This is a genomic window from Mesorhizobium sp. EU05-FHT14A09, from assembly GCF_058790995.1.
Map to the genome: position 1 here is coordinate 278,904 of NZ_JBYTDF010000003.1, position 56,069 is coordinate 334,972.

At 62.7% G+C, this 56,069-nt stretch carries 54 protein-coding genes (2 of these 54 cut by a window edge); 33 read left to right on the forward strand and 21 right to left on the reverse strand.

Going from position 1 to position 56,069, the window contains the following annotated elements:
• The 7 genes from livM to AC3WTO_RS12955 form a co-directional block, all read left to right on the forward strand.
• Window positions 1-471 carry the 3' portion of a high-affinity branched-chain amino acid ABC transporter permease LivM gene (gene livM / locus AC3WTO_RS12925; RefSeq protein ID WP_492461134.1) on the forward strand. Its footprint begins 984 nt before the window's first position, so 471 of the gene's 1,455 nt are visible here — the last part of the coding sequence; its start codon lies off the left edge, out of view; its stop codon occupies window positions 469-471.
• Window positions 471-1,943, forward strand: a complete 1,473-nt coding sequence (locus AC3WTO_RS12930; RefSeq protein WP_492461135.1) for an ATP-binding cassette domain-containing protein — start codon at window positions 471-473, stop codon at window positions 1,941-1,943. Before livM ends, AC3WTO_RS12930 begins: the two co-directional genes overlap by 1 nt.
• Entirely contained in the window at window positions 1,943-2,671 is a 729-nt protein-coding gene (locus tag AC3WTO_RS12935; RefSeq protein ID WP_492461136.1) for an ABC transporter ATP-binding protein, read from the forward strand. The genes AC3WTO_RS12930 and AC3WTO_RS12935 overlap by 1 nt, the downstream gene beginning before the upstream one ends.
• A 16-nt stretch (window positions 2,672-2,687) precedes the next feature.
• The gene (locus AC3WTO_RS12940) at window positions 2,688-3,035 is read left to right on the forward strand and encodes a DUF6867 family protein (RefSeq protein WP_492461137.1); all 348 of its coding nucleotides are present in this window, start codon (window positions 2,688-2,690) and stop codon (window positions 3,033-3,035) included.
• A 137-nt stretch (window positions 3,036-3,172) separates the two neighbouring features.
• On the forward strand, window positions 3,173-4,294 hold the full coding sequence (locus AC3WTO_RS12945; RefSeq protein ID WP_492461138.1) for a branched-chain amino acid ABC transporter substrate-binding protein: 1,122 nt from the start codon (window positions 3,173-3,175) through the stop codon (window positions 4,292-4,294).
• A 288-nt stretch (window positions 4,295-4,582) separates the two neighbouring features.
• Window positions 4,583-8,041 carry a pyruvate carboxylase gene (gene pyc / locus AC3WTO_RS12950; protein WP_492461139.1) on the forward strand — a complete coding sequence of 1,153 codons (3,459 nt, stop codon included), beginning with the start codon at window positions 4,583-4,585 and terminating at the stop codon, window positions 8,039-8,041.
• Between the two features lie 126 nt (window positions 8,042-8,167).
• Window positions 8,168-8,428, forward strand: coding sequence for a DUF2312 domain-containing protein (locus AC3WTO_RS12955; RefSeq protein ID WP_129412659.1), 261 nt, complete (start codon window positions 8,168-8,170; stop codon window positions 8,426-8,428).
• A gap of 25 nt (window positions 8,429-8,453) precedes the next feature.
• Here AC3WTO_RS12955 and AC3WTO_RS12960 read toward each other — a convergent pair whose 3' ends face one another.
• On the reverse strand, window positions 8,454-8,699 hold the full coding sequence (locus AC3WTO_RS12960) for a hypothetical protein (protein WP_492461140.1): 246 nt from the start codon (window positions 8,697-8,699) through the stop codon (window positions 8,454-8,456).
• An 80-nt stretch (window positions 8,700-8,779) separates the two neighbouring features.
• Here AC3WTO_RS12960 and AC3WTO_RS12965 point away from each other — a divergent pair, with 80 nt between their 5' ends.
• Both AC3WTO_RS12965 and AC3WTO_RS12970 read left to right on the forward strand, forming a co-directional pair.
• Window positions 8,780-10,216 carry a sensor histidine kinase gene (locus tag AC3WTO_RS12965; protein WP_492461141.1) on the forward strand — a complete coding sequence of 479 codons (1,437 nt, stop codon included), beginning with the start codon at window positions 8,780-8,782 and terminating at the stop codon, window positions 10,214-10,216.
• A gap of 180 nt (window positions 10,217-10,396) precedes the next feature.
• A complete protein-coding gene (locus AC3WTO_RS12970; protein WP_492558415.1) occupies window positions 10,397-11,905 on the forward strand; it encodes a hypothetical protein in 1,509 nt (502 codons plus the stop codon).
• Between the two features lie 364 nt (window positions 11,906-12,269).
• On the opposite strand, the gene AC3WTO_RS12975 is transcribed toward AC3WTO_RS12970, so the two are convergent.
• The 6 genes from AC3WTO_RS12975 to AC3WTO_RS13000 form a co-directional block, all read right to left on the reverse strand.
• Complete coding sequence (locus tag AC3WTO_RS12975) at window positions 12,270-12,614, reverse strand: hypothetical protein (RefSeq protein ID WP_492461143.1); 345 nt, start codon at window positions 12,612-12,614, stop codon at window positions 12,270-12,272.
• 59 nt (window positions 12,615-12,673) lie between these two features.
• Window positions 12,674-14,050, reverse strand: coding sequence for a TolC family outer membrane protein (locus AC3WTO_RS12980; protein WP_492461144.1), 1,377 nt, complete (start codon window positions 14,048-14,050; stop codon window positions 12,674-12,676).
• Between the two features lie 178 nt (window positions 14,051-14,228).
• Window positions 14,229-14,672 carry a D-aminoacyl-tRNA deacylase gene (gene dtd / locus AC3WTO_RS12985; RefSeq protein WP_492461145.1) on the reverse strand — a complete coding sequence of 148 codons (444 nt, stop codon included), beginning with the start codon at window positions 14,670-14,672 and terminating at the stop codon, window positions 14,229-14,231.
• Window positions 14,673-14,828: 156 nt separating this feature from the next.
• Complete coding sequence (locus AC3WTO_RS12990; RefSeq protein ID WP_492461146.1) at window positions 14,829-15,617, reverse strand: amino acid ABC transporter permease; 789 nt, start codon at window positions 15,615-15,617, stop codon at window positions 14,829-14,831.
• A gap of 10 nt (window positions 15,618-15,627) precedes the next feature.
• The gene (locus AC3WTO_RS12995) at window positions 15,628-16,389 is read right to left on the reverse strand and encodes an ABC transporter substrate-binding protein (RefSeq protein ID WP_492461147.1); all 762 of its coding nucleotides are present in this window, start codon (window positions 16,387-16,389) and stop codon (window positions 15,628-15,630) included.
• A gap of 17 nt (window positions 16,390-16,406) precedes the next feature.
• Window positions 16,407-17,303: an arginase family protein gene (locus AC3WTO_RS13000; RefSeq protein ID WP_492461148.1), complete on the reverse strand. Its 897-nt coding sequence runs from the start codon at window positions 17,301-17,303 to the stop codon at window positions 16,407-16,409.
• A gap of 140 nt (window positions 17,304-17,443) precedes the next feature.
• On the opposite strand from AC3WTO_RS13000, the gene AC3WTO_RS13005 reads away from it, so the two are divergent.
• The 6 genes from AC3WTO_RS13005 to AC3WTO_RS13030 all read left to right on the forward strand — a co-directional run bounded on the left by AC3WTO_RS13005 (window position 17,444) and on the right by AC3WTO_RS13030 (window position 21,254).
• A complete protein-coding gene (locus AC3WTO_RS13005; RefSeq protein WP_492461149.1) occupies window positions 17,444-18,292 on the forward strand; it encodes an ArgP/LysG family DNA-binding transcriptional regulator in 849 nt (282 codons plus the stop codon).
• 41 nt (window positions 18,293-18,333) lie between these two features.
• Window positions 18,334-19,299, forward strand: coding sequence for a DUF808 domain-containing protein (locus tag AC3WTO_RS13010; RefSeq protein WP_492461150.1), 966 nt, complete (start codon window positions 18,334-18,336; stop codon window positions 19,297-19,299).
• A 259-nt stretch (window positions 19,300-19,558) separates the two neighbouring features.
• Window positions 19,559-19,879, forward strand: a complete 321-nt coding sequence (locus AC3WTO_RS13015; protein WP_492461151.1) for a DMT family transporter — start codon at window positions 19,559-19,561, stop codon at window positions 19,877-19,879.
• A gap of 38 nt (window positions 19,880-19,917) precedes the next feature.
• Window positions 19,918-20,292 (forward strand): DMT family transporter, encoded by a 375-nt coding sequence (locus tag AC3WTO_RS13020; RefSeq protein WP_492461152.1) that lies wholly within the window; start codon window positions 19,918-19,920, stop codon window positions 20,290-20,292.
• Complete coding sequence (locus AC3WTO_RS13025; RefSeq protein WP_492461153.1) at window positions 20,292-20,762, forward strand: nucleoside deaminase; 471 nt, start codon at window positions 20,292-20,294, stop codon at window positions 20,760-20,762. The genes AC3WTO_RS13020 and AC3WTO_RS13025 overlap by 1 nt, the downstream gene beginning before the upstream one ends.
• Before the next feature lie 81 nt (window positions 20,763-20,843).
• The gene (locus AC3WTO_RS13030; protein WP_492461154.1) at window positions 20,844-21,254 is read left to right on the forward strand and encodes a MarR family winged helix-turn-helix transcriptional regulator; all 411 of its coding nucleotides are present in this window, start codon (window positions 20,844-20,846) and stop codon (window positions 21,252-21,254) included.
• A 77-nt stretch (window positions 21,255-21,331) separates the two neighbouring features.
• Here AC3WTO_RS13030 and AC3WTO_RS13035 read toward each other — a convergent pair whose 3' ends face one another.
• The gene (locus AC3WTO_RS13035; protein ID WP_492461155.1) at window positions 21,332-21,871 is read right to left on the reverse strand and encodes a flavin reductase family protein; all 540 of its coding nucleotides are present in this window, start codon (window positions 21,869-21,871) and stop codon (window positions 21,332-21,334) included.
• A gap of 59 nt (window positions 21,872-21,930) precedes the next feature.
• Window positions 21,931-23,190, reverse strand: coding sequence for an acyl-CoA dehydrogenase family protein (locus tag AC3WTO_RS13040; RefSeq protein WP_492461156.1), 1,260 nt, complete (start codon window positions 23,188-23,190; stop codon window positions 21,931-21,933).
• A 198-nt stretch (window positions 23,191-23,388) separates the two neighbouring features.
• On the opposite strand from AC3WTO_RS13040, the gene AC3WTO_RS13045 reads away from it, so the two are divergent.
• The 5 genes from AC3WTO_RS13045 to AC3WTO_RS13065 all read left to right on the forward strand — a co-directional run bounded on the left by AC3WTO_RS13045 (window position 23,389) and on the right by AC3WTO_RS13065 (window position 29,456).
• A complete protein-coding gene (locus AC3WTO_RS13045; protein WP_492461157.1) occupies window positions 23,389-24,039 on the forward strand; it encodes an HAD family hydrolase in 651 nt (216 codons plus the stop codon).
• A gap of 177 nt (window positions 24,040-24,216) precedes the next feature.
• Window positions 24,217-25,746 carry an ABC transporter substrate-binding protein gene (locus AC3WTO_RS13050; protein WP_492461158.1) on the forward strand — a complete coding sequence of 510 codons (1,530 nt, stop codon included), beginning with the start codon at window positions 24,217-24,219 and terminating at the stop codon, window positions 25,744-25,746.
• A 2-nt stretch (window positions 25,747-25,748) separates the two neighbouring features.
• Window positions 25,749-26,696 carry an ABC transporter permease gene (locus AC3WTO_RS13055; protein WP_492461159.1) on the forward strand — a complete coding sequence of 316 codons (948 nt, stop codon included), beginning with the start codon at window positions 25,749-25,751 and terminating at the stop codon, window positions 26,694-26,696.
• Between the two features lie 16 nt (window positions 26,697-26,712).
• Window positions 26,713-27,588 (forward strand): ABC transporter permease, encoded by an 876-nt coding sequence (locus tag AC3WTO_RS13060; protein WP_492461160.1) that lies wholly within the window; start codon window positions 26,713-26,715, stop codon window positions 27,586-27,588.
• Complete coding sequence (locus AC3WTO_RS13065; protein ID WP_492461538.1) at window positions 27,588-29,456, forward strand: ABC transporter ATP-binding protein; 1,869 nt, start codon at window positions 27,588-27,590, stop codon at window positions 29,454-29,456. The genes AC3WTO_RS13060 and AC3WTO_RS13065 overlap by 1 nt, the downstream gene beginning before the upstream one ends.
• 347 nt (window positions 29,457-29,803) lie before the next feature.
• Here the strand turns inward: AC3WTO_RS13065 and AC3WTO_RS13070 are convergent, their stop codons facing one another.
• Both AC3WTO_RS13070 and AC3WTO_RS13075 read right to left on the reverse strand, forming a co-directional pair.
• The gene (locus AC3WTO_RS13070; protein ID WP_492461161.1) at window positions 29,804-31,111 is read right to left on the reverse strand and encodes a Tm-1-like ATP-binding domain-containing protein; all 1,308 of its coding nucleotides are present in this window, start codon (window positions 31,109-31,111) and stop codon (window positions 29,804-29,806) included.
• Window positions 31,108-32,592: an aldehyde dehydrogenase family protein gene (locus AC3WTO_RS13075; protein WP_492461162.1), complete on the reverse strand. Its 1,485-nt coding sequence runs from the start codon at window positions 32,590-32,592 to the stop codon at window positions 31,108-31,110. The genes AC3WTO_RS13070 and AC3WTO_RS13075 overlap by 4 nt, the downstream gene beginning before the upstream one ends.
• A gap of 226 nt (window positions 32,593-32,818) precedes the next feature.
• Here AC3WTO_RS13075 and AC3WTO_RS13080 point away from each other — a divergent pair, with 226 nt between their 5' ends.
• The 5 genes from AC3WTO_RS13080 to AC3WTO_RS13100 all read left to right on the forward strand — a co-directional run bounded on the left by AC3WTO_RS13080 (window position 32,819) and on the right by AC3WTO_RS13100 (window position 38,075).
• Complete coding sequence (locus tag AC3WTO_RS13080) at window positions 32,819-33,619, forward strand: IclR family transcriptional regulator (RefSeq protein ID WP_492461163.1); 801 nt, start codon at window positions 32,819-32,821, stop codon at window positions 33,617-33,619.
• Window positions 33,620-33,640: 21 nt separating this feature from the next.
• The gene (locus tag AC3WTO_RS13085; RefSeq protein ID WP_492461164.1) at window positions 33,641-35,008 is read left to right on the forward strand and encodes an aminotransferase class III-fold pyridoxal phosphate-dependent enzyme; all 1,368 of its coding nucleotides are present in this window, start codon (window positions 33,641-33,643) and stop codon (window positions 35,006-35,008) included.
• 71 nt (window positions 35,009-35,079) lie between these two features.
• Window positions 35,080-35,892, forward strand: a complete 813-nt coding sequence (locus tag AC3WTO_RS13090) for a helix-turn-helix transcriptional regulator (protein WP_492461165.1) — start codon at window positions 35,080-35,082, stop codon at window positions 35,890-35,892.
• A gap of 323 nt (window positions 35,893-36,215) precedes the next feature.
• Window positions 36,216-36,779, forward strand: coding sequence for a VOC family protein (locus AC3WTO_RS13095; RefSeq protein ID WP_492461166.1), 564 nt, complete (start codon window positions 36,216-36,218; stop codon window positions 36,777-36,779).
• A 78-nt stretch (window positions 36,780-36,857) separates the two neighbouring features.
• On the forward strand, window positions 36,858-38,075 hold the full coding sequence (locus AC3WTO_RS13100; RefSeq protein WP_492461167.1) for an acyl-CoA dehydrogenase family protein: 1,218 nt from the start codon (window positions 36,858-36,860) through the stop codon (window positions 38,073-38,075).
• A gap of 7 nt (window positions 38,076-38,082) precedes the next feature.
• On the opposite strand, the gene AC3WTO_RS13105 is transcribed toward AC3WTO_RS13100, so the two are convergent.
• The gene (locus tag AC3WTO_RS13105; protein ID WP_492461168.1) at window positions 38,083-38,787 is read right to left on the reverse strand and encodes an IclR family transcriptional regulator; all 705 of its coding nucleotides are present in this window, start codon (window positions 38,785-38,787) and stop codon (window positions 38,083-38,085) included.
• 112 nt (window positions 38,788-38,899) lie between these two features.
• On the opposite strand from AC3WTO_RS13105, the gene AC3WTO_RS13110 reads away from it, so the two are divergent.
• The 3 genes from AC3WTO_RS13110 (at window position 38,900) to AC3WTO_RS13120 (ending at window position 40,638) form a co-directional block, all read left to right on the forward strand.
• The gene (locus tag AC3WTO_RS13110; protein ID WP_492461169.1) at window positions 38,900-39,823 is read left to right on the forward strand and encodes a fumarylacetoacetate hydrolase family protein; all 924 of its coding nucleotides are present in this window, start codon (window positions 38,900-38,902) and stop codon (window positions 39,821-39,823) included.
• Window positions 39,823-40,212: a carboxymuconolactone decarboxylase family protein gene (locus AC3WTO_RS13115; RefSeq protein ID WP_492461170.1), complete on the forward strand. Its 390-nt coding sequence runs from the start codon at window positions 39,823-39,825 to the stop codon at window positions 40,210-40,212. The genes AC3WTO_RS13110 and AC3WTO_RS13115 overlap by 1 nt, the downstream gene beginning before the upstream one ends.
• 141 nt (window positions 40,213-40,353) lie before the next feature.
• Window positions 40,354-40,638, forward strand: coding sequence for a hypothetical protein (locus tag AC3WTO_RS13120; protein ID WP_492461171.1), 285 nt, complete (start codon window positions 40,354-40,356; stop codon window positions 40,636-40,638).
• 158 nt (window positions 40,639-40,796) lie between these two features.
• Here AC3WTO_RS13120 and AC3WTO_RS13125 read toward each other — a convergent pair whose 3' ends face one another.
• Window positions 40,797-41,978 carry an acyl-CoA dehydrogenase family protein gene (locus AC3WTO_RS13125; RefSeq protein WP_492461172.1) on the reverse strand — a complete coding sequence of 394 codons (1,182 nt, stop codon included), beginning with the start codon at window positions 41,976-41,978 and terminating at the stop codon, window positions 40,797-40,799.
• Between the two features lie 58 nt (window positions 41,979-42,036).
• Window positions 42,037-43,038 carry a hypothetical protein gene (locus AC3WTO_RS13130; protein ID WP_492461173.1) on the reverse strand — a complete coding sequence of 334 codons (1,002 nt, stop codon included), beginning with the start codon at window positions 43,036-43,038 and terminating at the stop codon, window positions 42,037-42,039.
• 256 nt (window positions 43,039-43,294) lie between these two features.
• Here AC3WTO_RS13130 and AC3WTO_RS13135 point away from each other — a divergent pair, with 256 nt between their 5' ends.
• Window positions 43,295-43,837, forward strand: a complete 543-nt coding sequence (locus AC3WTO_RS13135; protein WP_492461174.1) for a flavin reductase family protein — start codon at window positions 43,295-43,297, stop codon at window positions 43,835-43,837.
• A gap of 79 nt (window positions 43,838-43,916) precedes the next feature.
• Window positions 43,917-45,023: a class II histone deacetylase gene (locus AC3WTO_RS13140; protein WP_492461175.1), complete on the forward strand. Its 1,107-nt coding sequence runs from the start codon at window positions 43,917-43,919 to the stop codon at window positions 45,021-45,023.
• A 50-nt stretch (window positions 45,024-45,073) separates the two neighbouring features.
• Here AC3WTO_RS13140 and AC3WTO_RS13145 read toward each other — a convergent pair whose 3' ends face one another.
• The 5 genes from AC3WTO_RS13145 to AC3WTO_RS13165 form a co-directional block, all read right to left on the reverse strand.
• A complete protein-coding gene (locus AC3WTO_RS13145; protein ID WP_492461176.1) occupies window positions 45,074-46,849 on the reverse strand; it encodes an ABC transporter permease subunit in 1,776 nt (591 codons plus the stop codon).
• Between the two features lie 6 nt (window positions 46,850-46,855).
• Window positions 46,856-47,950: an ABC transporter ATP-binding protein gene (locus tag AC3WTO_RS13150; RefSeq protein ID WP_492461177.1), complete on the reverse strand. Its 1,095-nt coding sequence runs from the start codon at window positions 47,948-47,950 to the stop codon at window positions 46,856-46,858.
• 68 nt (window positions 47,951-48,018) lie between these two features.
• Window positions 48,019-49,209, reverse strand: a complete 1,191-nt coding sequence (locus AC3WTO_RS13155) for an acyl-CoA dehydrogenase family protein (protein ID WP_492461178.1) — start codon at window positions 49,207-49,209, stop codon at window positions 48,019-48,021.
• 73 nt (window positions 49,210-49,282) lie between these two features.
• Window positions 49,283-50,362 carry an ABC transporter substrate-binding protein gene (locus AC3WTO_RS13160; RefSeq protein ID WP_492461179.1) on the reverse strand — a complete coding sequence of 360 codons (1,080 nt, stop codon included), beginning with the start codon at window positions 50,360-50,362 and terminating at the stop codon, window positions 49,283-49,285.
• Window positions 50,363-50,489: 127 nt separating this feature from the next.
• Window positions 50,490-51,458, reverse strand: a complete 969-nt coding sequence (locus AC3WTO_RS13165; RefSeq protein ID WP_492461180.1) for a LysR substrate-binding domain-containing protein — start codon at window positions 51,456-51,458, stop codon at window positions 50,490-50,492.
• Window positions 51,459-51,578: 120 nt separating this feature from the next.
• On the opposite strand from AC3WTO_RS13165, the gene AC3WTO_RS13170 reads away from it, so the two are divergent.
• Complete coding sequence (locus AC3WTO_RS13170; protein WP_492461181.1) at window positions 51,579-52,496, forward strand: LysR family transcriptional regulator; 918 nt, start codon at window positions 51,579-51,581, stop codon at window positions 52,494-52,496.
• A gap of 43 nt (window positions 52,497-52,539) precedes the next feature.
• On the opposite strand, the gene AC3WTO_RS13175 is transcribed toward AC3WTO_RS13170, so the two are convergent.
• Together AC3WTO_RS13175 and AC3WTO_RS13180 are read right to left on the reverse strand one after the other, a co-directional pair.
• Complete coding sequence (locus tag AC3WTO_RS13175) at window positions 52,540-53,286, reverse strand: DUF899 family protein (protein WP_492461182.1); 747 nt, start codon at window positions 53,284-53,286, stop codon at window positions 52,540-52,542.
• Window positions 53,287-53,411: 125 nt separating this feature from the next.
• Window positions 53,412-54,848 (reverse strand): MFS transporter, encoded by a 1,437-nt coding sequence (locus AC3WTO_RS13180; RefSeq protein ID WP_492461183.1) that lies wholly within the window; start codon window positions 54,846-54,848, stop codon window positions 53,412-53,414.
• 172 nt (window positions 54,849-55,020) lie between these two features.
• Between AC3WTO_RS13180 and AC3WTO_RS13185 the strand changes: the two genes are divergently transcribed.
• Together AC3WTO_RS13185 and AC3WTO_RS13190 are read left to right on the forward strand one after the other, a co-directional pair.
• Window positions 55,021-55,464, forward strand: coding sequence for a hypothetical protein (locus tag AC3WTO_RS13185; protein WP_492461184.1), 444 nt, complete (start codon window positions 55,021-55,023; stop codon window positions 55,462-55,464).
• A 332-nt stretch (window positions 55,465-55,796) separates the two neighbouring features.
• Window positions 55,797-56,069, forward strand: partial view of a helix-turn-helix domain-containing protein gene (locus AC3WTO_RS13190; RefSeq protein WP_492461185.1) — the 5' portion only. The gene runs 345 nt beyond the window's last position; 273 of the gene's 618 nt are visible here — the first part of the coding sequence; it begins with the start codon at window positions 55,797-55,799; its stop codon lies off the right edge, out of view.

Here is a 56,069-nt window from a genome sequence, read left to right on the forward strand (position 1 = left end):
GCTTGCCGCTCGCTTGGCATCAACACCACCACCACCAAGCTCACTGCCTTCGCTACCGGCGCCATGTTCGGCGGTTTTGCAGGCTCATTCTTTGCAGCAAGACAGGGCTTCGTTTCTCCGGAGTCTTTTGTCTTCATCGAATCAGCGATCATCCTGGCGATCGTGGTACTCGGCGGCATGGGGTCGCTTAGCGGCATTGCAGTCGCCGCGGTTGTGATGATTGGTGGCACCGAAATTCTGCGTGAGCTGGATTTCCTGAAGACGGGCGTTTCCTTCAACGGATGGACGATAATCCCCGGTTTCGGATCGGACTTCACGCCTGAGCTCTACCGTATGCTGCTGTTCGGTATGGCCATGGTCATCGTCATGTTGTGGAAGCCGCGCGGCTTCGTCGGCAGTCGAGAACCGACTGCGTTCCTGAAGGAACGAAAAGCGGTTTCAAGCTCCTTCACCAAGGAAGGACACGGCTGATGGACTCGAGTGCCCCCATGAACAAGACGCTTCTTCAGGTCGAGCATCTGTCGATGAAATTCGGTGGTCTCGTCGCCATCGGCGATCTGTCCTTCGAGGCGAGGCGCGGCGAGATCACCGCGCTGATCGGACCCAACGGCGCCGGCAAGACGACGGTGTTCAACTGCATCACCGGCTTCTACAAGCCGACCGAAGGCATGATCCGCTTTACCGGCCATGGTGGTTCGGAGTTCCAGCTGGAGCGTATGCCGGACTTCCAGATCACGGCCAAGGCCAAGGTTGCCCGCACTTTCCAGAACATCCGCCTGTTCTCGGGCATGACGGTGCTGGAAAACCTGCTCGTTGCCCAGCACAACAAGCTGATGAAGGCGTCGGGCTACACGATCGTCGGCTTGCTTGGCCTCGGCAGCTATCGTCGCGTGTCGGGTGAATCGGTCGAATTGGCTAAGCATTGGCTGGAAAAGGCGGATCTGATGGATCGCGCTGACGATCCTGCCGGTGATCTGCCTTATGGCGCACAACGCCGGCTCGAAATCGCGCGTGCCATGTGCACGGGGCCGGAACTGCTCTGCCTCGACGAGCCTGCCGCCGGCCTGAACCCGAAGGAATCGCTGGCGCTGAATGATCTCCTGCTGGACATCAAGAAGAGCACGGGCACGTCGATCCTGCTCATCGAGCACGACATGTCGGTGGTGATGCAGATCTCCGACCACATCGTCGTGCTGGAATACGGCCGCAAGATCTCCGACGGCGATCCGGCTTTCGTGCGCTCGGATCCCAAAGTCATCGCCGCCTATCTCGGTGTCGACGACGAAGAGGTTGAGACGGTGCTCACCGACGTCGGTGATGAGAATGTCATCGAGCAACTCGAAGCGCACCCCGATACGGCACATGGACCAAGCACGTCCGCGTCGATGATGGCCGGTCCGATCAGTGAAACCATCGACCATATCGAAGGCGAGCGGATCACCGTCTCCAAGGGGGCTTCGAAGGCTGCGCTGGTGGAAGCGCGAGCCAATGTCGCCTCGGAGAAGCCGGCAGCGCTGGTGGGTGCCAGGGCGCCCAGGAGCAGGGTTGTGAAAGCTGGTACCACTCCGGCAAAACCTGCGGCCAAACCGGCTGCAGCGAAGGCGGCAGCCGGCATTTCAAACCGTCTTCCCGCGCCGCGCGGCGGCAAGGCCGATAACCTGACCCGCATCAAGGGGGTTGGTTCCGTCAACGAAAAGAAGCTGAACGACCACGGCATCTATCATTTCGATCAGATCGCTGCCTGGAAGAAGGCCGATGTCGTTGCCGCGGAAGCCTATCTGGCTTTTGACGGGCGCATCGCCCGCGAGGACTGGATCGGCCAGGCGAAGTCGCTTGCCAAGGGCAAGGAAACGGAATTCTCGCGTCGGGTCGATGCGGGTGATGTACCAACAAGCCATGCGTCGGCAAAGTCCGCGGCGGCCAAGCGCGGGGGGCGTAAATAATGGCCGGTGCACCTTTGCTCGATATCAAGGGCGTCCATACCTATTACGGCAACATCCGGGCGCTGAATGGCGTCAATGTCAGCGTCAACGAGGGCGAGATCGTTGCCCTGATCGGCGCCAACGGCGCCGGCAAGTCGACGCTGATGATGACTGTCTTCGGCACACCGCGCGCCCGCAGCGGAACGATCACTTTCGGTGGCACCGACATCACGCAGATGCAGACGCATGAAATCGCCAGGCTGCGCATCGCGCAGTCGCCGGAAGGGCGCCGTATCTTCCCGCGCATGACGGTGATGGAAAACCTGCAGATGGGCGCCAGCCTCGACAACCTCAAATATTACAATGAGGACGTCGAAAAGGTCTTCACCCTGTTTCCGCGCCTCAAGGAACGTATCAGCCAGCGTGGCGGAACGCTTTCGGGTGGTGAACAGCAGATGTTGTCGATCGGGCGCGCGCTGATGGCGCGTCCGAAACTGCTCTTGCTGGACGAGCCGTCGCTCGGTCTGGCGCCGCTGATCGTCAAGCAGATCTTCGACGCCATTCGTGAGCTCAATCGCACGCAAGGGCTGACGGTGTTCCTGGTCGAGCAGAACGCCTTCGGTGCGTTGAAGCTCGCCACGCGCGGCTACGTCATGGTCAACGGCAATGTCACCATGAGCGGAACCGGCAAAGATCTGCTCGCCAATCCGGAAGTTCGCGCCGCCTATCTCGAAGGCGGCCATCACTGAGTTAGGGGTCTTCATCATGCAAGGCATCATCTATGAGGAAGCCTCTGTCTGGCAGTTCTTCTTCGTCACCTGCCTGTTGGGCGGGTGGGCAGCCTGGATGACGGGCCGGGCCTGCGCGCAAACCTGGCGGACGCGGCCGATGCTGTTCGTCTACATACTGGGCCTGGGCGTCGGCGTGCGCTTCATCCATCACGCCCTGTTCGAGGGCACGATGTTCACGCTGCAATTCTATGTCGTCGACACCATCGTGCTGATGGTGCTGGCATTCCTCGGCTACCAATACACCCGCACCAACCAAATGGTGACACAGTACAGCTGGCTATACGAGAAGGTTTCGCCACTCAGCTGGAAGGCGAAAGGCTGATGTTTTTGACTCATGCCGCTTCGACCAAGAATCGGCGTGACAAGGCCTTAAAATGAGGCAAAGTACGTTTTCTGCGATTGGGGTGGGCATCGCGTGAAAACTCTATCATCGCCCGCCCGGGAAATGGGAGCGTTTCAATGAGAAAATCACTTTTGTCCGCCGTGGCCCTGACCGCGCTGGTCGCGTTCAGCGGCAACGCGTGGGCTGACCTTCAGATCGCCGTTGGTGCCCCGATCACTGGCCCCAATGCTGCCTTCGGTGCGCAGCTGCAGAAGGGCGCCGAAATGGCCATCGCCGAGATCAACGCGGCCGGCGGCATCAATGGCGAACAGGTCAAGCTTTCGGTCGGTGACGACGTCTCCGATCCGAAGCAGGGTATTTCGGTTGCCAACAAGTTCGTCGCCGACGGTGTCAAGTTCGTGGTCGGCCACTTCAATTCGGGCGTGTCGATCCCGGCCTCGGAAGTCTATGCCGAGAACGGCATCGTCGAAGTGACGCCTGCTGCGACCAATCCGGTCTTCACCGAGCGCGGTCTGTGGAACGTGTTCCGCACCTGCGGCCGTGACGACCAGCAGGGCGGCATTGCCGGTGCCTACATCGCCAAGAACTTCAAGGATGCCAAGATCGCGGTCATCCACGACAAGACCCCTTATGGCCAGGGCCTCGCTGACGAAACCAAGAAGGCGATGAATGCCGCGGGCGTCAAGGAAGTCATGTACGAAGGCGTCAACGTCGGCGACAAGGACTTCTCCGCTCTGATCGCCAAGATGAAGGAAGCCGGCGTCACCCTGATCTACTGGGGCGGCCTGCACACCGAGGCTGGCCTGATCATCCGTCAGTCGACCGACCAGGGCCTGAAGGCACCTCTGATGTCGGGTGACGGCATCGTGTCGAACGAACTGGCCTCGATCGCCGGCGAAGCCGTGGCTGGTACGCTGAACACGTTCGGCGCCGATCCGCGCCTCAACCCGGCCAACAACGACCTGGTTGCGAAGTTCCGCGCCCAGGGCTTCGAGCCTGAAGCCTACACGCTGTATTCCTATGCAGCCGTGCAGGTTATCGCCCAGGCCGCTGCTGCCGCCAAGTCGAACGACACCAAGGAAGTCGCCAAGGCGCTGCACGAGAAGGGCCCGTTCAAGACCGTTCTCGGCGAACTCTCCTATGACGAGAAGGGCGACCCCAAGCTTCCGGGCTATGTCATGTACATCTGGAAGAAGGGCGACGACGGCAAGTACACCTACGTGCCGAAGGTCGACTGATTTTTCTTTCGGTCCTGATGAAATGCCCGGCGCCATGCGCCGGGCATTTTCTTTTGCCAGGCGCGTTTATTCAAAAAGCAGGCCGCTCCGGCTGCTGTCGCGGGTCGCGATTATTTTGCGTTCCTTGCCCGGATGACGTTGCGGAATTTTCCGCGACTTTCCCGTTTCCGAGCGCCCTGGCTGCCTGAAACGTATTCATTTCGGGAGGGTGCTTATTTTAGTTGCACTGCAGCATTTTCCCGCTAATCATGCGGCCGCCTTTCTTTCCTCGTCGGCTGGAGTACCCACTTGGCAATCACGAAGATCCTTGTCGCCAACCGTTCCGAGATCGCCATCCGCGTGTTTCGCGCGGCCAACGAGCTGGGACTCAAAACGGTGGCGATCTGGGCGGAAGAGGACAAATATTCGCTGCATCGCTTCAAGGCCGACGAAAGCTATCAGGTCGGTCGCGGACCCTGGCTTGCCAAGGATATGGGGCCGATCGAGAGCTATCTGTCGATCGATGAGGTGATCCGCGTCGCCAAACTCTCCGGCGCCGATGCCATCCATCCAGGCTACGGCCTGCTGTCGGAAAGCCCGGAATTCGCCGAAGCCTGCGTGGCCAACGGCATCACTTTCATTGGTCCGAAGCCGGAAACGATGCGTCGGCTCGGCAACAAGGTGGCGGCGCGCAATCTCGCTGTCGAAGTCGGTGTTCCGGTGGTGCCGGCGACCGATCCGCTGCCGGATGATGCGGAAGAGATCAAGAAGCTGGCCAGGGCGATCGGCTATCCAGTGATGCTGAAGGCCTCCTGGGGCGGTGGCGGCCGCGGCATGCGCGCGATCCGCAGCGAGGCCGATCTCATCCGTGAGGTGACTGAAGGCAAGCGCGAAGCCAAGGCGGCTTTCGGCAAGGATGAGGTCTATCTCGAAAAGCTGGTCGAGCGCGCCCGCCATGTCGAGGTGCAGATTCTCGGCGATACGCACGGCAACGCGGTGCATCTGTTCGAGCGCGACTGTTCGATCCAGCGCCGCAACCAGAAGGTCGTCGAGCGCGCGCCGGCACCTTACCTCAGCAATGAGCTGCGCCAGGAACTCTGCGGCTACGCGCTGAAGATCGCCAACGAGACCAGCTATATCGGCGCGGGCACGGTCGAGTTCCTGCAGGACGCCGACACCGGCAAATTCTACTTCATCGAGGTCAATCCCCGTATCCAGGTCGAGCATACCGTCACCGAGCAGGTGACCGGCATCGACATCGTCAAGGCGCAGATCCACATCCTCGATGGTTTCGCAATTGGTGCGCTGGAGTCCGGAGTGCCGGCGCAGAAGGATATCCGGCTGAACGGCCATGCCCTGCAGTGCCGCATCACGACCGAGGATCCGGAACAGAACTTCATTCCTGACTATGGTCGCATCACTGCCTATCGCGGCGCCACCGGCTTCGGCATCCGCCTCGACGGCGGGACGGCCTATTCGGGCGCGGTGATCACCCGCTACTACGATCCGCTTCTCGAGAAGGTCACGGCATGGGCGCCGACATCGGATGAAGCGATCTCGCGCATGAACCGCGCCCTGCGCGAGTTCCGCATTCGCGGTGTCGCGACCAACCTGACCTTCCTCGAAGCCATCATCAATCATCCAAGCTTCGCCGACAATTCCTACACGACGAAGTTCATCGACTCGACGCCGGAACTGTTCGCGCAGGTCAAGCGGCAGGATCGCGCCACCAAGCTGCTCAACTATCTGGCTGACGTGACCGTCAACGGCCATCCCGAAACGCGTGGCCGGCCGAAGCCCAATCCGGATGCGGCGGCACCGATCATCCCGTGGTTTACCGCGCCGATCCCCGAGGGCACCAGGCAGAAGCTCGATCAGCTCGGTCCTGAAGGCTTCGCCAAATGGATGCGCGGACAGGATCAGGTGCTGGTCACCGACACGACCATGCGCGATGGCCACCAGTCGCTGCTGGCGACCCGTGTGCGCACGCATGACATCGCCCGCATTGCCGGCACCTATGCGCGCGCGCTGCCGCAGCTTCTGTCTCTCGAATGCTGGGGTGGCGCCACCTTCGACGTCGCCATGCGTTTCCTGACCGAGGATCCGTGGGAGCGGCTGTCGCTGGTGCGCGAGCGGGCGCCGAACATCCTGCTGCAGATGCTGCTGCGCGGCGCCAACGGCGTCGGCTACACCAATTACCCGGACAATGTGGTGCAGCATTTCGTCAAGCAGGCGGCGGAAGGCGGCATTGACCTGTTCCGTGTCTTCGACTGCCTGAATTGGGTCGAGAACATGCGCGTCGCCATGGATGCGGTCGGCGCAGAGGGCAGGCTGATCGAAGCGGCGATGTGCTATACCGGCGACATCCTCGATGCGAACAGGGCCAAATACAGCCTGAACTACTATGTCGGGCTGGCCAAGGAACTGGAGGCGGCCGGTGCCCACATCATAGCCGTCAAGGACATGGCCGGCCTGCTGAAGCCGGCGGCGGCGCGCGTGCTGTTCAAGGCGCTGCGCGAGGCGACCGACCTGCCGATCCATTTCCACACGCACGACACGTCCGGCCTGTCGGCCGCGACCGTGCTGGCGGCGGTGGAGAGCGGCGTCGATGCCATCGACGCTGCCATGGATGCCTTCTCCGGCAACACCTCGCAGCCTTGCCTGGGTTCGATCGTCGAGGCGCTGAAGGGCACGGACCGTGACCCGGGCCTCGACCCGAAGTGGATCCGCAAGATCTCGTTCTACTGGGAAGCGGTGCGCAATCAGTATGCTGCCTTTGAGAGCGACCTCAAGGGACCGGCTTCCGAGGTCTATCTGCACGAGATGCCCGGCGGACAGTTCACCAATCTCAAGGAACAGGCGCGCTCGCTTGGGCTGGAGACGCGCTGGCATGAGGTGGCGCAGGCCTATCACGACGTCAACCTGATGTTCGGCGACATCGTCAAGGTGACGCCGTCTTCCAAGGTCGTCGGCGACATGGCGCTGATGATGGTCAGCCAGGACCTGACGGTGGCCGATGTTGAGAACCCGGCCAAGGACATCGCCTTCCCGGATTCGGTCGTTTCGATGCTGCGCGGTGATCTCGGTCAATCGCCGGGCGGTTGGCCGGAAGCTTTGCAGAAGAAGGCATTGAAGGGCGACAAGCCGATCACGGTCCGCCCCGGCTCGCTGCTCAAGCCGGCGGACCTGAAGAAGAACCGCAAGGAGATCGAGGAGAAGCTCGGTCGGAAGCTGCCCGAGAATGAATTCGCCTCGTGGCTGATGTATCCGAAGGTGTTCTCCGACTTCGCTTCCGCGCAGGAAACCTATGGTCCGGTCAGCGTGCTGCCGACGCCAACCTATTTCTACGGCATGAAGCCGGAAGACGAGGTTTTCGTCGACATCGAGAAGGGCAAGACGCTGGTCATCCGCTGCCTCGCCGTCGGTGATACCGACGAAAAGGGCATGGTCACCGTTTTCTTCGAACTCAATGGGCAGCCGCGCCGCGTCAAGGTGCCGGACCGGGCCCATGGCGCTTCGAACGGCAAGGCCAGGGCGAAGGCCGAGGCTGGCAACGACGCGCATCTCGGCGCACCGATGCCAGGCGTGGTTTCGGGCGTGTCGGTTGCCGCGGGCCAATCCGTCAAGGCCGGTGATGTCCTGCTCTCGATTGAGGCGATGAAGATGGAGACGGCTTTGCATGCCGAGCGCGACGGCGTCGTGGCCGAAGTGCTGGTCAAGGCCGGCGACCAGATCGATGCCAAAGACCTCCTGGTGGTGTTCGGTTGAGGCAACGGTTCGGCCACTGCTGACAATCAGGCCTTGACCTGTCAGGCCCGGTCGGGCATCGAACCGGCCGGAAAACCGGCTGCCGCTTGCCCGAGTCGTGGCCGCTGAAGACAAATGGAGACCATCATGGCCGACGAAATCACCGAGACCAGCCAGACTGTAGCCGCCGGTCAGTTGCGCGCGCTCATCGAGCGCATCGAGCGTCTCGAGGAAGAAAAGAAGACGATCGCCGATGACATCAAGGATGTCTATGCGGAAGCCAAAGGCACCGGCTTCGACACCAAGGCGATCCGCGCCATCGTGCGCCTGCGCAAGCAGGACCAGGCCGAGCGGCAGGAAGAAGAATCGATCCTCGATCTCTATAAGGCCGCGCTCGGCATGGTGTGATCCGCGTCGGCTTCAGCCGACGTCGTCAGGAAATCGTTCGTCCCGATATGCCCCGCAGGCGCAGCGCCTTGCGGGGTTTTCTTTTGTCGAAATCGGCCTCGGTCATTCCCGCCTCCTGCAACAACGTCGGGCTGGTGCTGATGACTGCAATATTGATTGATCGCTTCCAGCGAAAAGGGAGCGAGATGCCTCGTAACGTTGCTGCAATGCGGCAACCGCAAAAGCCGATCAGCAAAATGATTTCTCGGGGCTCGTCATGCGTGGGCGTCATGTTATCTGCGGCGAGACCGTCTCGCCGGCAGGCCTGAAGATATGTGGCGCCACCGCTGCGGCTCTGCTGGTTCAGGAGTGATGGTGCTGCGTCGCTCGATCGCCTTTCCCGTCGCTGTTCTGCTGATCGTCGGGATGGCGGTCGTGATGCTGCTCAGCTCGGTGCTCACCTTCGCGATTATTCTCAGCATCGGTGTGGAAGACCGTTTGCAGATCAACACCAGCGACCTTTCCCGGACCCTGAACGCCGCTGTCATCTACGACTCCGAGGGACGCCTGGCGCTCGACCAACGGAAGCTCGAAACGAGCATCATCACATTCGCCGAGGCGCAACCCACCTACTGGTACGTCATCGAGGACGGCCGCCAGGTGATCTCGCGAGGGCGACAACCCGCGATGGCCAAGCATGTGTTCGACCAGGCTCCACGCGAGATCGAATATTCCGAATTCCGGTACCGGCAGGACGGCCAGGAGATGCTCAGTATCAAATCAGTCAGCCGGGATGGCGGCCTGAAGATCGTTTCGGCCGGCGGGATCGTGCTTTCGAACTGGGAAACCGTGCTGGTAGCCCTCGCGCCGGCACGCTCGGCGAGCATAGCCGCGTTGTTGGGTCTCATTTTGGTGGCGACCACATCGATTGCGGTCGTCATCGTTCGGGGAACGATAGCAAGACCGGTGCAGCGCGTCGTCCGCTCCGCCGAACAGATCGACGGGCTGCCGAACGGTCGTCGGATTTCGGACGCCGACACGCCCCGCGAACTGAAGCCGATGGTCGCCGCCTTCAACACGGCGCTGACGCGGATCGACGCCGCTTTTGCGGCACAGCGCAATTTTCTCGCCAACGCCGCGCATGAACTGCGCACACCACTGACGAAAATGCGCTTGAAGCTGGAGCAGATACCGGACGGCGAGTTTCGTACCGGGTTGATCCGTGACGCCACGCGCCTCGGCTCCATAGTCACCACACTGTTGCAGCTCGCGCGTCTGTCCGGCCAGTCGCTGACCTTTGCGGCAACGGATCTTGGTGCCGTTTGCAAGGCGATCGTCTCGGATCTGGTGCCAATGGCGTTAAAGCAAGATATCGAAATCGAACTGAGGATGCCGGCGCGGTCGATTGTGATCGCCGGCTCGGAAGCCGCGCTGCGGGTCGCACTGGAAAATCTGGTGCTCAATGCGGTGCGGCATGCTACTGGCACGAAACTGATCATCGTGGAGGTGCTGCCGCCGGCCGAGGTTCGCGTGGTGGATTATGGTCACGGCATCCCCACCGAAGAACGCGGGGATGTCCTGCAGCCCTTCGTGCGCGGCAAGCACAATGGAGGCGAGGGGACCGGATTGGGTCTCGCCATTGTCGACCAGATCATGGGTGCTCATGGTGGGTCGGTGATGCTGGAAGAGACCGAAGGGGGAGGGCTGACCGTGCGCCTGGTGTTCCAAGCCGCCACGCCGTCGGATGTGATCCATGCCGACCAAGCGGGCTCGAGGCCGAGCCCTGAAAGCCCGGCGCGTTCATGGTGAGCGTTTCGCGCCAACCTACGTTCGGCTCAGCACGGCGACGACGGCGCCTCAATACCCTTGCGAGTGAGTTCCTCAGGAATTGTCACAATTGAGACGGAGCCGGTTTTCCAATTTCATTTTATAAAGGCCTGTTTTAAGCTTCTCTTTGGATGTAATGTTGCCGCAATATTTGTGCTTGCTTTGTCTCTCAGCATCATTGGCAAGGCGAGAAGCAACATGCTCCAAAACTGTACTTTGTGCAGCGGGATTTTTGCGCCCCCACTAAGGTCATCGTCGGTTCTCGGTCTTGCACTGCTGGCGACATCTGCAGTGAGTGGATGTGCCTCCACCCAGCCCGATAGTGGTATCTTTGATTTCGCTATCCCGTCGCCGCCAGCCCTGGCGTCCAGCGCCTCCGAAACCGGGACAAAGGGCAAGACTGAAGCACCGAGAAAGCAGCCCGCGGGAGCGGTGCTTGGTGCCCTGCAGTTCGGCCCGGGTTACAAGGTGCGGGGAGATGTATCGAGCAACGGCCGTTACAACATCTACACATTCGAGACAGGTTACGGCACCTACAACGTCATCGGCGATGCCCTTGCCCGCCGGCATATCCGCGAACTCGTCGCACTGGACGCGCTGAGAAAGCGCTCGAAGTCCAACGAATTCGCTCATGGCGTGGGCGACGCGGTCACCAGTCCGTTCCAGGCAGTCTATGCAACCGTAACAGATCCAGCCGGGGCGGCGGCCGCAACCTATTCAAACACCAGGCGCGCAATCCGGTCTGTCGGACAAGGTGTTTCGGATGCCGGCGAGTACATCGCCACATCCGGCAATCCCAAGAAGCGCCGGCCCGATCGTGAAGACGACAGCATGTTTGGAGGGTTCGTCGGCGTTCCGGAGGCCAAACGTCGCCTCGCCGCTGCGCTGGACGTTGATCCATACACACATTTCAAGCCGCTCGCGAAAGAACTGGATAAGGTCGCCTCATATTCCGCCGCCGGAAAGTTCGGTATCAACACTGCGGTCGGCTTTGTCTCGGGAGGCGCGGGTACGGTGATATCCGGCTTGCAGGCCGTCGATTCCATCACCGAACGAACGCTTAGCCTGAGCCCAGGCGAGGCCGCCACGGTGAACCGGGAGCGCCTTGAGAAACTCGGGCTACCAGGCCACGCCATCGAGAAGTTCCTGCTGAATGACAAGCTCACTCCAACGGAAAAGACACAGGCCGTTGGCTCCCTGAGTTCCCTGGCCGGAACGCAGGGACTTGCAGGCCTCGTGGATCTTGTCGCTGCCAGCGCAAGCAGGCACGATGCGTATGCGGCGTTGCAGTTGCTGGCATATGTGTCTGGACGGCCTTTTGGCGGGGGAAGGATCGTCAAGGTGGAGGTGATCGAACGTATCCCCGTTGTCATCTTGGCCGATGGCAGGCAGGTCGCAATCCTGACGTCGGACGATCTTGCCTGGACGCAAGAGAATGCCAGTCAGCTTTCCGGGCTCGGCGCCAAACTCGATGCCGATGGCAAACGACACGCCGCTAGGGAAATGCGAATTTCCGGCAAGATTTCTGCGTTGGCGCAGCGCGCATTGCAGCGCCAGGGATGGATTGTGCAAGGCAACACATTCAACAGCCCGCTTGAACCCTTCAAGATCGAGCCGGCGACGGCAAAGAGCAAGCTGCGGTTGACGAAAGCCTCTGCTTCCGTGCCCTGATCGGCACAGGCCGAGGAATATACCTCAGCGACTTCCGTCCTCCAGTTTCAACGATGCACCGGGCTCTGAGTACCTCGCCGCGATACCGCGATGGGAAAGCAGACTGCGGGCAGATCGGCCTTGTCATGTTTTGCAATTCTCAGTCGTCGAAGATCACTCGGAAATTTTTCGGATACCTCCCGGTTCTGATTCTCATCATGCTGTTGTTTGCAGGCCCCTTGGTGGTTCTGGCCACCAAGCGCACGACAACGGACCTGCCAATACCACTTCGGGAAAACGCGCCGGCTCTTGATTGAGGGGCGGCAGTATCCCTGTCGGGAAGCATGGCTTTGGGTGCGTCTCGCTGATCGGTATCCCCTGGTCATCAGCCGATCGAGCTCCAATCGCATACGAGCTTGTGCGTGCCGTTGAAGGCAAGGGTTCCGTCCGAATCCGCCACGGAAATGGTTACAGTGACACGCGGGCGAGACGGGAAGACGCCGATCACGCGCGCTTCCTTGCTATCAAAATCGATCGTGGAAGATCGGATCTGCAGCCGCTCGGAAAACGCCGTCATCGGAGCGCCGTCTGGTGAAATGAACACGCCCAAGATCAGGGGGCTGGAGATGCCGAGCTCGATGGCGATCGCATAGGGGTGTCCATCGCAGTTGAGGCTGACGGTGGCTGCCGCGGGATCGGCGGCACAGCACGAGACAACCCCTATCGCCAATACGAATCTCGACTTCGGAGAGTTCGCCTTGAAGGTTCTGCCCAGTTTGACGAACCCGCCTATCGACCGTCGGAAGTCTGTGATCCGGTCCATTTTTCGCTGACGGCCCCGTCGTGTTCTTTCGGGTCGTATTTCTTCACCTGAAGCCCAAGACGATCGACCGTGAGCCGCCCCATTGCGCGCAGGATGCTGTAGCTGGCAATGACCGCGTCGCGCTCGGAGGCTGCCAGATTGATCTGTGCGCTGACAACCACGTTCTGCGCGTTCAACACATCCAGCGTGGTCTGCTGGCCGACATCACGCTCCTCGATCACGCCGCTCAGCGCCAGTTGTGCGGCAGCGATTGAAGCACGGTTGGCATCAACATTCTCGCGCGCAGCCTGATAAGCAGTCCACGCTGCCACGACCGCGTTGCGGACCTCATCGCGCGTGACATCGACATTGATCCGGGACTGGCCGAGCTTCTCCTTCTCTTGACGAACCTGGGCCGACGTACGGCCGCCCGAATAGACAGGCACCGTCAGCGCCGCGCCGACACTGGTGGAGGTTGATGAGCCATCGCTGTCTTCGTCGCTGGGCGAGCTGGCCCGATATTTCCGGGAGATCCCTGCCTTGGCATTGAGCGACGGCAGCAGCGCACCTTCCGCCGCCTTGACGCCAAAGCCCGCAGCATCGACCCGATGCTGGTCGGCCAGGATGGCCGGGTTTTCGCTACTGGCGCTGGCGATGGCGTTTTCGATGCTCGACGGCAGTTGTTTTCCCAATGGTGCAGGGGCCTTCAACTTGCCCGGCTGGACACCGACGATCTGGCGGTAGATGGCGGCGCTGGCGAGCGCCTGCGCCTGCGCGGCGTTCAGCTTTGCCCGCGCCGTCGCCTGGCGCGCCTCAGCCTGGGCCACAGCGGTGCTGGTGCCTTCGCCGACCTCCAGTCGCGACCGTTCGGTGCGCACCTGCTCGGTCAGGAATTTCAGATTCTGTTCGGACAGCTTCGCGATCTGACGATCATGGATAACGTTCATATAGGCGCGTGCGGCCTCGAAGAGGGTGGTGTTCTGTTGGGCGTTCAATCCTTCCGTCGCAGCGCCTACTTGCGCCTGCGCCTGGGCAACATTGTTCTTTGTCTGGAAGCCGTCGAACAGGGGCTGGTCGATCTGCACGCTGAAACTGCCTGTCGTCACACGTCCTGAAACAGGTCCGCGTGTCGCCGAATAGTCGACCTTTGCCGAACCGGTGATGGTCGGGCGCCAGCCGGATTTGGCAATCGCCACCCCTTCGTCGGTCACGCGAACGCCAGCTCGCGCCGAATTCAGGGTTGAATTGTTCTGATAGGCCTTTGACAGCGCTCCGAAGATCGTCTCGGCGTGCGCTGCTGTGGGCACGGTCAACGTGGCCGAGGAAATTGCCACCGCAAGGATACTGCCTCGAAAGAATGACACGCCAAGTTCTCCGGTTGTCTTCGATCTGGATCACCCTGCACGGTCCGTCACACCTCCAGCGCTGAAGGTGCACATTCACCCGTGTCGAGGTCAGCCGTCTGAAAGCAGCGGAGCGTTAGAACGCGCACATTGCTTGGACATTGCGATGCCGCGGATTGTTGGCAATTCGGGTGAAATTCTAGCGCGCTGCCGTATCGAGCCAGATCGTCACCGGTCCATCGTTGACCAGCGCGACTTTCATATCGGCACCGAAGACACCGTTCTGAACGACAAGCCCGAGCGAACGGATGCGAGTTGAAAAATCCTCATAAAGAAGTCGCGCCTCTTCCGGTGGCGCTGCCGTGCTGAAGCCGGGGCGATTTCCTTTCGTTTCGGCCGCGAGCGTGAACTGGCTGACGACGAGGGCAGACCCGCCCGTATCGAGAAGCGATCGGTTCATCCGGTCCGCGTCGTCCTTGAAGATGCGCAGGTTGACGATCTTGCGCGCGAGCCAGTCACCTTCCTTGTCGGTGTCGTCCCGCATTGCGCAAACGAAGATGAGGAGACCGTTTTCAATCTGTCCCACGACACCGGCCTCGGTCGTAACGGACGCCGATGAGACGCGCTGGATGAGTGCTCGCATGCGGGACCTTTGCTGCAAAGGGTGAGATCTGAGCAGGAGACTACCTGTCTTTCCTGCCGCTTTCTCATTTTGCGACGTTGGTCCACAAGATGTGCAGCGACGAGGGCACGGCCGAATTGCGCGGATCCAGGCATCCACAGCGTCTTAAGACAGAGACTATCTGACGACCAGCTTTGAAGACATGCGCTGTTCGACCGCACCGGCGGTCCATGCGATCATCGCGGTTATGATGAAATAGACCGCGGCAGTCGTCAGCAGGATGGGAACCGGCAAGAAGCTCGCCGACGCGATGCGATTGCCGATGTTGGTGAGTTCGATCACGCCGATGGTGTAGGCCAGTGAGGAATCTTTCGCGAGCGCGACGAGATTGTTGACGAGCCCGGGCATCGCCAGTCGAAGCGCCTGTGGACCCTTGACCAGAAACAGCGTCTGGCTGGCGCGCAGCCCAAGTGCCAGGGCAGCTTCTGTCTGTCCCGCGGGGATGGCAGCAAGAGCACCCCGGATGACTTCGCCGTTGTAAGCCCCGACATTCAAGGTCAGAGCCAGCAAGGCGGAGGCAAAGGCGCTCAGCGTCAGCGAAGGGATGAGACTGGGAAGGCCGAGATAGACAAACAGAATCTGGACGAGCAGCGGTGTGCCTCGCAGGACAGCCACGAGAATGCTGGCCGGGAGCCGCAACCATCGGCTGTTCGACCCTCCAGCCAATGCCAGGGCCACTCCGATCAACAGGCCACCTGCACCGGACATTATCGTCAGCAGAACGGTCGTACGCACTCCCTGCTCGAACTGCCCGGCATTGTTGCCGATCGGGTCCGGAAGCAGCGAGAGCGGAAGTGCGGAAAACAGCAGAAGCACCAAAAGAGACAGGGAAGCGGCGACGGCCAGCCGATCGGGCCTTTTCTCGAAGATACGCCGGTCCACACGGGTCAAAGCTGCGCTCGCCATCGTGCCTAACCTACTTGCACGAGATGTCGGCGTCGAACCAATGCCTGGAGATCTGCCCGTAGGTTCCGTTCCTGACGATCTGGGCAAGCGCATCGGAGATCGCCGTGGAAAGATCGAGTTCACCTTTCTTGACGGCGGAGGCCACCTGATCTTCGATCAGCACGGGACTGATCGCCAGCCCTGCATCGGGATTGGCTTTGATCGCCTGAAGCGCAACAAGGGAATCGGTCAGCCAGATATCGGCGCGCCCCGTCACCACCGCCATGCGTGCGTTCGTGTCCTGCGGGAAATTGGTGACACTCGAGAAGAAGCCGAGCTGGTTCGCGCGTTCCACATAAACGCTTCCGGTGAGCGTAGCGGCGACTTTGCCCTTCATCCCGGCTTCGGTTACCGCTTCCGGTTTTCCGACGGCGACCATCCCGGAACAATAATGAGGCGCCACCCAGGTGGCGGCCTGCAAGCGTTCGGGAGTGGAGGTCATCGATGCCACCACCCAGTCCCAGCGATCCTGCTGCAGGCCGACGAGCAGCGCGTCAAAGCCGACATTCACCCATTCGGCCTTGAGTCCCATCTGCGCGGCAATGGCATTTGCAACGTCGACTTCGAATCCGGTCAGCTTGTCGCCCTCGAAGAAGGCAAACGGTGCGAAATAGGCTTCGGTCGCGATGACGATTTTTCCCGTTTCGCGAACCTCGTTCAGGCTGCGTGCGGTCGATGGCGATGCCAGGCAGATCGAAAGAAGGGAAGCGAACAGGGCTTTCCAGCGGATCATGAGGCGCTCCTTGATGGCTAATTGTTTCTGGAGTGCAGCGCGGCGACGATTGCATTGACCATGAGGCGGCCCGCCGTGATGCTTGTGATCTGATTGGGGAGGTCAACGCTGGGAGCGACCTCGACCACATCCATTCCAACAAGGTGCTGCCTGGCCAGCGCCGCTATGATCGGCTGGACCTGATCGACGCGCAGGCCGCCTGGAACCGGGCCGAGAACGGCAGGCATGACGGAAGGATCCAGGCCGTCGGCGTCGATGGTCAGGTAAAAAGGCCCTTTGCCTTCAAGATGTTGCATCACCGGCGAAAGGCCTTCCTCATGGACTTCCCGCGCGGTCACGATCTTTGCCCCCCATTCCAAAGCGGCCTTGACCTCGGCTGCACGGGCGCTCCCGGTTCCGCGGATGCCGATCTGGGTGATGCCGCTGATCCAGGGGAGCTCCGACGCGCGCCGGATCGGGCTGGAATATCCACGGCGCGAACCGCGAACTTCGTCGCGCCAATCGATATGGGCATCGATCTGAACGAGGTGAACAGGACGGCCGATGGCCTCCAGGGCATGGACCACCGGAACGGTCGCGCCGTGGTCGCCTCCCAGGATCGCGCTGAACTTCGACGACGCAAACTGGCGTTTCACGATCGCGACAGCGGCTGAAAAGTAGTCATCGAACGATTGGTCGCCCAGGTTGAGGTTTCCGCAATCTCGGCCGCCCTCCGGGAGAAATGTTCTGAGTGGGCCGCCGATGTCGAAATCCCAATGGAGAGGCCCATCCGAAAACTGTCCGGACTGGCCGCGAATGGCTTCCGGCGCCAGTGCCTGGTTGTTGGGCCTCGGTTCACCTGAATAGTGCTCGCTGTATGGAATGCCGAGCACCGAAGCTTGCACCTTGTCCCATTGCTCCCAGTCCGTATTCACGGTCCAATCCAGGAATGGTCGTAGTGGCGCAGACAGCTTCATGTATTCCTCGCAACGCTGCATCGGACGTTGCGTAGATCGTTGCGCCTGCAAGCGCCAACGACTAATCTTAAGTACCCCTTAGGAGAACTTAAGTGGACTTGCGCGACCTGGCGACACTGGTGGCCATTGCGGAAAACGGCAGTCTGGAAGCTGCCGCGCGGACGCTTCACGTGACTGCGAGTGCCGTTTCCCAACGTCTGGCAAAACTGGAAGACTCCTTTGGGGATCTCCTGGTCATACGGGAGCAGCCGACACGGCTGACGATGTCCGGCGAAGCGCTCCTGCGCACGGCAAGGCAAATCGACCTGCTGCTCGACGAAGCACGGCAGCAGGTAGGGCAACTGACGGAAACGGGCACGATCACCGTCGCGGTTCATCACGACTCGCTTGCCGCCTGGTTTGTCCCGGCGATGATCAAGTTTCAGGCCGAGACCGGTCGCATGCTTGAGATCCTGGCGGTGGATCACACGCGGACCCGCGCGCTGCTGCGGGCAGGAAGCGTTGCGGCCGCGATTTCGAGTGACCCCGACGCTTTGCCCGGATGTGATGTCGATGCCATCGGCGCGCTGCGCTACTGGGCAGTGTCTTCTCCGGACAAGGTCAATTCGGCACAGGAAGGAACGCTGCCCGTCATTTTCTTCGAGAAAGAGGACACCCCCACGTCAGCCGCTCTTGCCAGGAAAACGAACAGCCCGCTTTCGGCGGTGCGCTGCTATATACCCAGCGTTGCCGACATCGAGACAGCCGTCATGCATGGTGCCGGCTGGGCTGTGCTTCCGGAATCGTTGATTGCAGACAAGCTGGCGAAAGGCGATCTGGTGGCCCTGGACGACGAACCCGCCCTGGAGATCGATCTGTTCCTGCACAGTTGGCGCAGCGAAAGTCGCACCATTAAGTCCTTGCGAAATGCCATCCAACAGGCATTTTCGGCAGCGGCGAAACGATGAATTCCACAACAGTCGACCCCGTCGCCAGACAAGGATTGTGAATGAGTTCCGGACTGCTCGCCTTACTCGACGATGTGGCTGCGATTGCCAAGGTCGCGGCCGCCTCCATCGACGATGTCGCCGCGCAGGCCACGAAAGCCGGCGCAAAAGCCGCGGGCGTGGTCATCGATGATGCGGCCGTAACGCCTCGCTACGTCGTCGGTTTCACGGCGCAACGCGAGCTGCCGATCATCGCGAAGATCACGATCGGCTCACTGAGGAACAAGCTCATCTTCCTGCTTCCAGCTGCCTTGCTGCTCGGATGGCTGGCACCCTGGGCGATCACGCCGCTGCTGATGGTCGGCGGTATCTATCTATGCTTCGAAGGCGCGGAGAAGGTGCTGGAAATCTTCTTCCCGCACGCCGAGACGGAAAATGGCGTGGCCACGGCTACTCCGGTCGAACCTGCCAAATTGGAAAACGAAAAAGTCCAAGGTGCGATCAGGACAGACTTCATCCTGTCGGCGGAGATCATGGCCATTACGTTGGCCGCAATCCCTTCCACGAGTGTGCTGACGCAGGCAGCCATCCTTGCGGTGGTCGGCATCGGCATCACGCTCGGGGTTTATGGCGTCGTCGCCATTATCGTGAAAGCCGATGATTTCGGATTGGCCCTGGCAAGGACCCAGGGACGCTTTCTCGGGTTGGGTGGTGCATTGCGCGCCTTCGGGAGAGGGGTCGTGACGGGGATGCCTTATTTCCTGAAAGTGCTCGCCGCGGTTGGGACGGCCGCCATGATCTGGGTTGGCGGCGGCATTCTCGTGCATGGTCTCGAGACCTTCGGCTATGGCGCGCCCGCGCATCTTATCGAAGCCGCGGCGGAAAAGGCGGCGCACTCCATTCCCGTGGCGGGTGAACTGCTCGCTTTCCTGGTTTCGGCGGCTGCGGCAGGGCTGATTGGCCTGGTTGTCGGCCTGCTGACGATCCCGCTCGTGCAGAAGGTTCTTGGCAACTCGCACGCGGCGTGACGAGCGAAACTAAGCTCTTGCAGAGACCGAGGATGGGCCGAGGCCTTCGCCAAGCCATAGATGGTTTCATATCTTTGCATATGCATGCAAATAATTTGAATCTCATCCGGCTTGATACATGCATGCACATACAAATATATGAAGCCACACGAGAGCGATTGGACAGCGCCTCGTCGAGACGGTGACGCAGGTGATCCGGCCAGGCCGACCTGTCTTGGAGAAGGCCGTCATAGGCCTCGGTCATGAAAGGGATACCACAATGAACTGGTTCTATCTTGGGATTGCCGTGATCTTCGAGATCGCGGTCGCGATCAGCGCGGGCAACGCAAAGGGCTTCACCAGGTTCTGGTGGACGGTCGCCACGCTCGTCAGCGGTGCGATCGGCACCTTCTTCCTCAGTCTTGCCCTGCTCACCTTCGACGTCGGTGTCGGCTACGCGATCTGGACCTCGGTGTCCGGCGTCGGGATCGTCATCCTGGGCGCGATCTTCTTCGGGCAGCAGCTGAACTGGAACAAGGCGTTCGGCATCGCTCTCGTCATCGGCGGGGTCATCGGCCTGCGTCTCAGCGGAGCGGCCTGAAGCCGCCTCGTTGCTTACAGATCGGAAAGGAAACAGAGATGACACGCTCAAATGAAATGCATCAGGGCGCCGGCCGCGCCTGGGTCATGCTGCTGCTCGCCGGCGTTTTCGAAATCGGCTACGCCCTCAGCGTTGGCGGCAGCCAGGCGTTCACGGTCCCAGGCTGGTCGATCGCCGCGCTGATATTCTTCCTGCTCACGCTTTACTTCCTGAGCGCTGCCTTGCGGACCATCGATGTCGGGATCGGTTATGCGGCATGGGCTGGCATCGGCTCTGTCGGCGCCGCTGCTTTCGGCAGCGTCCTGCTCCATCAGCCGCTCACCCTGGTTCAGGCGTTGTGGCTCGGCGTCATCATTGTCGGCGTCGTCTGGTTGAAGCTGGCTGACAGCGCCAAGCTTCGGGGACAGGCCTGATGGCCGACGTCTGCTATGCGTCACTGCTGGAGGAAGCCGTCGCAGCCGCCGTGGATCACGTCCACAATGGCGGCATCCCCTTCAGCGCTTTCGTCGTCGATCGGGACGGCGTCATTCTCGGGCGCGGCATCAACCGCGTCCGGGAGCACAACGACCCGACCGCCCATGCCGAAGTCGAGGCGATCCGCGATGCCTGCCGCGCGCACCAGAGGAGCCGGTTGACCGGCACGACGCTTCTGGCCTCGGGAGAGCCCTGCGCGATGTGCTACATGAGCGCATTGTATGCGGGGGTCTCGGAAGTGCTCTACGCCGTCGATCGCGACGAGGTTGCCGCCTATGGTTTCGACTATCGCGGCACGTATGATCTGTTTGCCCATGACCCGCGAAGCTGGCGGCAGCCTGCTGTCGGGAAGCTTGCCGTATCCGGGCGCTTGCAACCGTTCATGGCATTCCTCTCGCATGCGTCCTAGATGCTGTCACCCTTGAGATAGATATTGCATGAGCATACATGTAGCCACGTCAGCAATTGCGCGAAGCGGAGTCTGCAGAGCATGCCGAGCAAAAGCGATTCATGGGTCAGGTTGATCCAGACCGTAGCGAGTGTCGAGGCCGATCTCGGCGAGGTGCTGCAGGGCCAGCATGGCCTGGGCCTGTCGGAATACCGTGCACTGCAGGTCCTTTCCCGATCCGTGAATTCCGAACTGCGAATGCAGGACCTCGCCACACATTTGCGGCTCAACCAGAGCTCGGTTTCGCGAATGGTCGAGCGCCTGGAACGCAGCGGGCTCGCTCTGCGCGACCTTTGCCCTGATGACAAGCGCGGCGTCTATGCGGTTCTGACCGACAAAGGACGGGAGCGTCTCGTGAGCGCTCAACCCGACTATGACAACGCGCTGGACGGCGCGCTCAGGGACCATGGCGGCGAGGCATTGCTGTCCGCAAGGCTGGTTGACGCCGACTAGAGCATTTCCGGCGAAAACAGAATCGTCGGGAGTGCTCTATCTTCTTGTTTTCGTCGACGCTCGTGAGCGATGCGGCCTTACAGATCTGAAAATCCGATCCGGTCGACCATCGCCAGTTCACGCTGGCGAGGGTGGGCGTGCGACGTGGTCATGTAGGAGCCGCCCATATAGACGAGCGGTTCGATATCCCGATTGGGCAGCAGCGCTTCCATGATCTCTCCGACGAAGATGGTGTGCGAGCGGAACGAAATCTCGTTGATGACCTTGCAATCGAAGCTGGCGACGGCACCCACCAGGGCCGGCGCGCCGGTTTCGAGTTCGCGCCAGGAGCGGGAAGCAAAGGCCTGGTCGCGCGTGGCGGCCGTGCTGAATTGCACCGCGAAGTCCGCGTCGGGATGGGCGAGCAGGTTGACGCAAAAGATGCCGCTGCGGCTGACCGCTTCGTTGCTCTGGGACGAACGGTTCACGCACATCAGCAAGGACGGTGGATCGGCCGAGAAGGACGTCACCGACGTCGCCACCAGCCCGGTGCGGCGGTTTTCATCCACGGTCGTGATCACGCACACACCGGCGGCCAGCCGTCGCATGCCGTGCTTGAAGAGATCGAGACTGATCATGATTGTATCCTGCGGTCGCGTATTGGCCTTGCCATGAAGCCTGCCCGGAGGCGACGCGTTCAGTTGCGATTGAGGTGTCCGGCGGCGTGGAGATATTCGAGCGCGATGCCCGAGGCGCGAAAATCGAGCTGATCGCGCCGACCGCGCAGCGTCGTCACGTCGCGCCAGTAGCGTTGCATCTTCTGGCCGTTGCGGGACGCGGTCGAACTGGCTGTCCGCAACAGAGGTTCCACGACATCTGCGACCATCTTCTCGACCATATGGTACATGCCATCCAGCCGCACGCCGGCCTCGTTGGTGAATGGCGTGATGCCGGCGACCGATCGCGCCGACCTTTCCATGTAGATTTCGGCGCCCCGGATGGTGGCGGCGCGCGCGGTGTCCGCGGTCACGACGGCGAGCCCCAGCGTGCGTTGATAGTCTTCCATGTCGATGCGAAGCCTGCCTGAAAGCCCGGCGTTCCTGGTCTTGATGATGTGGATGTATTCGTCGATGGCGGCTTCGGCCGTGCCGACCGCCATTGCGGCCAGGCTGCCCTCGGCGAAGGCATTGAACAGTCCGCCGTAAAGCGGCTCCCCCTTATGCAGCCTGCTGCCGGGCGTATCGCCGAACAGCGTTGCGGCGTGGTTCATGCGGATGGTCATGTGCGTCGGCACGAAGACATTGTCGAGCACGACGCCGTTCGAGCCGCTGCCGCGCATGCCGAGGAGGTCGCCCCAATCGTCGAGGATCTCGAATTGACCCTTCGGCACGACGACGGTCAATGTCGGGGCGATCCAGCTCGTCTCGCGGCTGGCGGTGCGGCCATGAATGTCAGGCACGCTCATGCCACCCATGAAGAAATCGGCGTGCGGTGCGCCAGAGCAGTAAGCCCAGCGGCCACTGACCCGGTAGCCGCCTTCGACCGGCAAGGCCATGGCATGGTCGGCGTTGAAACTCCACGGCGCACAGAAATCGGGGCCGCGCGCGAACACTTCGTCCTGGCCGTCCTGTTCGAGATAGGAGGAAACCTGGACGGCGTGCGCCGCGCCCAGTGCATACCACCAGCCCGTCGAAGGGCAGCCCCGGGCGATCTCCATGATCGCCGCGTAGAAATTGGGCAGCGCCATCTGGTAGCCGCCGTAGCGGACCGGCGATAGAATGCGGAACAGACCGGCATCGCGGATGGCCTGCGCGACCTCGGCGCTCGGACAGCCTCGCTCTTCGCAATCGGCCTGCTCGTCGCGCAACAAGGGCTGCAGAGCACGTGCACGCCGCAGCAATTCCTCAAGGTTCGGCGTGTCCGCTCGACCCGCCATCGTCACGCCCGGCTGGTCCATAATCGGTATCCTCCGCTCACGGTCCCGACTCTAAACGGCTGCACGCGGCTCGAAATACCCTCGCGCAGGGACGTGTGTCGCTTTGGGGGCATCACCCTTCACGAGGATGAACGGCCGCGCGCATCCCCGCTAGGTTTGCCTCGCGACGACAGCCGGGCGTGCTGAAGCGAAAAGCGTGGCCATGAGAAAAGAGTTGCCATGAGAAAAGATCGGGCCCTTATCCTCGATTTCGGCGGGGTGGTGACGCGCACGCTTTTCGAAACCCACGATGTCACGGAGCGGGTCCTCGGCCTGCCCGCCGGCACGTTGGGATGGCGCGGACCCTTCGACATCTCCACCGATGCTCTTTGGGTCTCGATGCAGAAGCAGGAGATATCGGAACGCGAGTATTGGCGTCTCCGCGCCGCCGAGGTCGGCCAGTTGCTTGGCGAGCGATGGAACGACATGCAGACCTTCGTGCACAGGGTCAGGGGCGCCGATCCCGATCTTGTCGTTCGGCCCGAGGCCCGCCGAGCGATCCGGGAAGTACGGGGGGCAGGACTGCGGCTTGCCATCCTGTCCAACGAACTGGATCTCTTCTACGGTGCCGACTTCCGCAAGAGGCTGCCGTTGATCGAGCAGTTCGACGTCGTCATCGATGCGACCTACACCGGCATCCTGAAGCCGGATCCCAAGGCCTATGAACTGGTCGTGGCGGCGCTTGGTGTGCCGTGGGAAAATTGTGTCTTCGTGGATGACCAGCGCAGCAACATCGAGGGTGCGGAAGCCGTGCAATTGCCGTGCGTGCATTTCGACGTAACGAAGCCCGACGAGAGTTATGACCAGGCACTCGGCATGCTCGGCCTGTGAGCATGCCTTCACCCCCAAAGGGTATGGCCAAGAATTGGGAATCCACCACCATGCCAGGAGCAGGCGGCTTACCATCGAGGCGTCTCTTGCAGTGCATGTTGCCCCTGGCCGTTAACCCGTCGCCCCAAAAAGGGCCGGGCAACGGCGCGGGAGCCAATAAATTGGGGAGCGAAGCTCATGACATATGAAATCGGCCGCAGAGGTTTTCTCAAGGGAACGGCTGGCCTCGTCGCATTCGGTGCGATGATGCCCGGTGGAATGGTCAATCCGGCCTTGGCCGAAGCGCCCGCGAAGGGCGGCACGCTGACAATCGGCGCGCTCGGGCAGGCCGGGCTTGGCCCGTTGGATCCCCACCGCCCGTCGGGCGACCTCGGGACCAACCTGGCAAACCAGTTCAACGTCTTCGAGGCGCTCACCAAGCAGTCCAATGAGGGCAACATCGTCATGTGTCTGGCGGAGTCCGTCGCGCCGGCCGATGACACCGCCACCGTCTGGATCGTCAAAATCAAAAAAGGCGTGAAGTTCCACAACGGCAACGAGCTGAAAGCCGAGGACGTGATCTTCAGCCTCAAGCGCATCCGCGAGCCGGGCAGCATGACGAGCGGTCATCTCGGCCCGATCAAGTCCTTCGAGAAGGTCGACGACCATACCGTGCGGCTGGTGCTGGAGGCGCCGCGAAGCTGGTTCCCCACCGCGCTCTCCGATCCATACTCCAGCATCCTGCCGGCTGACTACGACCCGAAGGCGCCGGTCGGAACGGGCCCCTTCAAATACGGTCAGGTCGTCCAGTCCCAGTCGGTGACGCTCGACCGCTTCGACACTTATCACGGCACGCCGGCCATTCTGGATCAGGTGGTGCTGCGTCCGTTCGAGGACGCGTCGGCGATGCTGAATGCGCTCCAGTCCGGCCAGATCGACATCATCAACGAGGTGGATGCCTCCCTCGTCGGGGAGGTCGAAGGCGATGACCGGTTCAAGGTCTACAACTCGCCCACCGGGAAATTCTATCCCATCCAGATGCGCACAGACGTCGCGCCGTTCAACGACGCGCGCCTGCGGCAGGCGCTGCGGCTGGTCATAGACCGGCAGGCCGTGCTCAATTCCGTCTACAATGGCAACGCCACTCCGGCGAGCGACCTCTATGGCCGTTACGATCCGGATTTCGACGGCGAATTGAAGCGCGAGCGCGACGTCGCCAAGGCGAAAGCGCTGGTCGAGGAAGCAGGGCTCGCCGGCACCCAGCTCGAACTGATCATGTATCACGACATGGCTACGGCGCTGGTGCTGGCCGAAAACGCCAAGGAGATCGGTCTGACCATCACCGTCAAGCAGCTCGACGGCGCCTCTTTCTACAATGAGGAATATATGGACCGGCACTTCTTCGGCGGCGATTACTGGCCTTCCGGACCGATCTTCCTGATTTCGTCCCTGGCCGATGGTCCGAATGCAGGCCTTGACCAGTTGCGCTGGCGCGACCCTGAATATCTGGAACTGTGGAAGAAGGCATCCAACACGCTCGACGAGAAGGCGCGCCGGGAGATCACCTTGAAGCTGCAGGAGATCCTGTTCGACCGTGGCGGTTGGATTATTCCGGTCTATCTCAACGAACTGGCGCTGTGCAAGGCGGCGGTCGTCGGCCTGCCGAGCTTCGACCAGAGCGGCGCCGGCATCTATCGCGCACTGCCCGGCCTCGGCTTCGCGGCCTGAGTATGTTGCGGTGGCATATCATCCGGCGGTCGGCACTGGGTGTCCTCACCCTGTTGCTGATTTCGCTGATCGTCTTCTTCGCCACCAATGTGCTGCCCGGCGACGCGGCGCGCGCCATATTGGGGCGTAGCGCCACGCCGGAAGCCGTCGCCATGCTGAAGGCCCAGCTCGGCATGGACCGGCCTTTGGTGGTGCAGTATCTGAGCTGGATCGGGGGACTGCTTCATCTCGACATGGGCATGTCCCTCATCAGCCGCGGGCCGGTCTGGGACATCGTTCAGCCCCGGCTCATGAACACGCTGCTGCTGCTTGCCGCGACCAGTCTGGTGGCATTGCCGATTTCCTTCATCATCGGCATCGCCATGGCCATCAAGCCCGGTGGCGGCTTCGACACCATGACGAACGGCTTCCTGATCGGCACTGCCGGCATCCCGGAATTCGTCGTCGCCATCATCCTGGTGCTGCTCTTGTCCACGCAGGTGCTGCATCTGCTGCCCTCGACCGCGCTGGTGCCGCCGGGGCAGTCCGTGCTCGGCAATCCGCAGGTGCTCGTGCTGCCGGCGATGACGCTAACGCTGGCGGTGCTGCCCTATCTCGGCCGTCTCATCCGCGCCTCGCTGATGGATGCGCTCGCCTCCGAATATGTGGTGACGGCGCGGCTGAAAGGACTGCCGCCGCGCGTCGTGCTTTTGCGGCATGCCTTGCGCAACAGCCTGGTGCCATCGATCCAGGCCTCGGCGCTGACGCTCGCCTATATCCTCGGCGGGGCGGTGGTGGTGGAGTTCATCTTCCAGTATCCGGGGCTCGGCAGCGCCCTGCAGTCGGCCGTCGCGCAGCGCGACATCTTCGTGATCCAGGCGATCGTGCTGATCTTCGCCTTCGGCTACATCGTCTTCAACATGCTGGCCGACATCCTGACGATCCTCATGACGCCGCGCCTGAGGAGCTGACCCGGACAATCATGGCATGAGTACCTCTTCCGTCTTCCACGGCTCGACATGGTGGCTGGCCTTCAGCGAGGCGTCTCGCTATCGCCGCACGCAAATCGGCATCGTCGTGACGCTCGTGGTCATCGCGCTGGCGCTGTTCGGGCCATTGCTGGCGCCCTATCGGCCGGATGCCTTCGTCGGCAAACCATTCATGCCGCCCGGTGGCGGCTTCCTGCTGGGCACCGACTTCCGCGGCCGCGACGTGCTGTCCAGGTTGTTGTACGGCGGCATTCCGGTGGTGTGGATGTCGTTCGCCGCTGCCTCGATCGGTATGGTTCTGGGAGCAACCGTCGGGCTGGTCGCTGCCTACAGCAAGGGTTGGGTGGATGAATTCCTGATGCGCGTGATGGATGTCTTCCTCTCCATCCCGCTCATCATCTTCGTGCTGCTGTTCGTCTCATTGATCGGCACCAAGCAATGGCTGGTCGTGCTTCTGGTCGGCATCGCCCACATGCCGCAGGTGGCGCGCATCACGCGCGGCGTGGCCGCGGACATCGTGGAACGCGAATTCGTGCAGTTCGCCGAAGCGCTGAGCGTGCCGCGCTGGCGCATCCTGTGGCGGGAGGTCCTGCCCAACATCACGACGCCATTGCTGGTCGAGTTTGGCATCCGCATCGTCTGGTCGATCGCCGGCATCGCCGCGCTCAGCGTCATGGGCTACGGCATCCAGCCTCCCAACGCCGATTGGGGGCTGATGATCAATGAGAATCGCGGCCGCATCGCCACCCGGCCGTTGCCGGTGTTCGCACCTGGCCTGTGCATCGCCATCTTCGCTTTCGGCATCAACATGATCGCGGAAGGCATCGCTAGCACCATGTCGGGGGCCAGTCGCAAATCCGGGGGCGAATCGTGATGCAAGCAATCTCCTGCGCGCCGAACGCAGGCGCCCATCTCGCGGTCGAGGTTCGCAACCTGCGCGTCGAGCTGCCAGGCGGCGGCGACATCATTGACGACGTCAATTTCACCATCCGCGCCGGCGAGGTGCTGGGTGTGGTGGGCGAATCCGGCTCGGGCAAAACCACGGTCGGCATGGCATTGCTGGGCTTCGCGCGCGGTGGCGCCAGGATCACCGGCGGCAACGTGTTCATCGGCGGCAATCCGGGCGCCGACATGCTGGCCTTGACCCGTGAAAAGAAGCGGCTGCTGCGTGGCAAGACCGTGGCCTATGTGCCGCAGGATCCGGCATCGGCGCTCAACCCGTCGCTGCGCATCGGCCTGCAACTCGCCGAGGTGATCGAGGCACATGAGCCCGAGACTCCGGCAGCCGAGATCGAGCAGCGTATCGCCGCCGTCATGGCCGCTGTCGGCCTGCCGGCGGACAGGGCGTTTCTGCAGCGTTATCCGCATCAGCTCTCCGGCGGCCAGCAGCAGCGCATCGGCATCGCGATGGCGGTCATCCTGGCTCCGAAGCTGATCGTGCTGGACGAGCCCACGACAGGACTGGACGTGACGACCCAGAACCGCATCCTCGACGTCGTCAAGAAACTCTGCCGCGAGCAAGGCATCGGCGCCCTGCATGTCACGCACGACATGTCGGTGATCGCTCATATCGCGGACCAGATCATGGTCATGTATTCCGGGCGGGTGGTGGAGCTGGGGCGTGTCGAAACCATCCTGACCGCCCCGATGCACCCCTACACCCGCGCTCTGCTCGGCGCCGTGCCGGAATTGCGCTACCGGACGCATCTGGCGACGATCCCGGGTGGTGCTGCCCGTCCCGCCAACCGTCCCCGCGGATGTTTCTTCCATCCGCGCTGTGCGAAGGCGGATGCGGCCTGTCAGTCGGCGCCGATCGCGATGACGGAGCCGCGGCCAAGACACTGGGTGCGCTGCGTGAATGTCGCCGCCATGGCCGATGTCGAACCGCAGCGCTTGCCCGATCCCGTGGCTAACCAGTCGGAAAAGGCGGTTCTCGAGGTCCGCGACCTCAGCGTTTCCTACAGCAATTTCCGTGTGCTCGACGGCATCGGTTTCTCTGCCCACAGGGGCGAGTGCCTGGCGATCGTGGGCGAGTCGGGCTCAGGCAAGAGCACGCTGTCGCGTGCACTCATCGGCCTAGTGAAGCAGCAGACGAGCAGCGTGCTGTTCAACGGCGCTCCGCTGGCGGCGCGCGCCCGCGACAGGTCGCGCGACCAGCTCCAGGCGATCCAGTATATCTTCCAGAGCCCGCACAACTCGCTCAATCCGCGGCAGACGGTCGAGGAACTCATCGGGCTGGTCTACGACACCTTTCACAAGACGGACAGGTTTGGCCACAAGACCGACCGGCGCGGCCGGCGCGAGGCGATTGCCACCGTGCTGTCGCAGGTCGGGCTGCCGCAGGAGGTCATGCGGGTGTTTCCCGATCAGCTCTCCGGTGGCGAGCGCCAGCGCGTGGCGATAGCCCGTGCCCTGGCGGCCGATCCCGAGATCCTGGTGTGCGACGAGATCACTTCCGCGCTCGATGTCTCGGTGCAGGCGGCCATCGTCAATCTCTTGAAGGATCTGCAGGTACGACGCCGGCTCACCATGCTGTTCGTCACCCACAATCTGGCGCTGGTGCGCAACCTCGCCGACCGGGTGCTGGTGCTGGACAAGGGCAAGATCGCCGAGATCGGCCAAGTTGGCGACGTCATCGACCGGCCGCAGCATCCCTATACAAGGCAATTGCTGGCAAATGCGCTGGAAGCCGATCTCGACCATCGTGTCGAAGCCTCGCGCCATCCGCCGTTACGGGCGTGATCGGGTGCGGTTGAGGCTTCGCGTGACGGCCAGTGCTGCTCAACCTGTGTCTGAACCGTGGCGCTTTCGTCGCCGTTCCGGAATGGATCCCCGACACTCTCCAGTCGCTTCGCTCCTTTCGAGGTCGAGGATGACGGAGTTCCCTTTTCGCGCTCGCCAATTACAATTGTGGAGCCAGCGGTGACAAATGGCCTTGGGAGCACATGAAGCTCGTCATCCTCGACCTCGGAGCGACCGAAGGAAGCGGAGAGTGTCCGGGATCCATTCCGGAACGGCGACGAAAGCGCCACGGTTCAGACACAGGTTGAGCAGCACTGGGCCGTCACGCGAAGCCCCAACCGAAACGATCAGGCGACCGGCAAGGGCCTGGCATCGGTCGCGGCGCTGATGATGCCATCGGTGATCCAACCGTCGAACACCGCGAGTACGGCGAGCGCGAAAGCTTCGTCGTTGATGTGCGCTTCAACCGCCGTGACTGGTATCGAAGGCGCCAGACTGACGAGGAGCTCCTCGAAGAAGGCCGACAACGCCTGTGGGTCGTGACCGATCTCACCCTCGCGGTCCCATTCCTGGATGCCGCCCAGCGGCAGCACCACATGCAGCGGTCCACGCGCCCGATTCAGTCGGGCGGCGATTTCACGGGCGGTGAAGCGTCGCTCGGCCTCGGTCAGCGTAACCGAGGAAATCAGCTTGTTGTGGACATGACAGGGCCGATCCGAGAAGTGTGACGGTATCGGCTGCCAGGTCGGCAGGTCGACAAGATCGGCGGTGCCTGGCGCGACGATCAACGGCACGCCTGCCTGGCCGACACGTGTCAGCCGCTCGGGTCCGCTGTTGACGATGGAGCCGTGGATGCCGTTGTTGAATTCCTGCAGGCAGAGGTCGAGCACGGCAACCAGTTCACCCTGCTCGGCAAGGCTTTCCATGGCGCGGCCACCCATGCCCTGGGCATGGAAGGATGCGCTTTCAAAGCCCCGTTCGGCCAGCGCAGGTTTCAGCCGCCGCATGTATTTCAGCGCGGCATTGCCGAGCGACGAGACACCGACCAGCGCGCGCTGGCGCTGCACGCCGGTGGCGGTGCGCGCCGCGCCGAGCACCGCACCTGCGGCCTGGCTGAGCGCCGACCGGCAGATGGCGTTGAGGCCGTAGAGCCCGCCGACCCACAGGATCATCTGCACGTCGGCGGCCAGGCGCTCGGGTGGGATCAGGGCGGAAAAGGCCACGGTCGAGACGACATATTTCGGCACGCCGATCGGCAGGGCAAGCGCCACGTCGAGTGCAAGGTCCGTTCCCATCGTTCCGCCAAGCGAGATCATGCCGTCGAAGCGGCGCTCGGTGAGCAGCTTCAGGGTAAGGGCCTGGGCGCCTTGGCTCATCAATGCCATGGCGTGGTGCTCATCACCCCTGGCGATCACCTCGGCGATCGTCGCGCCGGCGGCGGCCGCAACGTCGTGCTTGGAGAAGGAGACCGGGATACCGGGCTCTCCCAGCACGCTGACATCCATGGTCAGCACCGCACCGCCATCGCCCTCGATGACGTCGCGCATGAAGCACAGCTCCTCCTTCTTGGTATCGAACGTACCGATGATGAGGATGGTCCTGTGCCTGTCCACGGACTGGTCGCCTCGGCGCAGTGCTGTATCGAAAGCAGTCACAACTGGATCCATGCGGTCTTGAGCGCGGTGTATTTTTCGAAGGCATGCAGCGACTTGTCGTGTCCGTTACCCGACTGGCGATGACCGCCAAGCGGTACAGTCAGGTCCGAGCCGCCATAGGTGTTGACGTGCACGACACCGGCATGCACCGCGCGGATCATCCGGTGCGCGGTCGAGAGGCTGGAGGTCCAGACGGCTGACGCCAGACCGTATTCGGTGTCATTGGCGAGGCGGACAGCATCTTCCTCATCGTCGAAGGCGATGACGGCCAGAAGCGGGCCGAACACCTCCTCCCGCGCCAGCGTCATCTGCTGCGTCACGCGTTCGAAAATCGCCGGTCGCTGATAGTAGCCGCCGGTCTCCTGCAGAATACGCTCGCCGCCGGTCACCCGGCGTGCGCCTTCCGCTTCTGCCTGGCGGGCGAAGCGCAGGTTACCGGCAAGCTGGCTCTCGCTGGCAACCGCACCGACATCACTGGCGAGATCAAGCGGATCACCCACCTTGAGTGCGTCGGCGACACGCGCCAGCCGTTCGACCAGTTCGTCGTGGATGCCACGCTGGACGAGCAGCCGTGAGCCGGCCACGCATACCTGGCCCGAGTTGCGGAAGATGGCGTTTGCCGACATCTTCGCTACCTTGTCGAGGTCGGCGGCATCGGCGAAGACGATGTTGGGCGACTTGCCGCCAAGCTCCAGGTAGACGCGCTTGAGGTTGGAGCGGGCGGAATATTCGAGCAGGCGTCGTCCTGTCGCATTGGAACCGGTGAAGGCCAGCACGTCGACATCCATATGCGTGGCAATGGCTTCACCCACCACCGAGCCGGAGCCGGTCACGACGTTGAGCACGCCTTCCGGCAGGCCTGCGTCCGCGCAGATGCCGGCGAGCTGCAACAACGCCAGAGAGGCTGCCTCCGCAGGCTTCAGCACCACGGAATTGCCGGCCGCGAGCGCGGGCGCCAGCTTCCATGCACCGATCATCAAAGGCATGTTCCACGGCACGATGGCGCCGACCACGCCGACCGGCTCGCGATGGATGAGGCCGAGCACCGTCGCGGGCGTCGGGGCGATCTCGCCGTAGACCTTGTCGATGGCCTCCGCATAGTAGCGGAAGGAGGCGGCAGCACTGCCCGGCTCCGCCTTGAGCGCCATGCCGATCTCGGTGCCATTGTCGCGAACACCGAGCACGGCGAGTTCGAGCGCATGTGCCTCGATGCCGTCGGCGATGCGCAGCATGATCTTCTTGCGCGCGGCCGGTGCCATGCGCGACCACACGCCATTTTCGAAAGCTGCGCGCGCCGCCGATACGGCGGCGTTGACGTCCTCCCGGCCAGCCCGAGCGATCCTGGCAAAGGCACGGCCATCAATCGGCGAAATGACCTCTATCTCTTCGCCGTTCGCCGCGGGCCGCCAACGGCCGCCGATGAACAGCGATTGCGGCGACACCGAGCGAGCGCGCAGCGTGTCGATCTTCGACTGGTCCATCACCAAGGCCTCCAGCACGGAATGGCCGCCAGAGGATCTGACGGCATGCGTCGGGTTCAATTTCACTATGCAGAATGCCGCCCGGCAGGAGGTCGCTAAAAGACCCGTAAAGGGTGACGCTGCCGTTCGATACTTTCATTATTATCAAATTGATTTGTGATTTTGAAATCGACTAGCGTTTCGCATCAAGCAGGCCGCAGCCTGCGGAGACTTGGCGGAACCGGATATGCGCACTGTCGGCAAGGCACTCACCATCCTGGACCTGTTCACGGAACAGCGGCCATCGTTCAGTCTGACGGAAGTCTCGCAGGCGACCGGCATCGACACGGCGACCTGTCATCGCATGCTGAAAGTGCTGGAGCGCCACGGCTACGTGTTTCGTGCAGCCGCCAGCAAGCAGTACAGCCTGGGCGCGACGGTGCTGCGCCTGGCACGCACACGTGAAATCACCACACCGATGAGCGCGACGCTGCAGGCCGTCGTCGATGCACTGACCGAAAAGATCGCCGAGACGTCACACGCCTCGGTCATTGCCGGCCACCAGGTGGCGACGGTCGCGGCGCGCGACGGTTTGCGCAGCAACCGCGTGCATGTCGAATACGGCGCGCGCATGGAACTACACGCCACCGCCACCGGCCTGGCCTGCCTGGCGTATGGTGCTGCCGCCTTCGTCGAGCAGGCGCTTGCCGCGCCGATGACCCGCTTCACTTCCACCACGGTGTCGAGCACGCAGGAGCTGGAAGAGGTGCTGTCGCTCACCCGTTCGCGCGGCTACAGCGTCGCCGACGGCAGCTTCGACCCGGACGTAATGGGTGTCGGTTCCCCCTTCTTCAATCCCGACGGCACGGCCATGGGCGCCATCGCCATCGCCACGCCGCTCAGCCGCATGGACTCGATCAACCTGACCCGGACGGCGCTGGCAGTCATGGCGGCAGGCATCGAGATCACGGAACGCCTCGGCGGAACCGTGCCGGCCGACTTTCTCGATCGCTATCGACAACTCACGGTCTGGGGCGACGCAGCCTGACCGCATCTGAAAGGACCCTTCATGCGTGACACCAATTTCCTCGTCGGCAACAACGCACGATATGCGTGGCATCCCATGGCCCATCCGGGCGAGATGCGCGCCAATCCGCCGCGCATCATCGAGAGTGGCGATGGTGTCGAGATCGTCGACATCCACGGCCATCGCACGCTGGACGGTGTCGGCGGGCTCTGGAACGTCAATCTCGGCTATTCCAGCGATCCGGTGAAGGACGCCATCACCAGGCAGATGCAGAAGCTGCCCTACTACAACGCTTTTCGGGGCACGACCAATTCGCCGCTGATCGAGCTGTCCTACGAGCTGTGCGAATTCTTCAAGCCGGAAGGCATGGGCCGCGTCTTCCTGACCTCGGGCGGTTCGGATTCGGTGGAGACCTGCCTTCGCCTGGCGCGGCAATATCATCGCGCCAACGGCCAGCCGGAACGCACCAAGTTCGTGTCGCTGAAGAAGGGCTATCACGGCACCCATTTCGGCGGCGCCTCGGTCAACGGCAATCCGAATTTCCGTCGCAACTATGAGCCGATGCTGGCCGGCGTGATCCATCTGCCGGCGCCGTTCACCTACCGCAACCCGTTCGAGACCGATGACGGCGCCGTCATCGCCCGCAAGATCGGCGAGGCGTTCGAGGAAGAAATCGCATTCCATGGCGCCGACACGATCGCGGGGCTGATCATGGAGCCGATCCTTGGCTCTGGCGGCGTCATCGTTCCGCATGAGAGCTTCTTCCCGCTGATGCGCGCGATCTGCGACCGGCACGGCATCCTGCTCATCGCCGACGAGGTCATCACCGGCTTCGGCCGAGCCGGCTCGGAATGCGGCTCGCGCCTGTGGGGCATCAAACCCGACATGATGTCGACGGCCAAGGGCATTACCAACGGCTATTTCCCGCTCGGCGCGGCGATGATCGGCGAGCATCTGGCGGACGCTTTCGAGAACGCGAAAGGCCCGGTCGGCACCATCAGTCACGGCTACACCTATTCCGGTCATCCGATCGGGGCGGCGGCAGCACTGGCGACGCTCGGCGAAGTCAAGCGCCTCGATGTCGCCGCCAACGCCAAGGCGCGGGGCGAGGAATTGATGGCTGGCCTCGCGGAGCTGAAAAGCCGCCACGACATCGTCGGCGACGCACGCGGCCAGGGCCTGATGGCAGCACTCGAGCTGGTGAGCGACCGCGAAAAGAAGACGCCTGCGGCCAAGGAGGTGGTGCAGGCCCTCTACGACAAGGCCTATGAGGACAGCCTGATGGTTCGCACGTCGGGCAACAACGTCATCATCTCGCCTTGCCTTGTCATCGACAGCGGTCACATCGCCCGCATCCTGACAGCGCTCGATGCCGGCCTTGCGGCGGCGGGCAAGAAGCTGAAAGGATAGGAATCAAGAAGAGCGCCGGAAGCGGCCGCCTGTCCGATGTCGGGGTTATACAAAAATGGGAGGACCTGGATATGGAGATACAAAGCACAATCGAGCCGATCGGGAACATGGTGTCGTTGATCGGACGCGCCGATTTCGGCCAGCGCTTCTACAACATCATCGATCAGTTGGTCGGCATCGATCATTGCACGGTTTTCATGGCGGATGAGTCCGCCATGCGGACCATCGTGGCGGAGGCGAACACCGAGGAATCCTCTGGCCGCGCCCAGGTGCTGGCCGAAAGCTACATCAAGGACGGACATCGCTGCGATCCGGTATGGTCGCTGTGCAAGGACCTGCCCGGATCGAAATGCGGGCTGCTGGTCTCGCCGGCCGAGCGGGCCAGCGACCGCTATCGGCAGGAATTCTACATCAAGCCTCGCATCAAGCACGAGCTCGCGGTCGCGTCGACCATGAATGCCAGCCGGGTCTATGCCGGTTTCTACCGGGAGGAGGGGCGCGAAGCCTTCTCGCGCAGCGAGATGGATTGCCTGCAGACCTTTGCCAGCACCATCATCCAGATCGTGCAGAAGCATGGTGAGGTCTATCGCGGCTACAGCGGCAAACCGCGGGAGATCAGCCAGAAAGCGCTGCTCGAGCGCGTACAGGCCGCGATCAATGCCGACAGCAACCTGCTGACCGCGCGCGAGGCTGAGATCTGCGCTTCGATCGTGCTTGGCTATACCGTGCTCGGCATCAGCCTGAACCTCGGCATCAGCGTCAACACCGTGGCCACGCACCGCAAGCGCGCCTATGCCAAATTGCGCGTGTCGAGCCAGAACGAATTGTTCGCCCGCTATTTCTCCATCGTCGAGCGCAACATCAACCAGATGCAGCATCACTGAGTCTGGAGAGCTTTCGAGGAAGCCGCGCAGCGTTTTTCCTTATCCGCTTCATGCCGGCCCTGTGTATGGCAGGGCAGGCACCTGTGAGCCCCTCTCCGTCTCGCCCTGCCTAAGGCGGGGGCGGGGAGAGGTGGCACCTACGGCGGCTTAGCCGCCGGAGAAGCGGTGACGGAGAGGGGCTCTTCAAGCCGTCTGCAACAACCTCAAGCCGCGTCGCACTCCAAGGGCAGGGCGCGTGCCGTGTATCCGGTTGCCGGATCAAGCCAACTGCACTAATGTTCGATTTAAGAACGTCTATGTTCTATAATCGGTCAGAGGAAATCATGCAGACAAGGGTTGCGAGGCTCGGCCACATTGGCCTCACCGTTCGGGACATCGATCGCACGATCGCGTTCTATGAGCGCTATCTGGGAATGCGGCTGACGGAGAAGTTCGAATATCCGGAAGAGAAGATCGGCCACGGTGTCGCGGTCGCCGCCGGCGCCTTCATCCGTTGCGATGTGACGCACCATGAATTGTCGATCTTCCGGATGCGCAAGGATATCCTGCCCGACGACGCGCCGGATGCACCGCGCTTCGGCTTCGGTCTCCACCACATCGCCTTCGAGCTCGCCAGCCCGCAGGACCTGCTCGCGCTCTACACGAAGATGCGCGACGACGGCGTGGAGATCGTCAACTGCCGCAAGGGTGGTCCCGGCAACCAGCCGCGTTTCTACGCGCGCGATCCCGACGGCAATCTGCTCGAATTCTACTGGGGCATCGACAAGATCGGCTGGGAAGGTCGGCCGCGCCCGTACGATCCGATCCAGGAGATCGACCTGCTTTCTTTCGACTTCGATGCTTTTGTCGACAAGCGCGAGGACGATGCCGGCAAGGCGCGGGCATAGGCGCTTCCGATCAATCGACCGGGCCGGATGCCATGACCCGGCAAGGCCGTGCCACGAGCCGCAGGCAGGAAATCAGCCATGAACATCGCCGTTTCGGAAAACATAACGATCGACGAACTCGTCACACGTGCGGAAAAGCTGCGGCCGCTGCTGCGTGACGAGCAGCCGGCGACGGAGGCCAACCGCTTCCCGACCCGTACCGTCTACGATGCGCTGTCCAAGGAAGGGCTGTTCCATATCCTCAAGCCCAGGCGGTTCGGCGGCTACGAAATGAATCTCGACGACTTCTATCGCGTCGTCATCGAGATTTCGCGCGGCTGCCCGGACACCGGCTGGTGGTTCGCACTGGGTACCGGGCACGCTGCGCAGGTGGCATCCTATTTCAGCGAAGAAGCCCAGTCGGAGATATTCGGACTGAGGGCGAACTTCCAGGCGCCCTGGTCCTTCGTTGCGCATCAACCCACGGCGACCAGAGTCGAGGGCGGTTACCGTGTCAGCGGCAACTGGTTTTATTGTTCGGGCGTGCCCTATGCCAGTCACTTCATGGGCAACATGGCCCTGCCGAAAGCCGATGCCGAGCAAGGCATGCCCATGCTGACCGTGGTGGTGCCGGAGGGCAGCTTCACGCGGCTCGACAATTGGGGCGACCTGATGGGCATGAAAGGGAGCGGCTCGCATGGTGTCGCGCTCGATGACGTCTTCGTGCCCGACCACATGACATTCCGCTTCAACCCGGATCGCGGCATCGATGGCCCTACCATCGGCGCCACGCTGCATGGCAACCCGATGTATGGCGGGTTGTTCCTGGCCTTCGCCGAGGGCGGTCTCGCCGCCATGGCGACGGGGCTCGCCTATGCCGCGCTCGACGAATACGAAGATCTCATCGCCTCCAAGAACACGCCAGGCACCGCGACGCTGAGAGCCTTCAATCCCGACTATCAGCGCTCCTATGGGCAGGCGGTGGCGCTGGCCGACAGCGCCCGCGCCATCACGCTGCAGGGCGCCGCACTCTATCTCGAACATGCCACGCGCTGCATGCGTGGCGAGGCAGCCTTCACCGTCGAGCAGGCGGTGCGGCTGGACGGCATGTACCATATGGCCGAGCGGCTCGCCTATGAAGCGGTGGAACTTCTGGTCCGGACGGCGTCTTCAGCGGCGTTGAAGGACGGTGCCCGATTGCCACGCTACCTGCGCGACATCATCATGTGTGTCAGCCGGGGCCATGATCAGTTCGAATTCCGCGCGCCCAACATCGCAAAAGAGATGCTGGCCCGCACCCGCGGCTTCAGTTTCTGATATGGCGCTATCCGGCCTCCGCACCGATACGCCGCGCCGCCTCGGTCAGCGGCTGCACAAGGCCAGGCAGGATCGCCGCGCGCGAGGTCGGCACGAGGATGGCCAGGCTGTAGCGGCAGGTGCCATCGCGCTCGATGATGGGTGCCGCCACCCCATGGACGCCCAGCTGCAGTTCGTCATGCGAAATGGCATAGCCCTGGCTTCGCACTTCCTCGATGCGCCGCCGCGTCGCCTCGGCGTCGCCGGCCTTGCGCATTGCCTTTTCGCGTGTCTTCTCGTCCTGAAAGGCAAGCAGCGACCAGCCGCTCGCGCCTTGGTGCAGGGCGTGACGGGAACCTGGCCGGTGCTCCACCCGCACGAGATGCTTTTCGCCCAGCGCCTGGTCCACGACCAGCGCCTCGATCCCGTCTATGGCGTGGATCACCACGGTCTCGCCCGTCTCGACCGCCAGCTTCTGCATGATCGGGCCGGCGATGTCACTCAGGTCGGTGTCGGCGGCGCGCGCCAGCCGCAGCAGGGCCGGCCCCAGCCGGTAGCCGTCGGCCTCGCGACGCACATAGGAACGCTGCGCCAGCGTGACCAGCAGGCGGTGGGCGACGGTGCGGTTTATGCCGCACAGGCGCGCGACATTGGCCGCGCTGAGGGAGCCGTGGCTGGCCACGGTTTCCAGCACGGTCAACATCTGATCGCCGGTCAGGGAAATCTCGGCCATGGGGATCCTCAAGCTCTGTGCGGCCCACGGTTGTAGCCGAGTTTCGCGTTGACCGACAGTCTGCTTGATGGTCTATAAACGAACAAACAGGTTCGATTAACGGAACAATGCAATGAAACTCGTCAGTTATGAAGAAAATGGCCGTCCGCGCTTCGGCGCCATCGTCGGCAAGCATGTGCTGGATCTCGCAAGGGCCAGCGAGGCCTATGCCGGCCGGGATGCAACGATCGGCAGGCTGCCAGCGCGCATCGAGGAATTCTTCGAGGATTGCGAGCCGCTGTCGGCCGTCGCACGCAAGGTGGTCGCCCGCTTCGAAGCCGATGGCGCGAGCGATAGCTCCATCGCGAAGCCGCTTGCCGCCGTGAAGTTGCTGCCGCCGATCGGCCGTCCGCCCAAGATCGTGTGCGTGGCCCGCAACTACGCCGAACACGCCAAGGAAGCAGGGCTGGAGATTTCACCGATCCCGATCACCTTCGCGCGTTTCGCTCGCACCTTGGTGGCGGATGGCGACCCGGTCTTGGTGCCATCCGTCTCGCACCAGCTCGACTGGGAAGGCGAACTCGCCGTCATCATCGGCAAGGACACCAAGGGCAAGCGCATCACCAAGGCCGATGCCATGGACTATGTGTTCGGTTATTCGATCTTCAACGACGTGACGGTGCGCGACTATCAGTTCCGCATCACGCAGTACACCGCCGGCAAGAACTTCCGCGCCTCCGGCCCGTTCGGTCCGGTCATCGTCACCGCCGACGAGATCGCCGATCCGCACAATCTCGACATCAAGACGACGCTGAACGGCAAGGTCGAGCAAGCGGCCAACACCTCGACGATGATCTACGACATCCCCACCATCCTGGAGAACATCGCCGAATTCATCGACCTGGAGCCGGGCGACGTCATTCCCACCGGCACGCCCGCCGGCGTCGGCTTCAAGCGCAAGCCACCGGTGTTCCTGAAAGACGGCGATACCATAACCGTGGAAGTGTCCGGCATTGGCTCGCTTTCCAATCCCGTTCGCAATGAGGAGCAAGGCTGATGTCGCAGGACACTTTCGAGCGCGGGCTGGAGATCCGCAAGGCGGTGCTGGGTGCTGCCTATGTCGAGAAGTCGCTCGACGCTGCCGACGATTTCAACCGCGATTTCCAGAACCTGGTGACCGAATATTGCTGGGGCGCCGGCTGGGGGCGTACGGCGCTCAGCCGCCGCGACAAAAGCCTGCTCAACCTGGTCATGCTGGGTGTGCTCAATCGTGGCCAGGAGTTCAAGCTGCACCTGAAGGGTGCGCTCACCAATGGCTGCAGCAAGGATGAGATCAAGGACACGCTGATCCAGCTTGCGATCTATGCCGGCATCCCGGCAGGCGTCGAAGCGTTCCGCCTGGCGCGGGAGGTATTCGCCGAAATGGATGCCGAGCCGGCAAAATAGACACGGACCGCCGGCCGCAGTCACCCTCGCGAGGTATGTTTGCGGTGGCTTGCGAAGGGTAGAACGAACCGGGTTGGCACTTGATCGATTTCCCGGGAAATCGATCGCCTTGCCCGGTCATTCCAACACCGGAGAATCTGTATGTCCGTCATGGTTGTCATCCGTTTTCCTGTCCCCCATAGCGCCGTCGCGGAATGGGCGTCCAGGAACGGCGAATTGCTCACGCCGATCATCAAGCTGTTCGAGAAGCACGGCCGCATCAGCCACCGCGCCGTGACTAGTGGCTCGGAATTCCTCGATTTCGACGAATGGCCGAGCGCCGAAGCCTATGTCGCGTTCAAGGCCGAGGCCGGCCCCTATATCGAGAAGTTCGAAGCCGATCTCGGCCATCGTTCGACGGACACGGTCTACCAGACCATCGACTAGTTTCTACCCGGCCACATTTGAACTGAAAAGGGTCGCGCCAGCCGCGGCCCTTTTTCTTTTGCTGGGCCGCTGCCTGATGACGGAAATCGGGAGCGGGATCGGCAAAAAAAGGCCGCATGGATCGCCATGCGGCCTTTTTCGATTGTCGGCGGAAACCGTTAAGCCAGCTGCGGCAGGTTCTTCTCGCCGAGCAGCAGGCCACCGCCGCCTTCCAGCGCGCGGCGCTGGTGGCTGAGATGCACCAGCAGCGTATCCAGGTCGCGGCGGCGCCGCTCGAACGGGCTGCGCGCGTAGATCGTCGACGCGCCGAGAAGCTCGATCGCCATCGCACAGGCTTTCTTGATCTGCTGGCCGGCATTGACCGACGACAGATGCGCATCCGATTGTTCCTCGGGGCTGAGCATCGCGCCGGAGAACAGGCGATCGCTGAGGCGGGTGGCGACGGATATCGAATAGTCGCGGGCCGCGCGGTAGTTCATCTCCGCTTCCGCATACTGGATGCGGATGAAACGGTCGTTGGGCGAACGCTTGCGCAATTCCCTGTTGACGTCATCGAGAATGCGCCGGCCGAGCCCCAGGATGACGCCCTGCAAGGAAATGGCGATCAGGTTGGCGTAGCGGGCCAGCGGAGGCAGGTGCTCGGCCTCGCCGTCGAAATATTTGAACACGTATTTGTCCGGCACCACCACGTCCTCGATTTCGTAGTCGGTGCTGCCGGAACCGCGCAGGCCCAGCGTGTACCAGGTGTCGAGCAGCGTCACCTTCTCCTTGGGCAGGTAGGCGACGCGGAATTCCGGCTGGCCCTCGGCGTCGCGCTTCAATTCGCCGTTCTCATAGAGATGCACGCCGCACACAATGCGGTCGGCACTGTGGATGCCGCTGCCGAATGGCCAGCGACCTTTCTTGATGTGCCAGCCGCCTTCGACCCGGTCCGCGCGCTGCGGCGGGTAGTAGCCGCCGGCGGTGGCGAAATCCATCGATGTGTAGAGCTCGCGCCCGACCTCTTCCGGGAACTGGGCCGCGTAGAAGCCGGTGTCCGACAGGATCTGCACGTTCCAGGCTACCGAAGCATCATGGTAGGACAGCGCTTCGACAGCGCGGATCTGGTCTTCGAACCGCATTTCCGGGCCGCCCCAGGCGGCCGGCCAAGCAATGCGGAACGCGCCGGCGGCACGCAGGGCGTCCAGGACCCTGGGGGTCAGATGGCGCTGGCGGTCGATCTCGTCGGCCTCTTCCTCGATCAGGGGGCCGAGCGCCTTCAGCTTTTCGATGATTTCCTGCGACGACAGGAAGGCTTCGCCGCCGGCTTCGGGTTTTACGGTCTTGGGATGTGCTGTCACGGATGCACCTCGGGTTTTGTCGCCGCTCGCGCGGCCATGAAGAACGGGAACGTCGGTTTCAACGGGCGAATGCCTGCCAGTAGCGGGGCGCCCGCAGCTGATCGACGCTGAGGAAACCCGGCTCGGCATCCATCACGTCGCGCACGCGGTTGACCAGCGAGGCGCTGGTGATGACGTCGCCATGGAAGTTGTCGGTGCGCATGTTCATGCTCGGGCTGCCTTCGACGATCCATTCGTTGAAGGCGCCTTCGCCCTCCGGCAGGAAGCGCATGATGAACTGGCCCTCCGCCACCACGCCGCCTTCCAGCTGGAAGATGACGCGTTCCATCGTGCCGCAGGTGGTTCCCTTGCGGATGGTCCGGTCGAGCTTCGCCACCAGCATGTCGGCTTCGGCGAGCACCGGCTCGTTGGTCACCTTCGTCGACAGGATGGCGAGGTCGAGCGCCCGGCAGAGCGGGCGCAGCGCCACCTCGAAGATGCCGCGATGATGCGAGAGGGCGCCATGACCCTGTGCGTGGAATTCCTCGGCGGTCAGGCCCATATGGCCGCCATGCTGTCCGGCCGTCCCGAAGGCGGAAAGATCGCAGATGTTGCGCCCGACGATGCGGTCGAGACGCTGCACCGACGCCAGGAAGGACAGCGGCTGCGCGAACCAGAACGTGTCCTGCACGCCGACGCTGGCCAGCGTGCGGCCATGCGCGCGAAAGATGGCGTCGAGTTCGCGCGCCTTGGGCGTTTCGCCGTCGATGTAGAACGGCTCGAACGCATCCTCGGCGATGGTCAGCACGTCGAGCCCGGCTTTCGCCGCCTTTGCCGCCGGCTCGAACAGTTCGTCGAGGCGCGAGCAGTGGGTCAGCAGCGCGATGTCCGCGCCGAACTGCTCGAAGGGGACGTCCGGCGTGCAGATCCTCACGCCCTGAAGTTCGGGTGCCGAAAAATCCTTGCCCGCTGTGGTTCTCACATAGGCCGCTACGATCTCGACGTTCTTCTCGCGCAAGAATTTAGCGGTCATCCTGCCCATGGTGCCCAGCCCATAGACGATCGCCCTGATGGGTCTCATACAGTTCTCTCCCTTTGCCGCGCAGTGCCAGCGTGGCTCGGGTCGAGGATTGCCGTTGGGGTCACAGGGGTACATACCCCTCTAGGGTGAAACACTATGGTGCCGGGAATTCGGGGCGGCCACGCAGGATCGCGAAGGTTTCCCGAGCCTGTGGGATATGGAAAACCGACGGGGCCCCAAGGAAAAAAATACTTCGCTTCGTGGCGGCGCCATGGGACGATGGGCGCCGGCACATAGGTGGCTTCGAAAGGGCGTCATGACAGTATCCGTCGAGCCGGACATCTTCCGCGAAGCCATGCGGCGCACGGCATCCGGCGTTGCCGTCATCACCACGCAGGGCTCGGCAGGGCGGGCAGGCATCACGGTCTCGACGTTTCAGTCCTTTTCCATGGCGCCGCCCTCGGTGATGGTGTGCATCAACACCGGTAGCCGCAACCTGGCGACAATCGCGACGAATGCGGTGTTCGCGGCCAATGTGCTGGCCGCCGGCCAGAGCGAAATGGCGCGCATCTTTTCCGGGCCTTCGGCTGAGGAGCGCGAGACCTGCTTCGATGGCGTCGGCTGGCAAAGCCTAACCACCGGCTCGCCGGCATTGCGCGATGCGCTCTGCGTGTTCGACTGCCGCGTCGCCGACATCTTCACCTTTGCCTCGCACCGCATCGTCATCGGCGCCGTCGAGGCGATTGCGATCGGCGGCGCCGACCCGCTCATCTATTCCGGGCGAGCCTATCGGCGCCTCGAGGCGATGCAGGCCCGTGAACCGCTTCCGGCCAAGGGGGAGTTCGCGGTTCCAGTCTGAGCGGTCCGGGGCCGGCCGGCTGGAGTGATTTCAACGCTTCGACAGACAACAGGACACACCAATGAGTGGGACACGATAAGTGGCGGGGACTGGTTTCTTTTTCGACGAGCGTTGTCTGTGGCACTCTTCCGGCGGCCACGCCTTCCTGCTCAATGTCGGCGGCTGGGTGCAGCCATTGGATGGCAGCGGGCATCCGGAATCACCGGCGTCGAAACGGCGCATGAAAGCGTTGATGGACGTCTCCGGCCTGACCGCCAGGCTTGACGTCCGCTCGGCGCCGCTTGCCACGCTGGATGACGTGCTGCGTATCCACAGGCGTGAGTATATCGACAGCTTCAAGCGGCTCAGCGATGCTGGCGGCGGCCAGCTCGGGCTCGATGCTCCGTTCGGGCCCGGCAGCTACGAGATCGCCCTGCAGTCGACCGGACTGGTGATCGGTGCGGTCGACGCGGTTCTCACCGGCCAGCTCGACACCGCCTATGCACTATCGCGTCCGCCAGGCCATCATGCCTTGGCCGACAGCGGCATGGGCTTCTGTTTCATCGCCAACATCGCGGTGGCGATCGAGGCTGCCAAGGCGCGTCATGGCGTCGGCCGCGTCGCGGTCGTCGACTGGGACGTGCATCATGGCAACGGCACCCAGGCGGCCTTCTACAACCGCGACGATGTGCTGACCATTTCGATCCATCAGGAAAGCTGCTTCCCGCCGGGCCAGGGTGCGTTCTCCGAGCGGGGCGAAGGCAAGGGGCTCGGTGCCAACCTCAACATCCCGGTGATGCCGGGTGCCGGCAGCGAGGCCTATGCCGCGGTGTTCGACGAGCTCGTCGTGCCGGCACTGCGGCGTTTCAAGCCGGACCTCATCATCGTCGCGTCGGGTTTCGACGCCAATTCGGTCGACCCGTTGTCACGCACCATGCTGTCGTCGGAAGACTTCCGCCTGATGGCGCGCGTCATCAGGCAGGCGGCGGCCGAATTGTGCGGCGGCAGGCTGGTGCTGGCGCATGAGGGCGGCTACTCGGAGGCCTATGTCCCGTTCTGCGGACTGGCGGTGATGGAGGAGCTTTCCGGCCATCGCACCGAAGTCGAGGATCCGCTGCGCCTGCCCATCGCCAGCCAGCAGCCGGGAGCTGCCTTCAACGGATTGCAGCGCAAGCTGATCGCCGAGATGGCGGAAGCGTTGCGATAGGTTGTGCCGAGGCTTTTGCGAATGCCGGGCGGAGCCCAGCGTTCTGCGTTTCACCGGCGCGGCCGCAAATACTCCGCGACCAGGAACAGCGTCACCACGATCAGCAGCACGAACACCGAGGCCGCGGCGAGCGTCGGGTTGATCTGCAGCAGGATGTCGTCCCACATCTGCTTGGGCAGCGTTACCTTGAAGCCGGCGCCGACGAACATCACCACCGTCAGTTCCTCGAAGGACAGCAGGAAGGCGAAGATCATGCCGGCCAGCACGCTGCCTTTCATCAGCGGCAGGCTGACCCTGAGCACCGTGCGCCATTTGCCGGCGCCGAGCGTGGCAGCCGCGTCGTTGAGCCGCCAGTCATAACTCTTCATCGTGGCCAGCGAGATCACGAACACCGTTGGAATGGCCAGCACCGTATGGCCAAGCACGATGCCGATATCGGTCGCCACCAGCTTCAGCTGCGACAGCAGGTAGAACAGCGCCAGCGAGATGCCGATCGCCGGGATGATCATCGGCATCAGGAACAGCAGGAACGCGGCGGTGGCAATGCGGCCGCCGGTGCGTGCCACGCCGTAAGCGGCCGGGAAGGTGACCAGGAAGGTCAGCACGGCGCAGGCGGCGCCGATGCCGAAGGAACGCAACGTTGCTGCGATCCAGATCGGCGATTGCAGATAGGCCTCGAACCATTTCGTGCTGAACAGCGGCGGTGGGAAGGACAGGAAGCTCGACGTGGTGAACGCCATCGGCAACAGCGCCAGGATCGGCAGCAGCAGGATCGCGATGACGATGCCGGCATAAATCGAGATTGCCCAACCCGAACGGGCCCGGGCGGGAAGGCGCTCTGCCTGTCCGACCATGGCGGCGTGGATCGAAGCCACGGCCTTGAGCAGTGCAGTCCCGGTGTGGTGCGTGAGCGTATCGGTGCGGCGTGTGTCCGAAGCGGCGCCGGAAATGGCGGTGAGCCCGAACAGCCGATTGTAGACAAGGCAGACGGCCAGCGCCGAGACGATCAGCATCGTCGTCAATGCTGCTCCGAACGGCCAGTTATGCAGCGCCAGGATCTGCGAGATGATGACCTGGCCGATCATCGTTTCCTTCGGGCTGCCGAGCAGAGCCGGCGTGACGAAGAAGCCGAGCGAGGCGACCAGCACCAGCAGCCCGGCCGCGGCGACGCCCGGCATCGACAGGGGAAAGAACACCCGCCAGAAAACATGCGCGCTGGAGGCGCCGAGGGTTGCGGCGGCCTGCGGCAGCCGCATGTCGACCTTGAGCATGGTGGGCAGCATGGTGATGATGGCGAGCGGCAGCATGGTGTGGATCATGCCGAACAGCACCGTGGCGTGCCGGAACAGGAATTCGAAATTTTCCGAGGCTCCGAGCATACCCGCAAGCTTGATGGCAATGCCGCTGCGCCCGAGCAGCACCAGCCAGACGAAGTTCTTGACCAGCGAGCTCACCCAGAACGGGATCAGCACGAGCAGGATGAGGGCACCGCGTCGTCGTTCGGGCTGCCCGGTGAGCCAGTAGGCGATAGGATATCCGACCAGCAGCGAGAGCACGGTTGTCTCGGCGGCCAGGACAAAGGTGGTCGACAGCACCCGCAGATAGGTCGCCGAGGCAAAAATCTTAGCGTAGGCGGCAAATGACCAGGCGCCGCTCGCCGGGTCGCGAACGCTTACCGAAAGCAGCTGCAGCACCGGGAAGACCATCAGCACGCCGAGAAAGGCGACACCCGGCAGCAACAGCCACAGCGGGCTGAAGCCGCGGCGCATCAGCATGTCGCCGGTCGAATGCGCAAGGCGGGGGCTGTCGCCGCTGACGATGCTCATCCGTCCCTACTCCGTCAGAAGCTGCGCGCGCTCGGGGCGCCAGCTGAGACCGACCCGGTCGCCGAGCCGCGTCTCGTCCTCTTCGGCGGTCTGGCGCACGGTGAGCACCTTGCCCGTTTCCAGGCGCACCTGCAGTTTTGTCTCGAAGCCGGCATAAACGGCTTCGATCACTTCGCCGGCCAGCGTGGCGTCTTTCTCGGGTCCGACGACAATCCATTCCGGCCGTATGACGAGCGTGGCCGTGCTGCCGGACTTGAGCCGGGTGCCGGGCGGTGGCGCGAACGTGCCTTCCGGTGCCGAGAGCCGTCCGTCCTCGCCGATCCTGACCTCGATCAGATTGGAGATGCCGACGAAGTCGGCGACGAACAGCGAAGCCGGCTGTCCGTAGATGTCGCGCGGTTTGCCGATCTGCGCGATCGTGGCGTTGTTCATCAGGCAGATGCGGTCGGAAAGCGCCAGTGCCTCTTCCTGGTCGTGGGTGACGAAGACGATGGTGGCGCCGGTTTCGCGATGCAGCCGCTTGATCTCGATCTGCATCGTTTCCCTGAGCTTGCGGTCGAGTGCGCCGAGCGGCTCGTCCATCAGGATCAGTGCCGGTTCGTAGACAATGCAGCGGGCAAGCGCCACGCGTTGCTGCTGTCCGCCTGACAGTTCCGTCGGCAGGCGGTGCCCGAACGCGGCCAGTCCGACCATTTCCAATGCGGCGTCGACTCGGGTCCTGATTGTCGCGGGCGCCAGCCTGCGCATTTCCAGCGGGAAGGCGACGTTCTCATGGACACTCATATGCGGGAACAGCGCATAGCTCTGGAAGATGACGCCGATGTCGCGCTGATGCGCGGGCATGGCTGTGCAGTCGCGGCCGTCGATCAACAGCCGGCCGCTGCTCGGTTGGGTCAGGCCGCAGATGATCTGCAGCAACGTCGTCTTGCCCGAGCCGGAAGGGCCAAGCAGGGTCAGGAATTCGCCGTTCGCGACGGACAGGTCGATGCGCTCGAGCGCGGTCACCGCCCCGTAGCTTTTGCCGATGCCCTGTGCGGCGAGTTTCTCCTGGGTGATCTTTGCCTGCAGCATCTCGCTCCGGTCATATCTTGGCGCGGTCACCGCGCCTTGCTGCCGCTGTTGTGATGGAAGGAGAGTACGGCGGAGCGTGCTCCGCCGTCATCCCAAGCTCAAGCTGCCGCCGCCTGCTGCCGCCATGTCGCCGCGCGGTGCAAGGCTTCCGGCCGATGTATGATGTGCGTGGAGGCAACGCGCAGGTCCGCATAGAGGCGGTCGATGCCGGTCGAGCGGAAGATGTGGTCGGAGCCGAGCAATTCGAGCGCACTGTCCACCGCCTTGCGGCAAAGCTCGGCAGCGACGACACTCATCATCGAAACCTTGGCAAGCAACTCCGGCGGCACGGGTTCGTCGGCAAACAATCTCTCGTCGCATTCGCGCGCGGTTGTGTAGACATAGGCGCTCGCTGCCTGGAATTGCCCCCACGCATGCGGGATGCCTACGCGAAAGCGGTACTCGTTGACGAGCGGCGTGCGCTCCGGAGTCGTCTTCATCGCAAGCCGAGCCTCGGCCATTTCCAGTATGGTCTTCGTCACGCCGAGGATCACGCCGAGCTGGTTGACGAACATCAGGTTCACGTAGCGCGACAGTGGCGGGTTGGCGAGTGTCGGCTTCTCGATCGCGCTGGGCAGCACGAGATGTTCCGGGATGAAGACGTCATCGATCGAAATCTGCGTCGAGCCGGTGCCGCGCATGCCGACGGTGTCCCATGCATCGTGGATGACAAATGCCTCGAGCGGCGGGAAGGCGATGCACTGTTCGGGTTGGCCGTTGGCGTCGAGCACCGGGTTGTCGCCGATATATTTGTGGCATTGCACGGTGATGCGATCAGCATTGCGCACGCCGCTGGCAAAGCCCAGCCGACCGGACATCCGGTAGCCGCCTTCCACCTTCACGGCCTTTGCCGGTGGCCGCGATACCGCCGAGGTCGCCATGTCGAGCCGCGGCCAGATCTCGCGTGCCAGCTCCGGTTCCAGCATGCCTGCGAAATAACCGCTGTCGGCAAGAATCATCACGCTCCAGCCGGCCGAAGGATTGGCGGCCGAAAGGACTTCGATCAGCCTGGTCTGGTCGGCCAGGCGCATCTGCGGTCCGCCGAGGTAATCGGGAAAGCCGATGCGGAAGACGCCGGCGGCACGCAGATCTTCCATGAGGGGCTTGGGCAGGCAACCGAGCTCGTTGCATTCGTCGATCGCCGCGGTCAGTTTCGGTCCCAGCGCGGCGGCGGCGGCCAATATCTCTTCCACCGACATTTCCGGTCCTTCCAGCGGGGTCCTCGCTGCAACCGTGTGCGCAAAATTCATGATCCGATGCTCCTGGCGATCTCAGTCGTTGCATGGGAGGCGCCGGCGGCACTGGCCGACGGCGCCCATTGGATTATTGCAGGATCCAGGCGAGGTACCGCTCGGAGAGGCGCGCCTTGTTTTTTGCCCAGAAGATGTCGCCGCCGGTGGCCAACCCTTTGAGGTTCTCGGGCGATGTCGGCAGCAGCGCCGCGCGTTCGGCTGCGATGAAGTCGAAGGCCTTCTGGTTGGTCGGGCCGTTGAGCACGGTCGAGGCATAGATCGCCTGCTGCCTGGGCTCGAGCGTGAAGCGGATGAACTGGCGGGCGAGATCGGCCTTCGGCGTGCCTTTCGGAATCGTCCAGCCGTCCATCCCGTAAGTACCCTGGCCGTAGACCAGCTTCACCGGCGCGCCGGCAGCGATCGCTGCGTAGGCGCGGCCGCCCCAGGCGTCGGCCATATCGACCTCGCCATTCTGCAGGATCTGGGTGAGCTGGGCGCCCGTCGTCCACCACACATTGATGTGCGGCTTGATCTTCTCCAGCGACTTGAAGCCACGCTCGACCTTGCCGTCATCGAGCGGATAGACCTGATCCGGCGGTACGCCGTCGGCCATCAACGCTTCTTCAAGCACGCCGTCGATATCGCGGAACAGACCCCGCCGGCCGGGGAATTTCTCGACATTCCAGAAGTCCGCCCAGTTCTGCGGACCCTTGTCGCCGAACTTGTCGGTGCGGTACGCCATGATCCCCGCGAAAACGGAAACACCGATCCAGTGTTTCGAGACAGCCGTCGGGATGACGTCGGCCGTGTCCTTCTGCGTCAGCTGCAGGTCCTCGAAGTAGGCCGACGCTTCCGGGAAGGTCGCGACATTGGCGAGTGTCGCCATGCAGACATCCCAGACCGGGTTGTTGGTATCGACAAGCACTTTCAGCTGTGTGGTCGGATCCGGATCGTGCGCGACGTTGGTTACCTTCACGCCAGTCGCTTTCTCGAACGGGTCGTAATATGCGACGCGCATCGCTTCGGCGGTGGCGCCGCCGTCATCAGCGACGGTGATCTGGTCCGCTGCGAAGGCACTCGTCCGCCACAAGGCGGGCATCGCCAACCCGGCGGCGACGGTGCCCGCGCTTTTCAGCACGATGCGTCGATTGAATGTTGGTCTGCCTGGCATTTCTTTCCCTCCGCTTTGTTTTCCTGTCCGGCCAAAAATCCGTCAGGCTTCGTTTTTGCGAAACGCTCTCACATGGTCCCTTGAAGTCGAACTTTCCTGCTCTCCCATTGGTCAATCAGAAGACTGCTCAGCCGGCGAGGCTGAGCGGCACGGGTTGCGTATCAGCTGGCGGCGACGCCATGCCAGGGATGGTGTCATCGCGGATCAGGCGACGTGACTGTGTAACGAAGGCCGAAATCGTCTTCGGGCGACAGCCGCCCAGCCCGCTCGCCACGCCGATCAGCACCGGATCGTGACGGTTGGCCAGCGCCCTTGCGACAACCGTGCCGCCGCCGGCGGTTGCCGAAGCCAGCGGGTGGACATTGGACAGCGAGTAGCCAAAACCTGCGGCCACCATCGAGCGCACCAGGCTGTTGTCCGCGACCCGTTCGACAATGTGTGGCGTCAGTTTCGCCGTTCCGAAAAGGCCGAGGAAATAGTCGCGGTAGATCGGTTGGTCGAGCAGCACCAGTGGCAGTTCGGCAAGGTCCTCGAGGGTCACCGAACGCCGTGCGCAAAGCCGGTGACCGGCGGGCAGAATGACGTGCGCGGGCAGCCGCGCCAGCGGCTCGAAAACGAGATCTTTCGGCAAGCCGAAGTCAAGCAGAAGCGCCGCGTCGGTTTCACCGCTGCGAAGGCTCCCGATCAGAACGCTCTGGTCGGCGATCCTCGAAGACCATGACAGGTGCGGATGGGCGCTTTCGAAGCTCCGCCGGACAGCGGGCAGCACCATTGGTGCCAGCGTGGCGTGGCAGCCGACGGAGAAGGGACCTCGCAGCTCACGCGCGATCTCGCTTGCGGAGCGGTGCATGGCTGAGGCCTGCTGCAGCAACTGCCTGGCTTCACCGAGAAAGCGCCGCCCATCGCCGGTGAGCAGCAAGCCCTGGACATGCGAGCGGATGAACAGCCGGATGCCGAAGGATGTTTCAAGCTGCGAGACGGCGGTCGACAGCGACGGCGACGATATGTTGAGCTGCTCCGAGGCGCGCGCAATGCTGCCGGCTTCAGCGATCGTGACGAAGTAGTGGATCTGCCTCAACGTGAACCGCAGGGTCATGACTCTTCCCCGGCGGGCGAGGTGTCACCCGCATCTTGACCAGTGCCGCAGGACGGCTTGCATTTGGGCATTCTGGGGGTGAAGGTATCATTCGTCCAATGAATTGATTGAATTGCGATTATGCGTTTTCCGGATTTGCGCAATGTCGATTTGAACCTGCTTCTCGTGCTGCACAGCCTGCTCGAGACGCGCAGCACAGTGCTGACGGCACAGCGCCTGCACATGAGCCAGCCAGCTGTCAGCCGTGCGCTCGGGCGCCTCAGGCTGCTGTTCGACGACAAGCTCCTGCTCAAGGGCGCGAAGACGATGGTTGCAACGGACCGGGCGCTGATGCTGACCGGGCCGCTGGCCAAGGTGTTGCAGAATCTGGGTGATTTTCTTGAAGCGCCGAGCTTCTCACCCGCCGAGACCGAGCGTGTCTTTCGGCTGGCCACCACCGACTACGGGGCACTCGCCTTGCTGCCCAATCTGCTCAAGGCGGTTGCGGAGGCCGCACCGAAGGCGACCATCGAGGTCGACACGCTGAACAGGGATGTCTTCGGCGCGCTTGCTTCCGGCGAGCTCGACGTGATCCTGATCGGCGATCTGCCGATCCCACCCAACCTGCACGTCAGCCACCTGTTCATCGACGATTATCTGAGCGCGCTGCGCCCGAGCCATCCTGCTGCAAAGCACATCCGCAACGGTCGCATGGATCTCGAGGTCTTCCTGGCCCATTCCCATGTGCGTGTGAGCATCTTCGATGACCGCAGTGGAACGGACGAAGCGCTTTTATGTCTGGGATTGCGCCGCAAGATTTCGGCGCAGCTGCCCTATTTCGCCGTTGCGGCGATCGTCGCGGCTTCCACCAACGCCATCCTGACCATTCCCTCCCGCGCCATGCGGGCGCTGGCGACCGAGCACAATCTGCTGACGTTCCGGCCGCCCGTCGACATCGCCAAGGCCGACTACCGGATGATCTGGCATGAACGCACCCATACGGATGCCGGTGCGGTCTGGCTGCGTCAGAAACTGATGGAAGCCGCGGACGCGAACTGACGGTTTCGAAAGGCAATGAGTTTTCGAACTCGCCTGGCTTCGGTCAATCGCCGTTGGCGCCAAGGTCGTCGGAATACCCTGCGTCGAGCCGCGGCCATTGCGTGATCGGACGACCGTCCATCCGCATGCGCTGCTTGCCTTCTCCCCATCCTCGCGGCCAGCCGCCCGGCGAATCTTCCCACAACTCCTGCCGGCCATAGACCGTGAGGTCGAGCAGACCATAGTTGTTGTCCATCGCCTCGACGCCGCGCCTCGTCGTCCAATAGGTTTCGAAGACATCATTGCCCTGCCGCAGGTAGCAGATGAGATACATCATTCCGACAGGGCGTCCGGAAAGCAGGGTTTCGGCCGAATCCTGGATCGAGTACCACGGCATCTCCCATCCCATGAAGTCGCGATAGCGGGCGCTTTCCTCATAAGGGCCCTGGCAGAATGTCGCGTAGGTGACGTCGCGGGAATGGAGGTGGGACAGCTCGCGCACCTGGGTGGTGAACAGCGTGCAGCCCTCGCATTGCTCCGGCGCCGGACGCCCAGGATACCACATGAAATAGTAGGCGATCAGCTGGCGGCGTCCTTCGAAGGCATCCAGCAGGGTAACGGGACCTTTCTCGCCAATGAGCCGTGCCGCCTCATTGACCTTCACCATCGGCAGTCGCCTGCGCGCGGCCGCGATCGCGTCGCTCTCCCGGGTGTGCGCTTTCTCCCAGGCCCGGATGGTGCCCACCTGGCGCTGGTAGCCGCTCCGGGTGACCACGCGGGGCGTTGCGAGGTCTCGCTTGAGTTCCTTCATTGTCGTCTCCTGTTGTTTCGCCTGCATGGTGCCGGTCAGGTGTTGCGCAGACTGCGGAAGCAGTCGCGCAGTTCCTGTGCAAAGAGGACCGGTTGCTCGAAGGCAGCAAAATCCTGCAGGCCCGTTCACGCGTCCGCGGCTTGCGCGGAACGCAGCTCCGGCGGTGCGGATGGCGCCTTGTCCTTGGCTGTCCGCCTGGCACGCAGTCCCATCCAGGCGAACAGTGTCACCAGGACGAGCAGCGCTGCATTGGCACCCAGCGCCAGGTGGAGGCCGTCGAGCATATCTGCCTGGGTGGCGGCCACCGCGCCAAGGATCGGAATGCCGATCGTAATGCCGACCTGCTGGGTCATCGAAGCCAGCCCAGTCGCCAGTCCCTGTTCGGCATCCTGCACGCCCGAGGTGGCCGTGACGATGGCCGCAACGATCGCCGTCACATGGCCGAAGAATGCAAGGAACAGGGCAGGGACCAGGAGTGCGAGCCAGATTTGGGAAGGGCCTAGCAGGATCAGCGGAGCGGTGAAGACCGCTTGCGAAAGCAGGCCGACGGCAAGCACCTTGCGCACGCCGTGTCTGGCGATGAAACCGCCCGCGACGATACCGGCGACCACGGAGGCAAGGCCGGGCACGCCGAAGATCAGCCCGGTCATCATGGGTTCGAAATGGAGCACATCCTGCAGATAGAGGGTGAGCAGGAAGACAAGCGAGGATCCGGCCGAGAACACCACGAGCGTGGCAAGGTTGCCCCATTTCACGGTTGGTTTGGACAGGATGCTCAACGCGACAAGCGGCGCCTTGGCGCGCAGTTCGATCAGCCAGAACGCGGCGAGGAGCAAGATGCCGCCAAGCAGCGAATAGAGGTTGCGACCGGTGACACCGAAGGTGAAGGCGAGCAGGCCGAGGGTGACGGTGATCGCTCCCGGTACGTCCAGTCTCACGCCCGTCGGGGCTTTGCTTGGCTGCACCATGAATGGGGTGGCGACAAGGATCAGCAAAGCGACCGGCACGTTGATGAGAAAAGCCCAGTGCCAGCTCAGGATGCCGATAAGCGCGCCGCCGACGAGGGCGCCCACTGTGAACCCACCGGAAAGCAGAGCACCGTTGAAGCCGAGGACTCGGGCACGCTGTTGTTCATTGTCGAAGGAGGTGATCAGCAGCGCCAGTGCCGCCGGAGTGGCAATTGCGGTGGCGAAGCCCTGCAGGGTGCGGGCGATCAGCAGCGGTCCGGCACTGGTGGCGAAGCCGCCGATGATCGAAGACACCGCCAGCAGCGCGATGCCGATGAGAAAAAGCCTGCGCCGGCCAAAGAGATCGGCAATTCGTCCGAACAGAAGGGTAAATCCAGCGGCCGGCAGGGCATAGGCGGTTGCGATCCACGGCAGGTTCGCAAATTCGATGCCGACAGCGGCCCCCACCTGGGGCATCGCAACGTTGAGGATGGAGAAGTCGACCGAAAGCATGAAACTCGTGCCGAGCAGCAGCAGGACGGTCAGCCACTGTCGTGCGGTGAAATGGGTCGAAGCTGTCTCATTCGTGGTTCGGGTATCGGTCGCGACTGTCATTACCATCCGCCTTGCATCAGGCGTCCCTTGTTGCTTGGTGATCGAGCGGTGACAGGTAGAGTAGGGTCGGATATCGGACGGCGAGAGTTACAATTGTGACGGGATACGGGGGCAAAGCCGGGCCCCTGGCCGGCGCCCGAAAAAATGCACTCAGGTTTGATTGGTCGATGGGATGAGTGAATTCGACTTTGGAGCACGCAGCGCCAGAGAGTTCCGGCATCGCAATTTCTGGACACTGTTCGAAGAGCGGCACCCTGCCGAACGCGCGCGAAGGGTCAGGCATGGACCCTGGTTCTGGCAGCGCGGCCTGCCGGAGTTCAACCTTGTCATCACCATGTATGTGGCGCCTGAACAGAGCGTCGCCGGGGTGTTCTTCGGCCGCAACGCGCGGCTGGGCGCCGTCGATACGAAGGGCCGGCTGCAACCGTTCCGGGCTGCGATCGAAAGCCGGCTGAAACTGAAGCCGGAACAAAGCGAACAGGGCTTCGGCGTCAACACGATCTGGCGGGTCAACTGTTTCGCCGACGACAATTGGCCGGCCATGACCGACTGGCTGGTGACCGAGGCCGGCCGCTTCGAACGGGCGGTGGCGGAGGTGCTGGCGTCCGAGGCCTGATCGCTCTGCGCCTTTTCGGCTCTTGGCAGATTAAACCCCTTGGCCTGTGGCCGAAGCGGAATGTTTTTCTCCTCATCCTGCGAAGATGGAGGCGCCTTTCTGTGCAAGGAGACGGCGCGGTGTAGACTGGCACCGTAAAGAATGGTGGTGGCAGATGCCGGCTCAGACAGCGGAAATCATCGATTTGCAGGCACACCGCAGGGCACGGGAAAGCCGTGGGCCGCAAGCCGATCCGTCGTTGCCGATTATGGCGAGCTTTCCGGCCATGACCTGGGTCCCGGTCTGGTTCGTTCCCGTGCTTTTTGTCGGAACCACTTCCCTGGCAGGCTGACATGAGCGAGCTGGCGGTGGCTGACCCGAGTGGCGGCGCCATTCCTCCTGCCTTTGATCTGCCGTCGGTGCTCGGGCAGAATCTGAGGCGCTTGCGGACCCGTCAGGGATACTCGCTCGAACGGCTGGCCAAGCTCTCCGGCGTCAGCCGCGCCATGCTCAGCCAGATCGAAACGGGCAAGAGCGCGCCGACGATCAGCCTGTTGTGGAAAATCTCGACAGCGCTCGAAGTGCCGTTCGCGACTCTGCTGAGTGGGCAGAACACGCACGGCACC

Excerpts from the sequence above, each read along its gene's own strand:
- AC3WTO_RS13160 (WP_492461179.1), bottom strand. The coding sequence starts at position 50,362 with ATGCCAGGCAGACCAACATTCAATCGACGCATCGTGCTGAAAAGCGCG.
- AC3WTO_RS12990 (WP_492461146.1), bottom strand. The coding sequence starts at position 15,617 with ATGGCGAGCGCAGCTTTGACCCGTGTGGACCGGCGTATCTTCGAGAAA.
- AC3WTO_RS13135 (WP_492461174.1), top strand. The coding sequence starts at position 43,295 with ATGACAGTATCCGTCGAGCCGGACATCTTCCGCGAAGCCATGCGGCGC.
- AC3WTO_RS12945 (WP_492461138.1), top strand. The coding sequence starts at position 3,173 with ATGAGAAAATCACTTTTGTCCGCCGTGGCCCTGACCGCGCTGGTCGCG.
- AC3WTO_RS13130 (WP_492461173.1), bottom strand. The coding sequence starts at position 43,038 with ATGAGACCCATCAGGGCGATCGTCTATGGGCTGGGCACCATGGGCAGG.
- AC3WTO_RS13055 (WP_492461159.1), top strand. The coding sequence starts at position 25,749 with ATGTTGCGGTGGCATATCATCCGGCGGTCGGCACTGGGTGTCCTCACC.
- AC3WTO_RS13180 (WP_492461183.1), bottom strand. The coding sequence starts at position 54,848 with ATGACAGTCGCGACCGATACCCGAACCACGAATGAGACAGCTTCGACC.
- AC3WTO_RS13145 (WP_492461176.1), bottom strand. The coding sequence starts at position 46,849 with ATGAGCATCGTCAGCGGCGACAGCCCCCGCCTTGCGCATTCGACCGGC.
- AC3WTO_RS13040 (WP_492461156.1), bottom strand. The coding sequence starts at position 23,190 with ATGGACCAGCCGGGCGTGACGATGGCGGGTCGAGCGGACACGCCGAAC.
- AC3WTO_RS13110 (WP_492461169.1), top strand. The coding sequence starts at position 38,900 with ATGAAACTCGTCAGTTATGAAGAAAATGGCCGTCCGCGCTTCGGCGCC.
- AC3WTO_RS12955 (WP_129412659.1), top strand. The coding sequence starts at position 8,168 with ATGGCCGACGAAATCACCGAGACCAGCCAGACTGTAGCCGCCGGTCAG.
- AC3WTO_RS13045 (WP_492461157.1), top strand. The coding sequence starts at position 23,389 with ATGAGAAAAGATCGGGCCCTTATCCTCGATTTCGGCGGGGTGGTGACG.
- AC3WTO_RS13065 (WP_492461538.1), top strand. The coding sequence starts at position 27,588 with ATGCAAGCAATCTCCTGCGCGCCGAACGCAGGCGCCCATCTCGCGGTC.
- AC3WTO_RS13015 (WP_492461151.1), top strand. The coding sequence starts at position 19,559 with ATGAACTGGTTCTATCTTGGGATTGCCGTGATCTTCGAGATCGCGGTC.
- AC3WTO_RS13035 (WP_492461155.1), bottom strand. The coding sequence starts at position 21,871 with ATGATCAGTCTCGATCTCTTCAAGCACGGCATGCGACGGCTGGCCGCC.
- AC3WTO_RS12940 (WP_492461137.1), top strand. The coding sequence starts at position 2,688 with ATGCAAGGCATCATCTATGAGGAAGCCTCTGTCTGGCAGTTCTTCTTC.
- AC3WTO_RS13155 (WP_492461178.1), bottom strand. The coding sequence starts at position 49,209 with ATGAATTTTGCGCACACGGTTGCAGCGAGGACCCCGCTGGAAGGACCG.
- AC3WTO_RS13115 (WP_492461170.1), top strand. The coding sequence starts at position 39,823 with ATGTCGCAGGACACTTTCGAGCGCGGGCTGGAGATCCGCAAGGCGGTG.
- AC3WTO_RS12935 (WP_492461136.1), top strand. The coding sequence starts at position 1,943 with ATGGCCGGTGCACCTTTGCTCGATATCAAGGGCGTCCATACCTATTAC.
- AC3WTO_RS13120 (WP_492461171.1), top strand. The coding sequence starts at position 40,354 with ATGTCCGTCATGGTTGTCATCCGTTTTCCTGTCCCCCATAGCGCCGTC.
- AC3WTO_RS13090 (WP_492461165.1), top strand. The coding sequence starts at position 35,080 with ATGGAGATACAAAGCACAATCGAGCCGATCGGGAACATGGTGTCGTTG.
- AC3WTO_RS12995 (WP_492461147.1), bottom strand. The coding sequence starts at position 16,389 with ATGATCCGCTGGAAAGCCCTGTTCGCTTCCCTTCTTTCGATCTGCCTG.
- AC3WTO_RS13165 (WP_492461180.1), bottom strand. The coding sequence starts at position 51,458 with ATGACCCTGCGGTTCACGTTGAGGCAGATCCACTACTTCGTCACGATC.
- AC3WTO_RS13030 (WP_492461154.1), top strand. The coding sequence starts at position 20,844 with ATGCCGAGCAAAAGCGATTCATGGGTCAGGTTGATCCAGACCGTAGCG.
- AC3WTO_RS13025 (WP_492461153.1), top strand. The coding sequence starts at position 20,292 with ATGGCCGACGTCTGCTATGCGTCACTGCTGGAGGAAGCCGTCGCAGCC.
- AC3WTO_RS13185 (WP_492461184.1), top strand. The coding sequence starts at position 55,021 with ATGAGTGAATTCGACTTTGGAGCACGCAGCGCCAGAGAGTTCCGGCAT.
- AC3WTO_RS13085 (WP_492461164.1), top strand. The coding sequence starts at position 33,641 with ATGCGTGACACCAATTTCCTCGTCGGCAACAACGCACGATATGCGTGG.
- AC3WTO_RS13010 (WP_492461150.1), top strand. The coding sequence starts at position 18,334 with ATGAGTTCCGGACTGCTCGCCTTACTCGACGATGTGGCTGCGATTGCC.
- AC3WTO_RS13170 (WP_492461181.1), top strand. The coding sequence starts at position 51,579 with ATGCGTTTTCCGGATTTGCGCAATGTCGATTTGAACCTGCTTCTCGTG.
- AC3WTO_RS13020 (WP_492461152.1), top strand. The coding sequence starts at position 19,918 with ATGACACGCTCAAATGAAATGCATCAGGGCGCCGGCCGCGCCTGGGTC.
- AC3WTO_RS12930 (WP_492461135.1), top strand. The coding sequence starts at position 471 with ATGGACTCGAGTGCCCCCATGAACAAGACGCTTCTTCAGGTCGAGCAT.
- AC3WTO_RS13075 (WP_492461162.1), bottom strand. The coding sequence starts at position 32,592 with ATGGACCAGTCGAAGATCGACACGCTGCGCGCTCGCTCGGTGTCGCCG.
- AC3WTO_RS13080 (WP_492461163.1), top strand. The coding sequence starts at position 32,819 with ATGCGCACTGTCGGCAAGGCACTCACCATCCTGGACCTGTTCACGGAA.
- AC3WTO_RS12960 (WP_492461140.1), bottom strand. The coding sequence starts at position 8,699 with ATGACGCCCACGCATGACGAGCCCCGAGAAATCATTTTGCTGATCGGC.
- AC3WTO_RS13100 (WP_492461167.1), top strand. The coding sequence starts at position 36,858 with ATGAACATCGCCGTTTCGGAAAACATAACGATCGACGAACTCGTCACA.
- AC3WTO_RS13105 (WP_492461168.1), bottom strand. The coding sequence starts at position 38,787 with ATGGCCGAGATTTCCCTGACCGGCGATCAGATGTTGACCGTGCTGGAA.
- AC3WTO_RS13095 (WP_492461166.1), top strand. The coding sequence starts at position 36,216 with ATGCAGACAAGGGTTGCGAGGCTCGGCCACATTGGCCTCACCGTTCGG.
- dtd (WP_492461145.1), bottom strand. The coding sequence starts at position 14,672 with ATGCGAGCACTCATCCAGCGCGTCTCATCGGCGTCCGTTACGACCGAG.
- AC3WTO_RS13050 (WP_492461158.1), top strand. The coding sequence starts at position 24,217 with ATGACATATGAAATCGGCCGCAGAGGTTTTCTCAAGGGAACGGCTGGC.
- AC3WTO_RS12965 (WP_492461141.1), top strand. The coding sequence starts at position 8,780 with ATGGTGCTGCGTCGCTCGATCGCCTTTCCCGTCGCTGTTCTGCTGATC.
- AC3WTO_RS13175 (WP_492461182.1), bottom strand. The coding sequence starts at position 53,286 with ATGAAGGAACTCAAGCGAGACCTCGCAACGCCCCGCGTGGTCACCCGG.
- AC3WTO_RS13060 (WP_492461160.1), top strand. The coding sequence starts at position 26,713 with ATGAGTACCTCTTCCGTCTTCCACGGCTCGACATGGTGGCTGGCCTTC.